Source organism: Microaerobacter geothermalis, from assembly GCF_021608135.1.
In the GTDB taxonomy this organism is placed as follows: domain Bacteria; phylum Bacillota; class Bacilli; order DSM-22679; family DSM-22679; genus Microaerobacter; species Microaerobacter geothermalis.
The window spans coordinates 1-44,633 of sequence record NZ_JAKIHL010000031.1 but is presented as its reverse complement, the minus strand read 5'-3'; the positions used below and the strand labels follow the sequence as shown (position 1 = coordinate 44,633).

The 44,633-nt window shown below is 42.8% G+C and carries 42 protein-coding genes and 1 tRNA gene; 11 read left to right on the top strand and 32 right to left on the bottom strand.

The window, feature by feature from the left end:
• The 7 genes from L1765_RS11530 to L1765_RS11500 form a co-directional block, all read left to right on the top strand.
• Positions 1-218, top strand: a 218-nt coding sequence (locus L1765_RS11530) for a hypothetical protein (RefSeq protein WP_236407570.1), incomplete at its 5' end; no start/stop codon positions are given.
• Positions 196-274: transfer RNA gene (locus tag L1765_RS11525), tRNA-Arg, on the top strand. The genes L1765_RS11530 and L1765_RS11525, both read left to right, overlap by 23 nt.
• A gap of 188 nt (positions 275-462) precedes the next feature.
• A complete protein-coding gene (locus L1765_RS11520; RefSeq protein WP_236407567.1) occupies positions 463-2,481 on the top strand; it encodes a transporter substrate-binding domain-containing protein in 2,019 nt (672 codons plus the stop codon).
• Positions 2,478-3,854 carry a sigma-54-dependent transcriptional regulator gene (locus L1765_RS11515; RefSeq protein ID WP_236407565.1) on the top strand — a complete coding sequence of 459 codons (1,377 nt, stop codon included), beginning with the start codon at positions 2,478-2,480 and terminating at the stop codon, positions 3,852-3,854. Before L1765_RS11520 ends, L1765_RS11515 begins: the two co-directional genes overlap by 4 nt.
• A 310-nt stretch (positions 3,855-4,164) precedes the next feature.
• Positions 4,165-5,232, top strand: coding sequence for a TAXI family TRAP transporter solute-binding subunit (locus tag L1765_RS11510; RefSeq protein WP_236407563.1), 1,068 nt, complete (start codon positions 4,165-4,167; stop codon positions 5,230-5,232).
• Positions 5,233-5,766, top strand: coding sequence for a DUF1850 domain-containing protein (locus tag L1765_RS11505; protein WP_236407555.1), 534 nt, complete (start codon positions 5,233-5,235; stop codon positions 5,764-5,766). It begins immediately after the preceding gene.
• Entirely contained in the window at positions 5,735-7,732 is a 1,998-nt protein-coding gene (locus L1765_RS11500; RefSeq protein WP_236407553.1) for a TRAP transporter permease, read from the top strand. The genes L1765_RS11505 and L1765_RS11500 overlap by 32 nt, the downstream gene beginning before the upstream one ends.
• A 47-nt stretch (positions 7,733-7,779) precedes the next feature.
• Here L1765_RS11500 and L1765_RS11495 read toward each other — a convergent pair whose 3' ends face one another.
• Positions 7,780-8,211, bottom strand: a complete 432-nt coding sequence (locus tag L1765_RS11495; RefSeq protein WP_236407539.1) for a guided entry of tail-anchored proteins factor 1 — start codon at positions 8,209-8,211, stop codon at positions 7,780-7,782.
• Positions 8,212-8,361: 150 nt separating this feature from the next.
• On the opposite strand from L1765_RS11495, the gene clpP reads away from it, so the two are divergent.
• Positions 8,362-8,976, top strand: a complete 615-nt coding sequence (gene clpP / locus L1765_RS11490) for an ATP-dependent Clp endopeptidase proteolytic subunit ClpP (protein ID WP_329610018.1) — start codon at positions 8,362-8,364, stop codon at positions 8,974-8,976.
• A 91-nt stretch (positions 8,977-9,067) separates the two neighbouring features.
• On the opposite strand, the gene L1765_RS11485 is transcribed toward clpP, so the two are convergent.
• The 20 genes from L1765_RS11485 to hprK form a co-directional block, all read right to left on the bottom strand.
• On the bottom strand, positions 9,068-9,820 hold the full coding sequence (locus L1765_RS11485; protein WP_236407535.1) for an SIMPL domain-containing protein: 753 nt from the start codon (positions 9,818-9,820) through the stop codon (positions 9,068-9,070).
• 181 nt (positions 9,821-10,001) lie between these two features.
• Positions 10,002-10,268 (bottom strand): HPr family phosphocarrier protein, encoded by a 267-nt coding sequence (locus tag L1765_RS11480; RefSeq protein WP_236407533.1) that lies wholly within the window; start codon positions 10,266-10,268, stop codon positions 10,002-10,004.
• Between the two features lie 46 nt (positions 10,269-10,314).
• Positions 10,315-11,262, bottom strand: a complete 948-nt coding sequence (gene whiA / locus L1765_RS11475; RefSeq protein WP_236407531.1) for a DNA-binding protein WhiA — start codon at positions 11,260-11,262, stop codon at positions 10,315-10,317.
• A gap of 10 nt (positions 11,263-11,272) precedes the next feature.
• Entirely contained in the window at positions 11,273-12,253 is a 981-nt protein-coding gene (locus L1765_RS11470) for a gluconeogenesis factor YvcK family protein (RefSeq protein ID WP_236407521.1), read from the bottom strand.
• 14 nt (positions 12,254-12,267) lie between these two features.
• A complete protein-coding gene (gene rapZ, locus L1765_RS11465; RefSeq protein ID WP_236407519.1) occupies positions 12,268-13,149 on the bottom strand; it encodes an RNase adapter RapZ in 882 nt (293 codons plus the stop codon).
• A 453-nt stretch (positions 13,150-13,602) separates the two neighbouring features.
• Complete coding sequence (gene trxB / locus L1765_RS11460) at positions 13,603-14,547, bottom strand: thioredoxin-disulfide reductase (RefSeq protein WP_236407517.1); 945 nt, start codon at positions 14,545-14,547, stop codon at positions 13,603-13,605.
• A gap of 13 nt (positions 14,548-14,560) precedes the next feature.
• Positions 14,561-16,258, bottom strand: a complete 1,698-nt coding sequence (locus tag L1765_RS11455; protein ID WP_236407515.1) for a tetratricopeptide repeat protein — start codon at positions 16,256-16,258, stop codon at positions 14,561-14,563.
• 69 nt (positions 16,259-16,327) lie between these two features.
• Positions 16,328-16,969 carry a bifunctional phosphoribosyl-AMP cyclohydrolase/phosphoribosyl-ATP diphosphatase HisIE gene (gene hisIE / locus L1765_RS11450; RefSeq protein ID WP_236407513.1) on the bottom strand — a complete coding sequence of 214 codons (642 nt, stop codon included), beginning with the start codon at positions 16,967-16,969 and terminating at the stop codon, positions 16,328-16,330.
• Complete coding sequence (hisF, locus tag L1765_RS11445) at positions 16,969-17,727, bottom strand: imidazole glycerol phosphate synthase subunit HisF (RefSeq protein WP_236407511.1); 759 nt, start codon at positions 17,725-17,727, stop codon at positions 16,969-16,971. The genes hisIE and hisF overlap by 1 nt, the downstream gene beginning before the upstream one ends.
• Positions 17,724-18,467 carry a 1-(5-phosphoribosyl)-5-[(5-phosphoribosylamino)methylideneamino]imidazole-4-carboxamide isomerase gene (hisA, locus tag L1765_RS11440; protein ID WP_236407502.1) on the bottom strand — a complete coding sequence of 248 codons (744 nt, stop codon included), beginning with the start codon at positions 18,465-18,467 and terminating at the stop codon, positions 17,724-17,726. Before hisA ends, hisF begins: the two co-directional genes overlap by 4 nt.
• A complete protein-coding gene (hisH, locus tag L1765_RS11435; protein WP_236407593.1) occupies positions 18,458-19,078 on the bottom strand; it encodes an imidazole glycerol phosphate synthase subunit HisH in 621 nt (206 codons plus the stop codon). Before hisH ends, hisA begins: the two co-directional genes overlap by 10 nt.
• A 5-nt stretch (positions 19,079-19,083) precedes the next feature.
• Entirely contained in the window at positions 19,084-19,674 is a 591-nt protein-coding gene (gene hisB / locus L1765_RS11430; protein WP_236407500.1) for an imidazoleglycerol-phosphate dehydratase HisB, read from the bottom strand.
• Positions 19,667-20,953, bottom strand: a complete 1,287-nt coding sequence (gene hisD / locus L1765_RS11425) for a histidinol dehydrogenase (protein ID WP_407942260.1) — start codon at positions 20,951-20,953, stop codon at positions 19,667-19,669. The genes hisB and hisD overlap by 8 nt, the downstream gene beginning before the upstream one ends.
• Positions 20,950-21,594, bottom strand: coding sequence for an ATP phosphoribosyltransferase (gene hisG, locus L1765_RS11420; protein ID WP_236407496.1), 645 nt, complete (start codon positions 21,592-21,594; stop codon positions 20,950-20,952). Before hisG ends, hisD begins: the two co-directional genes overlap by 4 nt.
• A complete protein-coding gene (locus L1765_RS11415; RefSeq protein WP_236407467.1) occupies positions 21,587-22,765 on the bottom strand; it encodes an ATP phosphoribosyltransferase regulatory subunit in 1,179 nt (392 codons plus the stop codon). The genes hisG and L1765_RS11415 overlap by 8 nt, the downstream gene beginning before the upstream one ends.
• A 219-nt stretch (positions 22,766-22,984) precedes the next feature.
• Complete coding sequence (locus L1765_RS11410) at positions 22,985-23,494, bottom strand: acyltransferase (protein WP_236407465.1); 510 nt, start codon at positions 23,492-23,494, stop codon at positions 22,985-22,987.
• Between the two features lie 9 nt (positions 23,495-23,503).
• Positions 23,504-24,163 carry a pyrophosphatase PpaX gene (gene ppaX, locus L1765_RS11405; protein ID WP_236407456.1) on the bottom strand — a complete coding sequence of 220 codons (660 nt, stop codon included), beginning with the start codon at positions 24,161-24,163 and terminating at the stop codon, positions 23,504-23,506.
• Entirely contained in the window at positions 24,160-25,110 is a 951-nt protein-coding gene (locus tag L1765_RS11400) for a nucleoside recognition domain-containing protein (RefSeq protein ID WP_236407591.1), read from the bottom strand. Before L1765_RS11400 ends, ppaX begins: the two co-directional genes overlap by 4 nt.
• Positions 25,111-25,555: 445 nt before the next feature.
• Complete coding sequence (gene lgt / locus L1765_RS11395) at positions 25,556-26,428, bottom strand: prolipoprotein diacylglyceryl transferase (RefSeq protein ID WP_236407449.1); 873 nt, start codon at positions 26,426-26,428, stop codon at positions 25,556-25,558.
• A 38-nt stretch (positions 26,429-26,466) separates the two neighbouring features.
• Positions 26,467-27,396 (bottom strand): HPr(Ser) kinase/phosphatase, encoded by a 930-nt coding sequence (gene hprK / locus L1765_RS11390; protein WP_236407431.1) that lies wholly within the window; start codon positions 27,394-27,396, stop codon positions 26,467-26,469.
• Positions 27,397-27,543: 147 nt separating this feature from the next.
• Between hprK and L1765_RS11385 the strand changes: the two genes are divergently transcribed.
• Complete coding sequence (locus tag L1765_RS11385; protein WP_236407429.1) at positions 27,544-27,705, top strand: hypothetical protein; 162 nt, start codon at positions 27,544-27,546, stop codon at positions 27,703-27,705.
• A gap of 323 nt (positions 27,706-28,028) precedes the next feature.
• Here L1765_RS11385 and L1765_RS11380 read toward each other — a convergent pair whose 3' ends face one another.
• From L1765_RS11380 to uvrB, 3 genes are all read right to left on the bottom strand, one after another.
• Positions 28,029-28,220 carry a PspC domain-containing protein gene (locus L1765_RS11380; RefSeq protein ID WP_236407427.1) on the bottom strand — a complete coding sequence of 64 codons (192 nt, stop codon included), beginning with the start codon at positions 28,218-28,220 and terminating at the stop codon, positions 28,029-28,031.
• A gap of 64 nt (positions 28,221-28,284) precedes the next feature.
• Positions 28,285-31,164: an excinuclease ABC subunit UvrA gene (uvrA, locus tag L1765_RS11375; protein ID WP_407942259.1), complete on the bottom strand. Its 2,880-nt coding sequence runs from the start codon at positions 31,162-31,164 to the stop codon at positions 28,285-28,287.
• A gap of 3 nt (positions 31,165-31,167) precedes the next feature.
• Entirely contained in the window at positions 31,168-33,156 is a 1,989-nt protein-coding gene (uvrB, locus tag L1765_RS11370) for an excinuclease ABC subunit UvrB (RefSeq protein ID WP_268928878.1), read from the bottom strand.
• 214 nt (positions 33,157-33,370) lie between these two features.
• On the opposite strand from uvrB, the gene L1765_RS11365 reads away from it, so the two are divergent.
• Complete coding sequence (locus tag L1765_RS11365; RefSeq protein ID WP_236407422.1) at positions 33,371-34,090, top strand: polysaccharide deacetylase family protein; 720 nt, start codon at positions 33,371-33,373, stop codon at positions 34,088-34,090.
• Here L1765_RS11365 and L1765_RS11360 read toward each other — a convergent pair.
• The 6 genes from L1765_RS11360 to ftsE form a co-directional block, all read right to left on the bottom strand.
• Positions 34,050-34,286, bottom strand: coding sequence for a DUF2198 family protein (locus L1765_RS11360; RefSeq protein WP_236407421.1), 237 nt, complete (start codon positions 34,284-34,286; stop codon positions 34,050-34,052). The two genes, L1765_RS11365 and L1765_RS11360, sit on opposite strands and share 41 nt — an antisense overlap.
• Positions 34,287-34,544: 258 nt before the next feature.
• Positions 34,545-35,774: a PDZ domain-containing protein gene (locus tag L1765_RS11355; protein ID WP_236407419.1), complete on the bottom strand. Its 1,230-nt coding sequence runs from the start codon at positions 35,772-35,774 to the stop codon at positions 34,545-34,547.
• 115 nt (positions 35,775-35,889) lie between these two features.
• On the bottom strand, positions 35,890-37,386 hold the full coding sequence (locus L1765_RS11350; RefSeq protein ID WP_236407417.1) for a S41 family peptidase: 1,497 nt from the start codon (positions 37,384-37,386) through the stop codon (positions 35,890-35,892).
• Positions 37,387-37,448: 62 nt separating this feature from the next.
• Complete coding sequence (locus L1765_RS16125; RefSeq protein WP_329610016.1) at positions 37,449-38,630, bottom strand: murein hydrolase activator EnvC family protein; 1,182 nt, start codon at positions 38,628-38,630, stop codon at positions 37,449-37,451.
• A 78-nt stretch (positions 38,631-38,708) separates the two neighbouring features.
• Entirely contained in the window at positions 38,709-39,602 is an 894-nt protein-coding gene (ftsX, locus tag L1765_RS11340; protein WP_236407415.1) for a permease-like cell division protein FtsX, read from the bottom strand.
• A complete protein-coding gene (gene ftsE, locus L1765_RS11335; protein WP_236407413.1) occupies positions 39,592-40,278 on the bottom strand; it encodes a cell division ATP-binding protein FtsE in 687 nt (228 codons plus the stop codon). The genes ftsX and ftsE overlap by 11 nt, the downstream gene beginning before the upstream one ends.
• A 604-nt stretch (positions 40,279-40,882) precedes the next feature.
• Between ftsE and L1765_RS11330 the strand changes: the two genes are divergently transcribed.
• Positions 40,883-42,643, top strand: a complete 1,761-nt coding sequence (locus L1765_RS11330; RefSeq protein WP_236407411.1) for a protoglobin domain-containing protein — start codon at positions 40,883-40,885, stop codon at positions 42,641-42,643.
• 29 nt (positions 42,644-42,672) lie between these two features.
• Here L1765_RS11330 and L1765_RS11325 read toward each other — a convergent pair whose 3' ends face one another.
• Entirely contained in the window at positions 42,673-44,109 is a 1,437-nt protein-coding gene (locus tag L1765_RS11325) for a nicotinate phosphoribosyltransferase (protein ID WP_236407409.1), read from the bottom strand.
• Between the two features lie 84 nt (positions 44,110-44,193).
• Positions 44,194-44,388: a DUF2573 family protein gene (locus L1765_RS11320; RefSeq protein WP_268928876.1), complete on the bottom strand. Its 195-nt coding sequence runs from the start codon at positions 44,386-44,388 to the stop codon at positions 44,194-44,196.
• Positions 44,389-44,633: the final 245 nt, after the last annotated feature.

Here is a 44,633-nt window from a genome sequence, read left to right as displayed (position 1 = left end):
CCTTGAATCAGTTGTTCAATGACTTTGTAACGCTTCAACTCTTTTTTGCTCAAAGTTATTCTCTCCTGTCCCATAGTGACATTTTCACTGATGCGTTACAATATGACAATATCACAGACGTTCAACATAATTTCTTCTATCCCTTGCTTTTTACATATGGATATTTTATAATATCATTTGTCGCTATTTATGTATGCGCTCGTAGCTCAGTTGGATAGAGCGGTGGCCTCCGGAGCCACGTCTTGCGGGGGTTCGAGTCCCTCCGAGCGCACCATACATATTCATCCATCATACAAGGGAATGCCTGTCAAGTTTATCAGGAAACTAAACGATTGTTTGGTTTCTTTTTTTATCTATTTTCCATAACCATAGACCGATACTTCTAAATATTACTAAGCGATTGAAAAAAAAGAAAATTAAAGATAACATAAAGGAAATTTACTTCAGATGGAGCGTGGTCTCATGACCCGAAATAGCTTTCCAATCATCTTCATCATAGTTCTGTTATTGCTTTTTTCTTTTCCGGCAATGGTCAATTCAGCCGGCCACATCAGTGAAAAAAAAGTGATTCGTGTCGCCATCGATCGGGATTTGCCACCCTTTTCATACATTAATGGGGGCGGTCAACTGGAAGGCTATCTGGTTGACCTGGCAAATGCCATTGAAAATGAAACTTCACTCAAAATCTATTTTATACCCTTGCCTTGGTATCAGGCTATTGATTCCCTGCGGTTTAACCAAGCAGATGCCGTCATGGGGATGAAATATACCGCAAAAAGAGATGAGGAATTTGATTTTTCAGAGCCTTTTTTTACCATGTCCGAAGTTTTAATTGTTCCAAAGAAAAATGAAAGCGTTCAAAATTTAGCTGATCTTAGATATAGGGTTGTAGCCGTTTCTGAAAATCAAGTGGCAAAAGATATTTTAAAAGATGTGCGAAGAGTGGAAATGAACATCGCGATGAACCACAGCAACGCCCTTCAACTCCTTGAGTTAAACAGAGCAGAAGCTTTTCTGGGAAACAAGTGGACCACCCAATTTCTTTTAAATCAGTCGGGTACATCCAATCGTTACCGAGTGGTGGATGATTTGATTCAGCCGGCAGACTATTCCCTTGCCGTTCAAAACGGAAATGAACAGTTGCTACAAGAATTTAACAGAGGGTTGACCAATCTAAAGGCCAAAGGGATATATGATGAGATTTATGGAAAGTGGTTTGGAAAAAATATGGCCGCAGTCATTTCCCGCTTAAAATTTGTCATTTATCTCCTAGCGGGAACAGTTTTCACTTCAGGATTGATTCTATTCATCGGAATTATGAAACATCTAAGACTGATTGCTAACAGCAATGCCTTTAAAGAACAAATACTGAACAGCGTCCATGGCGGAATTATGACCATTGATCGAAACGGGTGGATCACATCGATGAACCAACGAGCATTATCCATTTTAAACATTTCTGAGACTCCCCTTAATATCACTCAACTTCTCCATCGTTCCAACCCATTTCAAAAAATATGGGAGTCTATAAAGGAAAAATCTGAGGGTAAATGTACCCCTGAGACCTTATACGCTGATGTGATGAAAAATGGAGAGGTAGAAATTTCCCCGGATGATGAATCACGCATCATCTATTATGATGTAGGCCCCCTTTACAGCGCCAGCGGAGAACCAACTGGAACCCTTTTCACCTTCCTTGATCGGACAGAAGAAAAGCGAATGCAGCTTCAATTGGCCACCCAGGAAAAAATGCGGGCCCTTGGACAATTAGTAGCCGGAATTGCCCATGAACTTCGAAATCCGCTGACCGCCATCAAAACCTTTACCGAACTGCTTCCGGTAAAATATCATAACTCATCTTTTCAGGAGGCCTTTATCACCCACGTCCCAAAGGAAATTAACCGCTTAAATGAAATTGTGGAGAGTTTATTGGATTATTCACGTCCCAAATATCCTAAAAAGGAGATTTTCGATTTAAAGGAATTGATCCATTCGATTATCCCATTAATGGAAGCCACTTTTAAAAAGAAGGAAATTACATATACACAATGGATTCAACCGGATTGTTATTTATATGCAGATCCTCATCAATTAAAGCAGGTTTTCCTTAATCTTTTATTAAATGCAATTGATGCTATGGAAAGGTCCACAATCAAACATTTAACCATGGAAGCCTCCATAAAAAATGAAAGGATTGAAATTGTGATTACAGACAGTGGCTGCGGAATCTCCAAAGATATCGCCAAAAAAATCTTTGAACCTTTCTTTACACGAAAAAAACATGGGGTGGGGTTGGGACTTACCGTCAGCTATCAACTGGTTAAGGAAAATGAGGGCAGCGTGGAAGTGGTCAGCATCCCAAATAAAAAAACCAGTTTTATTCTCCGTTTTCCACTGGCCAAAAAACAGGATATCCATCCATCCATTGAAACGTATGGAGTTAAAAAACATGACAATGATCGAAGGGTGGTAACATCGTGAAGCATCACATTCTGATTATCGATGATGAGCAAGCCATTTGCAGTTCCTTACACTTTGCCCTGGAAGATGAATATGAAGTGATGACCACCACTTCTCCTTCCATCGGCCTTCAATATCTTTCAGAAAAATTGATAGATGTCGTTTTATTGGACTGGCGATTGGGAGAAATCGATGGACTAACCATTTTGGAAAAAATTAAAAGAATCTCTCCTCAGACGGCCGTCATTATGATGACAGCTTTTGGGACCATTGAATCCTCTGTTCAAGCCATAAAAATGGGAGCTTATTATTACATTACCAAGCCCTTGGATATGAAAGAACTGTCTCTTCTCATACAGAAGGGCATTGAATTTCAAAAATTAAACCGGCAAGTCCAGTGGTTTCAAGAAACCCTTGATAAAGTGACCGGCTATGCCGGAATCATCGGAAAAAGCAAAGCAATAAAACAGGTTTTTCATCTGATCGATAAGGTGAAAGATATTGATACGAATGTACTCATTACCGGCGAAAGTGGAACTGGAAAAGAATTGGTGGCCAGGGCTATCCACAGCCAAGGAAAAAGGGGAAACGAGCCGTTCGAAGTAGTCAATTGTGCAGCAATTCCGGAAACGTTATTGGAAAGCGAATTCTTTGGATATGAAAAAGGGGCATTTACCGGAGCAGTCCAATCCAAAAAAGGAAAGATTCTTGCGGCAAACAGAGGCACTTTGTTTTTAGATGAAGTGGGCGAAATGCCCCTCCACCTCCAAGCAAAACTTCTTCGGGTGATTCAAGAAAGGGAAGTAACTCCCCTGGGATCCAATGAAAAAAAGCAGGTTGACATTCGAATCATCGCTGCCACCAACCGTAACCTCATGGAAATGGTCAGCAATGGATTGTTCCGTGAAGATCTGTATTTTCGCTTAAATGTGATTCCCATTCCCCTGCCGCCCTTGCGTGACAGAAAAGAAGATATCCCCCTTCTCCTCGATCATTTCTTGCATCAATACTGCGAGGAAATCGGGACTGAAAAGAAACAGTTTTCCAGTGAAGCAAAGAAGGTACTTTTTCAATATCATTATCCGGGAAATATTCGGCAACTGTCCAATATGATTCAGTATGCAGTAGCTTTGTCACCAGAGCGGATGATTTCTATAGAAGACCTTCCCCCCTATTTAATGGATAACGAAAGAATAACTCAAGAAATCAAATCTGACCCGAAAAATGATCATAAATCAATTATCATCCCTATTGGAACGACAATTAAAGAGGCAGAGAAACAGATTATCCAGCGAACACTGTCCTGGTGCAATGGCCATCGACAAAAAACAGCCAAGATATTAGGGATAAGCGAAAGAAGTTTAAGGGATAAGTTAAAACATTACCGCACTTAGGGACATTAATCCCTACTTTGCCCTCTAGCTAACCGTCATTAATTTTTCCCCACTCCCAAAAAAAGTGCGAAGTGGCCAAAGAGTAAAACTTTCGTCCCATTACGGTTCGGCAAAAAATGCCGATGCGGCACATATTGCCGGTTATTCCCGGCGATTTTTGCCGCATCTTTTTGATATCCATGATAACGCTTTCACTATTTTCCTACGAATATCAGACTATTTTGCCCATTTTTCTCTTGGCATAATATTTGCAAAGTTTCTATTGATGTAATTTTCCAAAATATTAAACGAATCAAAAGGGGGCACTTACATGAAAAAATGGTTTGTACTTTTGGGAAGTCTCGTATTAATCCTGGGACTGCTGGCGGGATGTGGAGGAAAAACGGAGAGCACCAATTCATCATCTGGCTCAGGTGCACAAAGCAGTTCAAATACCGCCGCTCCAGAATCCACTTCATCTTCCAGCAGTTCCGCTGCCGATGAAAGCGTATGGAAAGGAAAAGTCCTTACCGTATTGACTGGCGGTACTTCCGGAGTTTATTTCCCACTTGGAACAACTTTGGCAAAAGTATATTCGGAACAGTTGGGAGCGAATGCAACGGCTCAAACGACCGGAGCCTCTGCAGAAAACGCTGCAAAAATTTCCCAGAAAAAAGCGGAAGTCGGCTTTGCTCTGGCCGATACCGTAGCTGATGCCTATCAAGGAATCGGTAAATTTGAAAAAAGTGGAGCTTTAAGCAATCTTCGCGGCATTACAGCCTTATATTCCAACTACATGCAGTTAGTCACAACAAAGGATAGTGGCATTACTAAACTGGAAGATTTGAAGGGCAAAAGGGTAGTTGTAGGAGCAGCAGGAAGCGGAACGGAAATTATGGCCAATCGCATCCTAAAAGCAGCAGGCATCTCCTATGATGATATTAATGAAGACTTTTTATCTTTCAGTGAAGGGATAGATGGAATTAAAAACGGAACAGTGGATGCAGCCTTTATCTCTTCTGGACTTCCCAATTCAGGAATTATGGAATTAGCAACGACAAAAGATGTGAATCTGGTTCCAATTCCCCAGGAAATTGTGGACATCTTAAAGAAAGACTACCCTGCATTTACTCTCGATGTGATTCCCGCAGGTACCTATAAGGGATTGGATCAAGATATTCCATCGGCTGTTATTAAGAATATCTTGATTACCTATGAAGAATTGGATGAACAGGCTGTCTATGAATTAACAAAAACCTTCTTTGAAAATTTGCAAGCCCTGATGGATACCCATAACGCCGCAAAAGCAATCAAGTTGGAAAAGGGTCCCGATGGACTGCCGCTTCCCCTTCATCCGGGAGCAGAGAAATATTTCAAAGAAAAAGGCGTGCTGAAATAATTGTTTAAGAGGATTCTCTTTCTCTTCTGTATCTTGATGATCATTCTCATATCTACTATGCCCGTTCTGTCCGCTCTCACCATTCGTGAGCAGCGGACAGGCCGGCTTATTGCAACAGAATTCCTAGAGGATGATACGTTTTCCTTACAGTGGATGCACTCTGTTGAACTTGAGCAGTGGAAGGAAACCTTTCGATTAACGACAAATGGAGAGATACAATTGATTGAATCACGTTTCAAAGCCTTCGGTGCTGGAACTCCGGATACAGGAGGCAGAGAATTTTTCTTGGATGGAGATTGGTTTGTAGCAAGAGGGTTTGATGTCGTTGTCCCTTCCCTGGACATCGGAGTGTCCAAGTACTCCAAGCATCGTTTAATCATCAACAACCATGTATATCCACTCTATCAATGGGTGGATGACGGTGAATATGTTTCCATACAAAAAGAATGGGTTTCTCCCCTTCAATATTGGAAATACCGCATACTGAGAAAGGAGGCATCCTATGTCCCTGAAACCCCACAAAAATCACCATAAAGCAACAGAGAACACTCAACAACCAGAACAAAAGGACCATTTGAAGCTCCTTGAAAAACTGGATAATGAATTTCGATATCGGCAATTTCATAGCGGACCCTGGAAATTTATCATTTCCTTACTTGCCATTTCCTTAGCTGCTTATCAGCTATATACGGCATACATGGGCCCATTAGACGCCTTGAAACATCGATCCCTTCATATCGGGGTCATTATGGCCCTTGTTTTTCTCCTGTATCCGGCTTATAAAAGGGCTTCCCGTACGAAAATGTCTGTCATTGACGTGATTTTTGCTCTGTTGTCCTTATCGATTACCGGTTATATATTTGTTGATTATCAAGGAATCATCGATCGAATGTTCATTTTTGCGCCAAATTTCTGGGATCTGTTCTTCGGAGGGTTACTGATACTTCTCGTGCTAGAAGGCAGCCGGAGAATTATAGGTTGGGCCTTGACCATTATATCCATTCTGTTCCTCTTATACGCCTATTTCGGTAATTACATGCCGGGCCTACTAAAACACAGCGGAAAGCCTCTGGAAGAGTTAATTGCATACATGTACCTGACAACAGAAGGAATATATGGTACTGCCTTGGCCGTTTCGGCGTCATATATTATCCTGTTTATTCTGTTTGGAGCTTTTCTCAACCGATCTGGTATGGGGCAGTTTTTTAATGATGTGGCTATGGGAATGGCCGGCGGATCAACCGGAGGCCCTGCTAAGGTTGCCGTGATTTCCAGCGGTTTTCTAGGATCCATAAACGGCAGTGCATTAGCAAATGTGGTGACTACCGGTGCATTTACAATCCCGATGATGAAACGGGTAGGTTACCGGCCGGAATTTGCCGGAGCAGTGGAAGCTGCTGCCTCGGTCGGAGGCCAAATCATCCCTCCTGTCATGGGTGCAGCAGCTTTTATCATGGCTGAAACCTTGGGCAAGCCCTATTCGGAAATAGCCATCGCTGCCATTCTTCCGGCCGTTCTCTATTACCTTGGAGTCATTATGATCGTTCACCTGCGGGCTAAACGGAGAGGATTGCTTGGACTTCCCAAGGAAGAACTGCCAAACCTGAAAAGGGTCATATTAACCAGCGGCCATCTGCTAATTCCCATTGTCGTCTTGATTTATCTCCTGTTTACCGGAAGAACACCGATCTTTGCCGCCTTTTTTGCCATCGTCTTATCTGTTGTTGTTGCTGCTTTTTCCAAAAAAACTCGGATGGGAATAAGGGATATTTTAAAGGCGATGGAGGACGGAGTCCGGGCTGCCCTCAGCGTAGCCATGTCCACAGCCATCGTCGGTATTATTGTGGGAGTCACAACCCTTACTGGTTTGGGGGCCAAATTAACCCAGTCCATTCTCGTTCTTGGTCAAGGAAGTTTATTTCTAACACTTATTTACACCATGATTGCTAGTATGATCATGGGTATGGGACTTCCTTCCATTCCCACTTATATTATTACATCAACGCTGGCGGCACCAGCCTTATTGCAGATGGGAGTTCCACCCTTTGTATCTCATATGTTTGTGTTTTACTTCGGGATCTTTGCCAATATTACACCTCCCGTTGCTTTGGCTGCCTTCGCTGGAGCGGGAATTTCCGGAGGGGATCCCAACAAAACAGGAATCCAGGCCCTGCGTCTAGCCCTGGCAGGGTTTATTGTTCCTTATGTCTTTGTCTATTCCAATGAACTACTCCTTCAGGATCTGTCCCACTGGACAGAAACCCTTTGGGTCATGGTGACTTCCATCATTGGGGTGATTGCGCTTAGTGCCGCTGTTGAAGGATATTATAAGAGCCAAATTCCTATTCTACTCAGGCTTATTGCTACAGCTGGAGCGTTAACCCTTATTGTCCCAGGAATGATTACGGATATAATTGGATTTGCTCTTCTAGGCATAGTAGCCATTCAACAATATTGGAAAAATCCAAAGCAAAATATACAAATTAAAGAAGGAATATAATGGATGAATAAACGACTCCCCATAGAATTAAAGGGAGTCGTTTATTCTTACTCACGATATAAATTAGCTTCCAACTGTTTCTTGACACGAGCAATTTCCCGTTCATTTCGGGCAGTTTTTTCCCAAGTATGTTCAACATCTCTTTCAATAAATGATAGGCGATTTAAGATTTCTTCATGCCTTTCAGCGGCTTCTTTTCTCATGGATTCTTGTTCTTGTTTCAGCCATAGAATACTTTCTTTCATCGACATCTGCTCTGTCTTCACATCCTGCAGTTCTGCTCTCATTTGCCTTTGTTCTGTCTTCACATCCTGCAATTCTGCTCTTATTTGCCTTTGTTCTGTCTTCACATCCTGCAGTTCTGCTCTCATTTGCCTCTGTTCTTCCCACATGGCTTCCTGATCGGAACGAATATTTCCTACAATATGAATGAGGTTTGCAAGCATTTCTTCCATTCTCTTCAGCCGATCATCAATCATTTGAAATCCTCCTAAACATTTGAATTCTCGCCGTACAAGTTCTATCATTTCAATTATATCCCACAAGGTAAACCTTGTGAATGAAAGAAATAAAAGTTAAGAGATTTTTTATTTGACCTTTTTTGACCTTTATTGTAAAATAAGATCGACATAGAAAAGGAGGGGAAAACCATGAATTTAGTACCTACAGTTATTGAACAAACCAATCGCGGCGAACGCGCTTATGATATTTACTCCCGTCTTTTAAAAGACCGAATTATTTTCCTTGGAACACCAATTGATGATTGGTTGGCAAACAGTGTTGTTGCCCAACTGTTGTTCCTCGCAGCGGAAGACTCTGAAAAAGATATTCATCTATATATCAATAGTCCTGGTGGTTCAATTACTGCCGGAATGGCTATTTATGACACCATGCAATTTATTAAACCTGATGTATCTACCATCTGTATTGGAATTGCCGCCTCTATGGGAGCATTTCTGTTAGCTGCAGGGGCCCGGGGTAAGAGGTTTGCCCTTCCCAATAGTGAAGTAATGATTCATCAACCTCTCGGAGGAGCTCAGGGTCAGGCTAGCGATATTGAGATTCAGGCCAAGCGTATCCTTAAAATGAGAGAAAGATTGAATCAAGTGTTGGCTGAACGTACAGGACAACCCTTGGAAAAAATTCAGAAAGACACGGAACGCGATTATTTTATGTCTGCAGAAGAAGCAAAAGCCTACGGTCTCGTTGATAGCATCATTACAAGTGCGCCAAAAGACAAATAAAATAAGTAAAAAACGAATAATATGAGTTCAAACCCTGCTGAATCCGACTTAGCAGGGTTTGGATTTGATCATTCGATTTAATTTGAATGGATCAATACCTAAACGTAACGTCAACGGTGGTTTCAATAGTAATTTCCCCGGGTGTAATTACTGTATCCGCAGCATAGCCTGCTTTTGCGGCTACTTCCATGGAATAGTTTGAATAGTAATCGGGATAATATGGGACTCCCAGTTGGGTGACCTTTGCTACATCAGTAATCTGCTTACCAATCGCAGCTGCAATCACGTCCGCCTTTTCCCTTGCATTCTTAAGGGCAAGTTTCAACACTTCTTTTTCATATTCATCGGTCTTATCTGTGGTATATCTGATATTTTCCACCCGGTTTGCTCCCGCTTTACTAGCGGCATCCAACACCTTTCCAATATCCTTTGTATTTCTTAAGGTTACTTGAATCATGTGATTCACTTGATAACCTCTTAATTCCTGTTGATTTTCCTTCCAATTATATTGGGGATAAGTCGTAAAAGAAACGGTTTTAATATCTTTATCCTTAATACCCAAAGAAAGAATTGCCCTTCTCACATCTTCAAATATCTTTGAATTTTGCTGGATTGCCACTGAAGCATCTCGATCCTCAGTCATTACTCCTAAATTAACCATGGCTATATCAGGAACAACGGTGAGTTTGCCCTTCCCTTGAACCTGGATCACATTGGTTTGTATTTCCTCTGCATAGGTAGGCTGGTCACTTCCCAACCCTCCCAATGGAGAGTAAATGGATAATCCTGCAACCAAACCTATTGCGACAACCACAAATCCCAACTTCTTAACAATACCTTTCATCATACCATCCTCCCAACATTTTTACGATTCTCGATTCAATCCATTAGACGATGGAAAGGAAAGAAAAGTTGCAGCTATATATTCTAACCGTGAAAAAAACCGCTGATCAGCGGTTTTTCATTTTCGACATATTTAAACAAAACATACCTATACCTGACCCATCGAGTTATAAATTGATATGTTAACCCACTTGCTCCTGGTTGACAAATTGAGACAAATGATTCACGGCCTGTTCCTCATCGTTTCCACTGGCATAAATGGTGATTTCCGTTCCCGTGCGAATGGCCAAACTCATGATTCCCATGATGCTTTTTGCATTTACTCTTTTATCTTCTTTTTCCACAAAAATTTCAGATCGATAGCGGTTTGCTTCTTGAACAAATAAAGCAGCCGGTCTTGCCTGTAATCCAGTTTTTAATCTAACCGTTACTTTTTGTTGATATGCCATTTAAAACCCCCCATGTCCGTCGTTTTTTTTATTATACCATGGAATATTATGGAGTGTATCCCTTTGCTTGTTTTATTTTTAAAGCGATTTCATTAATTTTTCTAAGCCGGTGATTAACCCCCGATTTGCTTACCTTTCCAGATGGGATTAATTCGCCTAATTCCGTTAGGCTCATATCGGGATGCTGAAGACGAAGGAGAGCAACCTCCCTTAACCGTTCCGGCAGTTGATCTAAACCAATTTCTTTTTCAATCAAATGGATATTTTCAATCTGCTTCATAGCAGCTCCAACGGTTTTATTTAAGTTGGCCGTATCACAATTCACCAATCGGTTGACGGAATTCCTCATATCTTTGACGATTCGGACATCTTCAAAATATAAAAGGGCCTGATGGGCGCCGATAATATTCAGGAATTCAGTAATCTTTTCCCCTTCTTTAATATACATGACATGTCCTTTTTTCCGTTCAATACATTTTGCATTTAAATGAAATTGATTGGAAAGATCAGTCAAATCCTGACAGTGCTTCTGATGGGTTGAAAAAATCTCCATATGATAGGAGGAACGCTCTGGATGGTTGACAGAACCTCCTGCCAAAAAAGCTCCCCTTAGATACGCCCGCTTGCAACAAGGAGATTTGATTAGTTCCTTTGGGATTCCGTTGTTTAAAGAGAGATCATTTCCCAATACCTCCATATCTTTTAGGATTTCGATCACTTGATTTGATATACGAACGAGATAGATATTGTTTTTCTTTAGTCTCATTTTTTTTCTGACCAAAAGCTCAGAATGTATCTGATATATCGACTTGAGTAAAGAATAAATTCTGCGGGCAATGGCTGCATTTTCGGTTGTAATCTCCAAAACGAAGGGCTTTCTGCCAAGTTGCAACACACCATTCATCCGGATAATTGCTGCCAGTTCAGCCCGTTGACAGCAAGGCTTTGTTTCTAAAGTGGTTAACTCTTTTTTAGTTTTTGCAGCAAATGACAAAAAAAACACCTCATTTCCGATGACGGAGGAGAATCTCCCAAATGGTTTTACTTAATTTTCCCGCATCGTGGCGTAAATGGGTATGATATTTTAAAAATTGATCTGCAATCACCCGATATCCAAAGTTCCATAATCTCTCTTCATCAAACGCTACTGGTTTTGCTCCTTCCAATACATACCTGGAAAGAACAGAGGAATCCACCTGCTGATTATTCACGATCACATATTGAAAAAGGGAAGATCCCACATGATCATGGATGGCCTGAATATGATCAGCGGCTGAATAATTTTCCGTTTCTCCCCGTTGGGTCATCACATTACATATAAAGATCTTCAAAGCCGAGGAAGATCGGATCATCTCAACAATTCCAGGAACAAGTAAATTAGGTAAAATACTGGTGTACAAGCTTCCCGGCCCAACGATGATGGCATCCGCTTGTTTAAGAGCCTCCAAAGCTTCCTGTAAAGGCTTTACATCCTTTGGATGCAAAAAAACACGAGTTATTTTTTTCCCTGATTTAGGGATAAGAGACTCCCCTGAAACAATGGTTCCATCTTCCAATTCCGCTTTTAAAACGATAGCTTGATTGGCTGCCGGAAGCACTTCTCCCCTAACGGCCAAGACTTTGCTTAATTCCTTTACCGCCAATACAAAATCTCCGGTAATCTCCTTCATGGCGGCGATGAGCAGATTACCCAAACTATGTCCTGCCAAACCTGAACCATTGACAAACCGGTGCTGAAGAACTTTTTCCAATAAAGGTTCCGTATCTGCAAGGGCCAGCAAAACATTTCGCACATCACCCGGCGGCGGCATTTTCATCTCTTCCCGAAGAACACCGGAACTTCCCCCATCATCGGCAACGGTGACAATAGCAGTCAAAAAAAAGGGTAGTTCTTTTAATCCCCTTAATAACACGGATAGTCCAGTTCCTCCACCGATGACGACCACCCGAAATGTTTGCCCCTCCCCTTCCCATTTCCGTTCCATAGGACACCTCTTTCTTATCGATCCCGCTCAATATCCCGATGACCAACCCAAGTGGCATATCTGGAAAGGAGGTCACGATGAATATATTCCGCTATGGCTACGGAGCGGTGCTTCCCTCCTGTACAGCCAATTCCAATAACCACCTGACTCTTCCCTTCCCTTTCATAGTAAGGAAGCAAAAAGTTAATAAGCCCCATCAATTTATCCAAAAACTCTTGTGTCTCCTGCCATTTCATCACATATTCGTAAACTTCCTGCTCTTTTCCTGTTTTTACTCTCAATCCATCAATATAGTGGGGGTTAGGCAAAAATCGAACATCAAACACCAAATCCACATCCAAGGGTATCCCATATTTAAATCCAAAGGACATCACATGAACAGAAAAATGCCGGGAAGCAAGAGTTGAAAAACGCTGAGCAATTTTTTCCTTTAATTTTGTTGGCTTCATATCACTGGTATCAATAATTTGGGTTGCTCTTCCCTTAATTTCCTCCAGCATTTTCCGCTCGGAAGTAATCCCTTCCAAAATTTGTCCTTCTGGAGATAAAGGATGCCGCCTTCTTGTTTCCTTATATCTTTGTACCAGAATTTGATCCGCTGCATCCAGGAAAAGAATTTGGTAATAAACCGTCTCCATCCTGTCCAATTGAACTAAGGCTTCTGACAGGGATTCAAAAAATTCCCTTCCCCTTAAATCAATGACCAAAGCCACTTTTTCTATTTTTCCGCCAGACTGCTCAATCAGTTCCGCAAATTTGGGTATCAAAACAGGAGGCAAATTATCTACACAAAAGAACCCTAAGTCTTCAAGGGCCTGGACAGCAACGGTTTTTCCAGCCCCCGACATTCCTGTGATAATAATGAGATTGATTTCCCTTTCTAACTTCTGGTTCATCCGATTCCCTCCCAGACCCATGTGAGATTACATATAGCATAACATCAATTAACGATAGCAACAAGAAACAAGCAACCATCTAAGACACTTTCCTAAGAGAACACGAATATAAAGGCACTTCAGTATTTACTAAGGACTCCTTTGAGTTCGGGCAAAGCTTCGGGCCTGATGAACGGCAATTAGCTCTCAAGCTGACCCCATCTTCGAAATTCCCATATGTTTTTGAGGACTCCCTTCTTTAGATTTGAAGCCTACTTTAATGACCTCTATGTCGAACTCAACATGCAGGCGTGTACATTCTTAAGTCCTATTCATAGATCTGTCCTTGCTCTCTGGTAAAAAGAAGGGGCGTGTGTTTCCACACGCCCAAATATCTAAAAAAGGGGGTCAATTTCTTATGACTAGTGTACCCCTTTTTTGTTTCATTTATATTACAAAACGGTTAAAACATTGTTACGATTTTACTTTTTCCTTCAAACTTTCTACATAATGTTGAGCCGACTGGGCAGCAATACTGCCATCTCCTGTAGCCGTTACAATTTGACGGAGAAGTTTCTCCCTGACATCTCCTGCGGCAAAAATACCTTCTACCTTTGTTTTCATTTGATCATCAGTCAAGATATAACCCGCTTCATTCGTGATCCCAAGATCTTTTACCGCCTCAGAAAGAGGATCCATCCCCACATAGATAAATACTCCATCACAGGAAAATTCCCTCTGTTCTCCTGTTTTTACATCTTCGATAACTACAGCTTCTACTTTATTCTCTCCTTTAATCTCTTTGACCACATGATTCCATATGAAATCGATTTTTTCATTTTCCATGGCCCGTTTTTGCAGTATTTTTTGGGCTCTTAATTCATCTCTCCGATGTATAATAGTTACCTTTGTGGCAAATCTGGTCAGATAAACGGCTTCTTCTACTGCCGAATCTCCCCCGCCTACAACTACCAATTCTTTTCCTTTAAAGAAAGCCCCGTCGCAAACAGCGCAATAGGAGACTCCCCTGCCTGATAATTCCTTCTCACCCGGGACCCCCAACTTTCGGTGTTCCGCCCCAGTGGCAACAATCACAGACTTCCCTTTATATTCCTTGTTGCTAGTAATGACCGTCTTATACTCCTCACCATCTACAACTTTTTTTATGTCTCCATAGGCATATTCCGCGCCAAATTTTTTGGCATGTTCAAACATCTTATTCGACAAATCCGGTCCAAGAATATGGTCAAACCCCGGATAGTTTTCTACCTCTTCGGTATTTGCCATTTGTCCTCCAGGAATGCCCCGTTCAATCATTAACGTGCTTAAATTGGCCCTTGACGTATAAACGGCAGCCGTCATCCCGGCAGGACCTGCCCCGGCAATGATTACATCATAAATTTTTCCAGCATCAGACATTCGATTTCCTCCTTCACTTCACATCCATCATCACTTGGCGAATCAAGGCCGCATTTTTTGAAATGGTAGTGGGATTTACATTATATTTTTTACCCACTTCCGTTTGAGTTATCAATTGGGATTCCCGATTGGCAACCAAATACTCAATAGCTGCAGCCCATCCTTCCACTTTTCTAATTTTTGGAACATCAGGATACAGGCGGCTGATAAATTGAATCCACAGATTTTTCGCCGTCTCCAGTGAGATTAAATCATACTTCTCACTCATATTAAGATGTAGGCAATCGATGACCGACTGCCACTTTTCCTGCCAAACAGGAAGATGCCTAGCCAAATCCTCATGATCCAGTGTCGTTACTTTTCCCTCAATATGAATCCGATATGGTGCTGGTGCTCCGATTTTCCGCAGGACAAACAAAGCCACCCTTTTTAAATATTCATCCTCTTTCGGTTCCAAGATAAACTGCCGAAGGGCTTGTTCCACTTCTTCATCGGCAATAAAACCCAAAACTTGAATCACCTGAAGTTTAGTATCTCTGTCCCCATGGCGCAAAGCCCAAAAAAAGGACGAACGGATTAAAGGGTCCCTCTTGATTTCCTGACTGATAAACTGCCCTTCACCCTTAAATTCTTGGTATTGCTGGTAAAGTGGAAGCTGATAATGATAGCTGATGGTTACTTTCTTTTCTTTACCCTCTTTTATCTCTTTTAAAAGCATTAAATAGTAATTTGCCACCTCTTTTTTGTCATCAAGGTGATAAACCTTATTCCACAGCCCTTCCGCCTCTTTCATTCTTCCAAGATGGTATGCGGCTACAGCAGCATAGTGGTATACCTGAGGTTGAGTATATCCAAAATATATCAGTTTCTTAAAGTAGGAAAAGGCCAGCTGATGCTCCCCTAATATACCCAAGGTGGTAGCCAATTTATATAATTGTTCCAGTGAAATTGGAATCACTTTTTTCAAAAGGTTGATGATCGATCGGAGTCCCTCACGATCCTGGTTATGGGCATAAAAAACCGCCAAATTACATAGGGCATGGATATTGGAGGGGTCTTTTTCCAACACCTGTTCCACCATTTCCATAGCCGATTCGAATTGACCTAAATAGTAATAAGCAAGGGATAAATTGTTGCGTGCCGCCAAAAAATCAGGATATTCTTCAATAGTTGAAGCTAACAACTTGCTAGCTTCCAAGAACTTCCCTTCTTCCAAATAGCGCCTGGCCTGCTCATGCTGAAAAATAAGCTTATTCTCCCCCTTTGGAATGACTTCCCTTGGGGGTCTGGCCAATTCCTGACTTAGGAAATCAAGAAGTTCCTCCGCTTCATCCACATATTCACCATGGGGATCGGATTCCAAATAAAGCAGAATGAATTCCTCTGACATTTCGAAATCTTCCATATTGGCACAATTGTTAGCCATATAAAAATAACATTCAAAGAACGTCGGGTCAATGGATTCCAATATATGCTGCAACACGAGATTAGACTCCTCATACTGCCCCATTTCCGACAAAATGCCAGCCAAATTACAATGATTTACAGGATTGTCCGGTTCAATTTCCACGGCACGGCGAAAATATTTTAAAGCCCTTTTATAGTTGTGCCGATTAAGAAAATGAACGGCCCGATCAAAGAAGAAGGCAGCATCCCATTTGATGGAAACCACTTTGCTTTTCTTTTTTGTCATCCGATTCTGTTTGCCCATAATACCCTCCATCACTTCCGGGATTTACGAAAAGTATAACATAAAATCAAAAATTAGAAAAACCATGTTCTATTTCTTGTGGCGCCGGGCTAATTCTGTAAGAACATCATCCAGCGGGAGCTTCTCTTCTCTCATCAGTACCATCATATGGTAAATCAGATCAGCAATTTCATACCGAAGCTCTTCATGGCTGTGATTTTTGGCTGCTATAATCACTTCACTGGTCTCTTCTCCTACTTTTTTCAGGATTTTATCTATCCCCTTTTCAAAGAGATAGGTCGTATATGCGCCTTCTGGTTTTTCTGCTTCTCTTTTGGCGATTAATGATTCCAATTCCTGAATGATCTCAAATCGCTGGGATTGAACACGGGTCTGGGATCCATCTTTCCCGAAATGAGTAAAGCAGGAATAGGTGCCCTCATGGCAGGCTGGTCCCTCCGGAATGACCTGAATCAGCAGGGTATCTCCATCACAATCATAGAAAATAGAAATCACCTTTTGAATGTTTCCTGATGTCCCGCCTTTATGCCAAAGTTCTTGACGGGAGCGACTCCAAAACCATGTTTCTCCTGTTTCCAAAGTCTTCTCCAGGGACTCCCGATTCATATAAGCCATCATCAGAACATCCTTGCTTTGGCCATCCTGAATAATGGCGGGTATCAATCCCCGTTCATCAAATGTTAATCGTTCCCATGGAATATGAATATTCATCACCTGATCTCCACTCCCCTTTCCCTTAAATATTCCTTTACTTCTTGAATGGAAATCTCCTTATAATGGAAGATGGAAGCAGCCAATCCGGCATCCGCCTTTCCCCGAGTAAACACCTCATAGAAATGCTCGACATTTCCCGCTCCCCCCGATGCGATGACAGGAATCCTTACCGCTTCTGAGATGGATTGGGTGAGCTCAATATCAAAACCAGCCTTTTGCCCGTCACAGTCCATGCTGGTCAATAGTATTTCTCCAGCACCCAATGATTCCACTTTCCTTGCCCATTCCACAGCATCTAATCCGGTTGGCCTGCGGCCTCCATGGGTGTACACTTCCCAGCTTCCAGTTTCCTTATTTCTCTTGGCATCTATGGCAACAACAATGCATTGGCTGCCAAAGATACGGGCTCCCTCGGAAACCAATTCAGGACGGATTACCGCTGCCGTGTTAAGGGACACCTTATCAGCTCCGGCCCGAAGTATATTTCTCATATCCCCTATGCTGTTAATTCCTCCTCCAACAGTAAAAGGGATGGTAATTTCTCCTGCCGTCCTTTCCACCACATCAATCATCGTTTTACGCCCTTCATGGGAGGCAGAAATATCAAGGAATACCAATTCGTCGGCACCTTCCTTGTCATAAAGGGCTGCCAGTTCAACGGGATCTCCGGCATCCCGCAGATTGACAAAACTAACCCCTTTTACAACCCTACCTTCTTTTACGTCCAAACAAGGGATAATCCTCTTCGTGATCATCTTGATGCCCCCAATTCCAATAAGGCATTTTTTAACGTAAATTGTCCCGTATATAATGCCTTCCCAACAATGGCTCCAGAAACTCCCTCATCTGAGAAGGAAGCCAACTGCTGAAGATCAGTGAGTTGGCTCACTCCCCCTGAAGCAATCACTTGTTTTTTTGTGGTTTTGGCCAATTGAACCATCGCCTCGATATTAGGACCCTGTAAGGTCCCGTCCCTAGAAATATCTGTATAAATAAATACTTCAGCCCCAACAGAAATTAAAGAAAGTGCCAGTTCCTCTGCCTTCATTTCAGAGGTCTCCAGCCACCCCCTCGTGGCTACCCATCCATTTCTGGCATCAATTCCAATGGCCACCTTTTCCCCGTATCTTTTTAACGCCTCTTCCACAAAGGGGCGATTTTCAATGGCTGAGGTACCAAGGATCACCCTTGAAACTCCTGACTCCAAATAATCCGTGATGGTCTCCATGGATCGGATACCTCCCCCCACCTGGACGGGAATAGAGAAACCGGAAGCAATCTTTTTGATCACCTCTCCATTTACTGGTTTCCCTTCCTTGGCCCCATCCAAGTCTACCAAATGAAGCCAATGGGCTCCTTCACTCACCCAGCGTTCCGCCATTTCAACCGGTGTGCCGTAAACCGTTTCCTGGTTGTAATCTCCCTGAAGTAATCTGACGCATTGTCCCCCCCGGATATCAATGGCCGGATAAATTGTAAAATTTGTCATGCCCATACCCCCACTTCACTCTCCTCCAAAAACCTCTTCAGAAGGGCCATGCCCATTGCTGAACTTTTCTCAGGATGAAACTGCATCCCAATGATGCGTCCCCGACCGACAACTGCAGGTACTTCCTGATGATATTGAGCAGCAGCCAGAAGGATCCCCCTGTTTTCTGTCTTTACGTAGTAGGAATGGACAAAATAGACATGCCCCTCTTCCAGGCCTGTTAACAGGGGATGTTCTCTTTGTAAAAAATGAAGCTGATTCCATCCCATGTGTGGTATTTTGTAATCCCCTTGAAACCTTACCACCTTCCCGGGAAGTAACCCAAGTCCCTGATGGATCCCATACTCTTCGCTCTGTTCAAATAAAAGCTGCATCCCCAAACAAATTCCCAAAATAGGAGTTCCCTTAACAGCCCTTTCAATAATCTCCTCTGTTAATTCCAACCGGTTCAAATTGTCCATGGCATCGCCAAAGGCACCAACGCCGGGCAAAAGGAGAGTGCTTGCGTTACCCAACTCCTCTTTATTGCCGGATATGATATATTGATATCCCAGCCTTTCGATGGCTTTACTTACGCTATGCAAATTTCCCATACCATAATCTATAATTCCTATCATAATCTTCACAGCATCCCCTTTGTCGATGGTATGCCCTTTACCCTTGGGTCAAAAGAAGTAGCCTCATCCAACGCCCTGCCCAAAGCCTTAAAGATAGATTCAATCATGTGATGGGTATTTGACCCGTAGTGCAAAATGACATGAAGATTCATCCTTGCCTCGAGAGCCAATTTCCATAGAAATTCATGAACCAATTCCGTCTGAAATTGGCCTACTTGTGATGAGGGATACTGAGCCCTGTATTCCAAATGGGGACGGTTGCTTAAATCGACCACCACTTGGGCCAGAGACTCATCCATGGGAACAAAGGCATTTCCATATCGTTTAATTCCCTTTTTATCTCCTAACGCTTTATATAACGCCTGTCCCAAACAGATGGAAATATCCTCAACGGTATGATGATCATCAATATGGGTATCTCCAACTGCTTCCACAAATAAATCAAAATGTCCATGTTTAGTAAATAAATCCAGCATATGGGTTAAAAATGGGACCCCGGTCTCCAATTTACCTTTTCCTTCCCCATCAATGCAAAAGGATAATTGAATATCCGTTTCATTGGTTTTCCGTTTGATCACCGCTTCTCTTCTATTCATCTTTTCCCGCCCCTTCTTCTTCCAGTCGAATTCGAATGGCATTGGCATGGGCCTCTAAACCTTCCACTTCAGCCATCGTGATAATTTTTTCTCCGTGTTCGAGCAGATCTTCCTTACTATAATATATGAGGCTTGATTTTTTCACAAAATCGTCCACGTTGAGGGGTGAGGAAAATCTCGCGGTTCCATTGGTCGGCAGGACATGGTTGGGTCCGGCAAAGTAGTCGCCCACAGGCTCGGAACTGTATGAACCTAAGAAAATGGCTCCGGCATTTTTCACTTTTCCCAATAGATTGAAGGGACTGGATACCATCAACTCCAAATGTTCCGGGGCCAGTTGGTTCACAACCTCCAATGCCTCTTCAATATCCTTCACCACACAAATTGCTCCGTAGTTTAAGAGGGATTGTAATGCAATCTCCTTCCTAGGCAGGTTGGACAGTTGTTCTTCTATGGCCTGTTTAACTGCCTCTGCCAAAGAAGGGGATGTCGTAATGCAAACGGCTGAGGCCATGACATCATGTTCTGCCTGGGATAAGAGGTCGGCAGCCACATAGCGGGGATTTGCCCCTTCATCGGCTACCACCACAATTTCACTGGGCCCAGCCACCATATCGATATCTACCACTCCAAAAACTTCCCTTTTGGCTAAAGCCACATAGATATTTCCTGGTCCTACAATTTTATCCACAGGCTGAATCGTCTCCGTACCATAAGCAAGAGCCGCAATCGCTTGGGCACCGCCAATCGAATACACTTCTTTGATTCCCAAGAGATGACAAGCTGCCAAAACCCCTGCTGAAACGGCCCCTTCCTTCGATGGTGGGGTAACCATCACAATCTCCTTCACCCCTGCTACTTGTGCTGGAATGGCGTTCATCAACACGGATGAGGGATAAGCGGCTGTTCCGCCGGGAACATACAACCCTACCCGATTCAGGGGCTGGATCAGCTGACCTAAGATGGTTCCCGTCGGTCTTGAATCCATCCAGGAGAGTCGTTTTTGCTGCTCATGAAATTGGCGAATGTTGTTTGCCGCCTCTTTTAGCCCTTCATAAAAAGAAGGAGAAACAGATTCCGCTGCCCGCTCCATCAGATCTGATGGAATTTTGAGCGAGGATAAAGAAACCCCGTCAAATTGCCGGGTATACTCGAAAAGTGCCTGATCCCCCTCTTTTTTCACCTGATTTAAGATGGTTAAGACAGCCGCCCTTTGCTCTTCTGTCCCAGTCTCTACATCCCTTTTGGTTTGAAGCTGTTCCTTGGTCACGATTTTTATTGACATTCTTGATTCACCCCAATCACTTTAGAAAAACGCTGATAAATCTCTTCGATTTCTTTATTTTTCATCCGGTAGCTTACCCGGTTTGCAATCAGGCGGGTGGTAATATCGGTAATATGCTCCAGCTCGATCAGACCATTTTCCTGAAGGGTCCGCCCCGTAGAAACAATATCCACAATCCGGTCAGCCAAACCGATTAATGGAGCCAGCTCTACTGACCCATTTAGCTTAATTACTTCTACCTGCTGCCCCTGCTCCCGAAAATATCTGGAGGCGATCCGAGGATATTTTGTCGCCACCCTGGGAGAAAAGGTGGGAGTCCAGTCAGCTAGGCCAGCCACTGACATTCTGCACCGGCTGATTCCCAAATCCAGCAACTCATAGACATCCCGATCCTCTTCAAGGAGAACATCTTTCCCCACAACCCCAACATCCGCCACGCCATATTCCACATAGGTGGGAACATCTGCCGGCTTTGCTAGGAAGAAATCGATATCTAATTCGTCAAAGGAGATAATCAGTTTCCTTGTGTCTTCATGAAAATCCTCGGGAATAGATAACCCTGATTTCCGAAGGAGATCAACCGCTTCAGAAAAAATTCTACCCTTAGGCATCGCAATGGTTAATCGGCTATTCATCCCCCATCTCCCCCTGTTCCATATGAATATAACGGTCCACTCCCTCTCTTTTCAGCGATGGTTGAGTTGAATGAACAAGCTGAAGAGTCACTTTATTCCCTTTCCTTCTTAGTTGGCTGGCTGTTTGAATAGCCGTTTTTCTTTGCCCAGGAAGAAAAGTAATCCATATATTTTCCCCTCTTTCTTCCGGTTTCAGTTGGGCCACTTCCAGCAGCCGATCCACCTTTAAGGCAAATCCGGTAGCCGGAGCAGGGCGGTTAAACTGGGACAATAGTCCGTCATAGCGTCCTCCGCTGCAGATGGGAAACCCCAGATGGTCAGCATATCCTTCAAATAATATCCCCGTATAATAATCCAAGTGACTGAGCATCGTTAAGTCAAACATGAGGTGATCAATAACCTCATAGGATTGAAGAACTTCCCAAAGCTGTACGAGGTTAGTCAACGCTGCTTCCACTTTTCCATTTTTCACAACTGTTCTCGCCCTTCCAAGCACCTCTGCTCCGCCCTTTAAATGCAGAAGTTGATGCAGCCGTTCCTTATCCTGGGCAGAAATCGGCAATTGGGAGATTTGTTTCCGGTAGCCCACGTAATCCCTTTTTACCAATTGTTCCTTTAATTCTGAACGGATATCTTCATGTTTAACCGTTTCTTCCAATAACCCGTCTATAAAGCCAACATGTCCCACGGCAATTTGAAAATACGGAACCTGCACTTCTTTTAGGGCAGTAACACAAAGGGCAATCACTTCCCCATCTGCTTCAGCAGTTCCGTCCCCAATCAATTCCACCCCAGTCTGAGGAAATTCGGCATTTCTCCCTGCCTCCTTCTCCTGTCTGCGAAATACATTTCCCTGATACATCAAGCGAATGGGAAAAGGCTCTTCCTTTAGTAAAGAAGCCACCACCCTGGCAATGGGGGCCGTCATATCCGGACGAAGGACCAATGTATTACCCTTTCGATCCATTAATTTAAACATTTTATCTTCCATCGTAGCGCTCGCCACGCCAACAGTGTCAAAGTACTCCAAGGTAGGCGTCATAATCTCCCGATAGCCCCATCCCTGACAGCATTCTTTTAACCTTTGTTCTATAGTTCTTTTTTCCTCTAATATATTAGGAAGAATATCTCTCATTCCCATTGGTTTCTCAAACACTCTAGGTTTACTCATTTCTCCACACTCCACATCTAATTCCATCTTTATCAAATAGAACTAAAGAATTTACTTTTGTTCCATTCTTAGTTTCGTTAATGATTAGGATACAACGCTTTAGTTTGCTACCAAACTAAAGCGACATTTAATGTAGTCTACCACGTGATGATTGGAGCGTCAACTGGTGGGCAAAATGTTCATGAATTCAGACTGAAACAAAGAAACCACAGGATAAAATCACTCTGTGGCTTCCATTTCTTTCTCTTGGTTTTTCCCAATGACTTGAATCGGATTTCCTCCAACAAAGGTACCGGGGGCGACATCCTTATGTACCACTGAACCCGCTGCCACGATGGCACGGTCTCCAATGGTCACACCCGGCAGGATAATGGTATTGGCTCCCACCATCACCTCTGAGCCAATATACACATCTCCAAACCGATATTCATCTATTAAATATTCATGGGCGAGAATGGTGGTGTTATAACCGATGATGCTGTTTCTCCCAATATGAATTCTCTCCGGAACCAAAATGTCCATCATCACCATCAAAGCAACAGCTGTTTTTTCCCCTACTTCCATACCCAAAAAAGTGCGATACATCCAATTTTTCATTGGGATAAAGGGAGTATACCGGGCCAATTGAATCACCACAAAATTTCGCATCACTTTCCAAAAGGGTACCGTTTTGTATAACTGCCAAAGGGAATTGGCCCCTTTTACCGGGAAACGGTCTGTGTTTCTCATATTCTCACCTCATTTCCCACTGACAATTAAAATGAGATCATCGATACTTTCCAGCATATAGTCGGGATGAAATTGATGGAGAAAATCGGCCCCCTTCATCGACCATGCCACCCCTGCGGCAGATACCCCCGCCGCTTTAGCAGCCATCATATCATATTGGCTGTCCCCTACCATCAAGGTCTCCTCCGGTATGGCTTTCATCTGAGAGATGGCCTTTAAGATAGGTTCGGGATGAGGCTTATGATGTTCTACATCTTGATAAGTAATAATCGCTTCCATATAAGGAGTTAACCCAAACAAGTTTAATCCCATCATGGTTGTTTTCCTTTGCTTTGTTGTAACAATTCCCATCCTTACGCCCATTTGATGCAAGGTTTTTATGGTTTCTGCCACCTGAGGGAACTCCTTTACCAATTGATCATGCACCTTCTCGTTATGTTCCCTGTAAGTCTCCACTAAGGCTTCCACATCATCGGGAGCGCCAAATCTCTCCATCTGCTTATACAAGGTATCACCCATATAAGGAATAATATCGGCCCTTGTGTATTTCCCCGGGTAAAACTGATCCAAAGTAAATTGGAATGACGTAAGAATCAATTCATTGGTATCAATAATCGTTCCATCTAGATCAAATAAAACCGTTGAATATTTTAATTTTGTTGATTTCATGTGACATGCCCTCCCTTATTCAACTGCCGAACAAGAGTTAATCGCGTCCATACCTTGGCTGTAATCAGAGTAATGATCAGGGCAACTCCCAATCGCAAAAGGAGCAACGGTAGAACGTTTATGCCCAAGGGTACAAAGAGAAGGGTATCTTCTATAACCGCATGACAAGCCACCAAAAAAATAGATAAGAGATAAAGATCCTTCTTTGTAAAATTGGACTCCTTGGCACTCTGGATAATGACTCCGGCGCCATAGGCAAGCCCAAACAGCAGACCCGCCAGCAAGGTAATGGATCCAGTTTGATGGACACCCAACATTTTCGTGAGGGGCTGAAGCTTTGTTGCCATTATATCAATAAACTGAATATCCTTTAATACTTGAATTCCCAACATGAGAGGAATGACAATGGCCGCTAATTGGATAATTCCAAAAACGGAGGTTTCAAGCCCCTTTATCAATATTTCACCCCAACCGGAAGGAGCAATATCCTGACTGGGTACCAGTCCATATTTGGCAATTTCCTGTCCTCCCGGCCAAAACCATTGAATCAGGATTGCCGATAAAAAGGCAAGACCAAGGCGTATGCCAATCATCGCCCATGCACTCACCCCAATTCTTTTAGCTACGGCAGTTTCAACCAATAAATTGTGGGAAAAGCTTAGCATCACAGACAGGATAAAAACCTGTTTCACCGTAAGGGACATCGTTAAAATAGCGGCAATGGCGGCATATAGATTTAAAATATTTCCCAACGCCAACACAATGGCCGCTTCACCGGGCAACCCGATAAACCTCATCAGCGGTGAAAATAACCAACTAATCCAACTGATTACAGGAGTATATTTGAGGATCGTCACAATTAACGTAATGGGAAAAATCACTTTTCCCAATATCCAAGTGGTGTGAAAACCGGAATAAAGACCCTTTTTCCATGTTTCTGTCGTGATCACTAGTGTTCCCCCTCTCCATCTCAACGTTACAATAGAACAAAGATTTACACGTTCCATTTATTCGATAGAACCGTCACTAAGACTTCCGCTTTTAATTGAAGTGGAACTAAAGATTTACACGTCCGCAAGTCGAGTTCGGTAAAGGAAACTACTTCAGTAGGAGTTTATACTCCAACTGAAGTTTAGTTGAACTTATCCAGGGGCTTACCGCCACTTATCTCCTACCTAATACTGAAATCGATGATTTCGTTGATTTTTTAAAGCCTCACTTCTCACATCTAATTTCTAGACTATAGAAGTGGGAAGTCTTAGTGGCGGTTAGTCATCGGGCAAAGAAGTCATTAAAATCTGCTTCGAGGCTAAAGAACGGAGCCCTCAAAAACATCTGGGCATTTCGATGATAGAGTCAGTTCCCTTCATATAAATATACTTTAAATATACTTTATTTTCTTTTCTTCTGGTTGCTTCTTTTCCTTTTGGCCGATAATTTGCCTCCCCTTGAAATGACAAGTTCTGGGTCAAGGTATCTGATGTTAGAGTTTCCTTTTTTTCTCCTATACCAAATGAATCCTATTCCAAGGAGAATCGAGAGAATACTGACCAATTGGGCCACACGAATAGTATCCATTAGCATCAAGCTGTCAGTTCTCATCCCTTCAATGAAGAATCGGCCGATGGAATACCAGATAAAATAAGTGAGAAACAGTTCCCCTCTTCTCAGATTAACCCGCCTCAACAAGATCAGAAGAATAAAACCTAACAGATTCCATAGAGATTCATATAAAAAAGTAGGATGATAATACACGCCATTCATATTCATTTGTTCAATAATAAAATTAGGCAGGCCAAGTCCTTCCAGGAACTCCCTTGATACCTCCCTTCCATGGGCTTCCTGGTTGATAAAATTCCCCCATCGTCCAATGGCTTGCCCCAAGATCAAACTGGGAGCCGCGATATCCGCCAATTTCCAGAAGGAGACCCCTCTCTTTTTGGAAAAGATAACCGCAGTAAGAATCGCCCCAATCAAAGCGCCATGGATGGCGATGCCACCCTCCCATATTTTAATGATATCTCCGGGATTGACGGAATAATAATCCCAACTAAAAATCACGTAATAGGCCCGAGCAAAGATGATGGAGATCGGAACTGCCCATAGCACCAAGTCCAAAAATACATCCGGGTGAACTCCTCTTTTTTTTCCTTCAGTCACCGCCAAAATTAGTCCAACTAATGCAGCGGTTCCAAGGATAATACCATACCAATATACATCAAGGGGGCCTATGGAAAAGGCTATCCTTTCTATAAGTAAAAACATTTTTAACCTCCATCTGATTCCATAATTTTTCTCTATTTTCAAATATCGTCTACTTCTTCAATGGTATCCGTCAGCTTCTTAGAGAAATGGACAGCGGCATTGTATCCCATCCGCTTTAAGCGAAAATTCATGGAGGCCACTTCCACAATCACAGCTAAATTTCGTCCAGGTTTCACAGGGATAGTCATTACGGGAAGTTCTGTATCAATGATTTTCATTTTTTGCTCATCCAGTCCCAATCTTTCATACTGTTTCTGGGGATCCCAGGCTTCCAGCTTCATGACAAGGGCAATCTTCTTAAAATTTCTGATGGCGCCCGCGCCAAAGAGGGTCATGATGTTTATTATTCCCACTCCACGGATTTCCAATAAATGTTGAATGAGTTCAGGAGCACTTCCGATAAGCTGATTTTCTGTGGTTTGTCTGATTTCTACAGCATCATCGGCAACCAAGCGATGGCCCCGTTTCACCAATTCCAGTGCCGTTTCACTTTTTCCAATACCACTGGAACCTATGAGAAGAACACCTACCCCATACACATCCACCAAAACTCCATGGAGGGTTGTGACCGGTGCTAAACGGTTTTCCAAAAAACTGGTCATTTTGCTGATTAATTTGGTGGTTGATAAAGAGGATTGTAAAACAGGTATTCCGGATTCTTCAGATGCTTCCAATAATTCATCAGGAACATCCAAGCTCCTGGTCACACAAATGCACGGTGTATCGGGATGACATAAGCGCTTCATTCGATCCTTCTTTTCTTCCGAAGAAAGATGTTCAAAAAAAGTCATCTCTGTCAGACCCAACAGTTGAATTCTTTTTGCTGGATAAAAATGAAAATAGCCAGCCAGCTCCAATCCAGGCCTGCTGATATCCGGAACTTTAATCGCCCTTTTTAATTCATCCTTGCCGCTAATAACCTTCAATTGAAAATGATTGACCAGCTCCCTTACATAAACGCCGCCCATTGGAAGGCCCTCCTTTTTCACGGGATTGTAACAAAATTCACAACTTAGTCACAAACTCTTAATCAATCCTCAACATTTTCATTGTATAATGAAAATAAACAAAGACAGAATATTCGAATACGTTAATCTCATAAGGAGTGAATAAAAATGTTAGTAAATCACATTATCGAAGAATTAGAAAAAGTGTATAACGCTGAGTATGTAAAGTATCAAAACGGTGATTTCCATATCTGGCTTGTTGATAATAAGGGACAAAGCCAATGGAAAATCGTCAACTACCATTCAGCCATTAAGCAGCTGGGAATGTAAGAATGTAAAGCAAGGGACGACTAAAAAGGTCGTCCCCTTTTTTCTTCAAAGAGTTTCTCTTCGATGTACTTTAGGATACTTCTTTTAGGATACTTCTTATTGAGGTGGAACTAAAAAATTTACACGTCCGCTAGTCGAGTTCCAGTAAAGAAGTCATTAAAGTCCGCTTCGGGGCTAAAGAACGGACCCCTCAAAAACATCTGGTCATTTCGTTGATGGAGACAATATGAGGGGTAATTCCCGTTCTTGAGCCTCAACGCTTAAGCTCGAACTCGAAGGCAGTCCTTAGTAAATTTTTTAGTTACATCTTATTGAAGTAGAGCCTAATGTTCCCGCGGCATGATAAACATCGCAATAATATAGATTAAAAGACCAGGAAAGACGGCGGAAAAAATAGAGATCAACACATATAAAAGTCGGATAATAGTTGGGTCTATATCAAAGTATTCGCCAATTCCTCCGCAAACTCCTGCAATCATCCGGTTGGTAGAAGACCTCCTCAGCTTTTTTCCCATGGGCACTTCCTCCTTTACCGCTTTGGTTGGTTAACTCATCATACGAAAACCATATCCAAAGGATTCATCTCACACCTATCTTCTCCAAATTTTTAATTTTCTCACGGGTTCTTCGTGTATCCCGTTCAAGAATTGGGGATAGAAACTGACCAGTGTAGGAACCCTTTACCTTTGCCACTTCTTCCGGAGTACCGGTGGCTATGATCTTCCCCCCCCGGTCCCCTCCTTCAGGACCTAAGTCTATAATATAATCTGCCGTCTTGATCACATCCAGATTATGCTCAATCACCAGGACCGAATCTCCACTTTCTACCAATCGCTGTAAAACAATCAACAGCCGGTGAATATCATCTATATGAAGCCCCGTTGTCGGTTCATCCAATATATACAAGGTTTTGCCATTGCTCCGCCGGTACAATTCAGAGGCCAGCTTTACCCGTTGGGCTTCTCCTCCCGACAACGTGGTAGCTGGTTGTCCCAATTTCATATATCCCAGCCCTACGTCAAATAAGGTTTGAATTTTTCGCTGAATGCGAGGAATATTTTTGAAAAATTCAAGGGCATCCTCAATGGTCATATCCAGTACATCAGCAATGGTTTTCCCTTTATATTTAACTTCCAACGTTTCCCGATTATATCTTTTTCCTTTGCACACCTCACAGGGAACGTATACATCCGGAAGAAAATGCATTTCTATTTTAATAATTCCGTCCCCACGGCAGGCTTCACATCGTCCCCCTTTGACATTAAAGCTAAATCTCCCTTTCTTGTACCCTCTTATTTTAGCTTCATTGGTTTGGGCAAAAACATCCCGAATATCATCAAAAACCCCCGTATAGGTGGCCGGATTGGAACGGGGCGTCCGTCCAATGGGAGATTGATCAATATCGATCACCTTATCCAAATGCTCCATTCCCTTGATCCGCTCATGGAGTCCCGGTTTAACCTTAGCCCTGCCCAGTTCCCTTGCCAAGGTTTTATATAAAATCTCATTGACTAAACTGCTCTTTCCGGAACCGGATACCCCGGTAACACAAGTGAAAACGCCAAGGGGAATTTTGGCATCGATTTTCTTTAAATTATTCTCCTTTGCCCCAATAATTTCAATCCATTTCCCATTTGGCCGTCTTCTCTCGACAGGGATAGGAATAAATTTTTGGCCGCTTAGGTATTGACCGGTAAGGGACTGCGAATGGTTCATCACCTCTTGGGGCGTACCCTGGGCAACCACTTCTCCTCCATGAATACCTGCACCAGGACCTATATCAATGATATAATCGGCTGCCAGCATCGTATCTTCATCATGCTCCACCACGATCAGGGTATTCCCCAAGTCCCTCATTTTTTCAAGGGTCTGAATTAATCGGGCATTATCACGCTGATGAAGTCCAATACTGGGCTCATCCAAGATATACAAAACACCCGTGAGACTGGAGCCGATTTGGGTGGCCAATCGAATCCGCTGGGCTTCTCCCCCGGATAAGGTCCCAGCATTTCGGCTTAAAGTAAGATAATCCAACCCTACATTAACTAGAAATCCTAATCTGGATCTAATTTCTTTTAGGATCAGTCTGGCAATGGTCATCTCTTTATCCGTTAACTGAAGGGATTCAAAATAATCCAAAGCGGCTCCAACGGAAAGACGGGTAACATAGGCAATATTTTTTCCATGAATTCGGACCGCCAACGATTCAGGACGAAGCCTATCCCCATGACAGGCAGGACAGGGTTTTTGGGTCATAAACCCTTCCACCATTTCACGGATATAATCAGAACTGGTTTCCAAATATCTTCTAGATAAATTAGGGATGACTCCTTCAAAAGAAACAAGGGCTTCCTTTACCTGTCCGAAATCATTTTCATAGCGGAACTTTATTTTCTCGCCATTGCTTCCATAAAGAATCACTTTCTTATGTTCTTTGCTCAACTCTTTTACTGGAACATCGACAGGAATTCCAAAATGTTCACAAACCGACTTTAACAACTGCGGATAATAGGTAGATGAAATCCCAGCCCAAGAGATGATGGCTCCCTCTTCTATGGTCTTTTCATCATCAGGGATCACAAGATCGGGGTCCACCTCCATCTTGCTCCCTAACCCGTCGCAGGCAGGACAAGCTCCATAGGGACTATTAAAGGAAAACATTCTGGGGGACAGTTCCTCGATGCTAAATCCGCATTCCGGACAAGCGAGATTTTGGCTGAATAAAAGTTCCTCCTTGTCCATAATATCCACAACCACAGTTCCCTCACCCAGTTTTAATGCCGTTTCAAGGGAGTCAGCCAACCTGGAATGAATTCCCTCTTTGACCACAATCCGATCAACTACCACTTCAATCGTATGCTTTTTGTTTTTTTCAAGGATAATCTCCTCATTGACGTCTTTAATCTCCCCATCTACCCGCACCCTAACATATCCCTGCTTGCGAATCTCTTCAAACAGCTTGACGTGCTCCCCCTTTCTCCCCCGAACCATTGGAGCAAGAATCTGAATTCTAGTACGCTCAGGATATTCCATGATGCGGTCTACCATCTGTTCAATGGTCTGAGAGCTGATTTCTGTCCCATGGGTAGGACAATGGGGCCGCCCAATTCTTGCAAACAACAGGCGAAGATAATCATAGATCTCCGTTACGGTTCCAACGGTAGACCGGGGGTTTCGACTCGTCGTTTTTTGATCAATGGAGATGGCTGGGGACAAGCCCTCAATGGAATCTACATCGGGCTTTTCCATCTGGCCCAAAAACTGTCTGGCATAGGCAGAGAGGGATTCCACATATCTTCGCTGCCCTTCTGCATAGATGGTATCAAAGGCCAGAGAGGATTTGCCCGATCCGGATAAGCCGGTAAGAACCACAAACTTATCCCTTGGAATGGTGACATCAATATTTTTTAAATTGTGGGCTCTTGCCCCTTTGATCACAATATGATGCTGAGACAACATAACTCATCCTTCCGCTTTTAGTTCCAAAATCATATCACGCAATTGAGCTGCTCGTTCAAACTGTAGCTGTCTGGCTGCTTCTTTCATTTCTTTTTCCAAGCGGTCAATGAAAGCTTGCTTGTCCTTCTTGGACATTTTTTGCTCAGGAAGATCAATGAAATAATCCCCCTTCTCCTCCGCCGCCCTTGTCGCTTCTATGACATCTCGAATGGCCTTCTTTATCGTCTGCGGGGTAATTCCATGCCTTTTATTGTACTCCATCTGGATCGCCCGGCGGCGGTTGGTTTCATCAATGGCTACCCTCATGGAATGGGTAATCTGGTCTGCATACATAATGACCTGACCATTGGCATTGCGGGCAGCCCTTCCAATGGTCTGAATCAGAGAGCGCTCCGCCCGCAAAAAGCCCTCCTTATCCGCATCAAGAATGGCTACCAGGGAAACTTCAGGCAAGTCCAGACCTTCCCTCAGAAGGTTAATTCCCACCAACACATCAAATTCTCCCAATCGAAGACCTCGGATGATTTGCATTCGCTCAATGGTCTTAATATCCGAATGAAGGTACTTCACTTTGATGCCAACTTCCTTTAAATAATCGGTCAAATCCTCAGCCATTTTTTTGGTCAGGGTAGTGACTAAAACCCTTTCATTACGCTTTACCCGCTCATGGATTTCCCCAATTAAATCATCGATTTGTCCCTTAATCGGACGAACCGAGATGCTGGGATCTACCAGTCCTGTAGGACGAATTATTTGCTCCACCATATCGGGGGTATGTTCCAATTCATAGGGTCCCGGTGTGGCAGAAACATATATAATCTGGCGGATATGCTTTTCAAATTCCTCAAATTTCAAGGGTCGGTTATCGGCGGCTGAGGGCAGGCGAAATCCATGGTCAATGAGGGTCAGCTTTCTCGCCCGGTCCCCGTTATACATTCCTCTGATTTGGGGAAGGGTCACATGGGACTCATCGATCACGATCAAAAAATCATCAGGAAAATAATCTAACAAGGTATAGGGAGTAGAGCCAGGGGGTCTTCCCGTTAAGTGAAGGGAGTAGTTTTCAATCCCGGAACAATACCCCATCTCCTGCATCATTTCAATATCATATCTGGTTCTCTGCTCCAGCCTTTGTGCCTCCAGCAGCTTCCCGTTCTCCCGAAGGACCTTTAAACGGTCCTCTAGTTCTGCTTCAATTCTCTGGATGGCTTCCCTCATGACCTCTTCCCTGGTTACGAAGTGAGAAGCAGGAAAAATGGCAATATGATCCCTCTCCGCAATGATTTCCCCTGTCAACACATCAATCTCTGAAATCCGTTCTATTTCATCTCCAAAAAACTCAACCCGAACCGCCTGCTCACCGCGGGAAGCCGGAAATATCTCCAGCACATCTCCCCTTACCCTAAATGTTCCTCGGACGAAGTTGATGTCATTTCTCTCATATTGGATAGATACCAGTTTTCGCAGGACATCATCCCGGTTCCTTTCCATTCCCACCCGCAGGGACAAAACCAAATCCCGGTACTCCCGCGGATCTCCCAAACCATAGATACAGGATACACTGGCCACAATAATGACATCCCTTCTTTCAAAAAGGGCACTGGTAGCCGAGTGGCGAAGCTTATCGATTTCATCATTGATACTGGCATCCTTCTCAATGTAGGTATCCGTTTGTGGAATATAGGCTTCAGGCTGGTAATAATCATAGTAACTGACAAAGTATTCAACGGCATTATTGGGAAAAAACTCTTTAAATTCACTGCATAATTGGGCAGCCAACGTCTTGTTATGGGCAATCACCAGTGTAGGCTTCTGTACCTGCTGAATCACCTGAGCAATGGTAAATGTTTTTCCCGTACCGGTTGCCCCTAATAAGGTTTGGTGCTTTTTCCCATTTTTTACCCCTGAAACCAACTGCTGAATGGCCTTCGGTTGATCCCCCCGGGGTTCATATTCTGAAACGAGCTGAAACGTTTGGTTCACAGCTCTCATCCTTTCTTTATTTTGAAATGATATGGTGGAACAAAGAATTTATTAAGAGCTATTATATCATAAGATTGGCTCCATCCATAACATTTTTGGAACGTTTGTTCTGAAAATTTCAGATTGGTGGTAGAGTGATCTGTTGCATGCATTTTGTGGATGATTATTGTATGATAAATAGGAAGGGAGGAGAAGGATGATGACCATTTATCAAAGTCCATGAGTGGTTTGCCATGATGAGGTGATATACCCCCATGAGGATAACCGGGTTGTTATCCGTTTACAGGACATATTTAAAAAATTTTCGATTGGTTTAGATGCGCAGGAAAATAAAAGCGATGCTTATGGATCGAATAAACCTCGAAAGAAGTATGTGGTTCTTACTTTTGATGACGGGCCCAGCCGTTGTTTGTATCAAATTTTAGATATTTTGGCCCATTATAATGTTCCCGCCCTTTTTTTCTGGCTTGGCAAATATATTCATCCCCAAAGGCCATGGAAAAGAGTATTGGATGAAGGTCATCTCATCGGGTCCCACTCATGGAAGCATCGGGATCTGACCAAATTGTCCTATCAAGAACAATTGGCTGACCTTCAGTTATCCAAAGATAAAGTCGAAGAAATTACGGGCGTACCTATTACCTATTTTCGCCCTCCCTTTGGCCGTTATAACACCGATACATTATTGGCAGTTGAAACATTAAATATGATCCCCATGTTATGGCACGTTTCCACCCATGATTGGCTGAATCGACATCATCCAAAAAAAATTTCTGAAAATGGAATCCGTTATAGTGAAGACGGAAGCATCCTGTTATGTCATGAGCTTCAGCAAACAACAAAAGCCCTTCCAGAATTAATCGAAGGACTTTTGGATAAGGATGTTCAGTTTGTGCTGCCGCCTATTTATCCCAGGTCTTCCCGCCAAGGAGCTTCTTTGTGATAAAAAATGCAATAATCATCGAGATCAGTCCTAGTGTCATCAAAACAGGTCCCTGCTTATATCCTTCAAAAACCGCCATCATTACGCCAACGGCAACGATGATCCCAAGCCAAACATTCATAACCACCCGGCCCACAGCAACGGTTATCGCCCCTGGTACAATCAATGCAATCAACAGTTTAAATAAAAAAGACATACATTCTCTCCCCTATCTATTGATGTGGAACTAAAGATTCACACGTCCGCTAGTCGAGTTCGGCCCAGATGTGATTAATGTCCGCATCGAGGCTAAAGAACGGAGCCCTCAAAAAATCTGGGTATTTCAAGGGTGGAGTCAGTTTGATCGCTAATTCCCATTCTTTAGCCTCAACGCTTAAGTACGAACTCGAAGGCTGTCCTTAGTGAATTCTTTCGTTCCGTCTGTATAAAGAAAGTCTACCCGCTTATCTATTCCTTAAGGAGCGGGAGTATGAGAGGCGGTCAGCTCAATCCCTGGATGATCAGAGCTGACCTTTGGATTTAAAGAATGAATAATCCCCTTCGGATAACCCCCCAATATAGACGGTTCATTCTTTTCAGGAGAAGTGACCATTCCCAGTTCATGGTGTTCCCCATGGTATAACGACCTCTGAACAAACCGAACTTCTCCGTCATGGTCTAAAATTTCCATTTTACTGTATGCAGGCTTTTTCTGAAGCGAATAATAGATATCTTTTTTCGTTCTTATGGGCACCCCGTTGATTTTTTGTATGATTTCCCCCGGTCTTATTCCCGTTTTCATTGCCGGTGAAGGATCAATGAGGGCTAATATCCTACAGCCTCTTTCATCATTTACAAACACCGGCTGCCCGTTTTTTTCTTTCCGTTTGTTCAACTGATGAAGTACCTCCGGGGCAAACAGGAGAAGGAATGAACCCCATATAGCAGGAGGCCAGTAATAACTTATCCCTATTATTACAGCCAAAAGGAATAAAATTAGCAGGGAGCCCCTTGCAATCATATTTTTCCCTATCCACGGGTAGGTCCGGGTCATCTGGTATTGATACCCTGAAAGAACCGGAAAGGGAATCAGCGATACATCTGCAGTAATGGGAATCCCAATGGAGCCTGGCACAACTAACACGATCGGATAAAGAAAAAGGCTTTGAAACAGATAACCTCCAAATAGTCTTCCCCTCTTACTTCTCTCTATATAAGGCGTGGCCGCCTTTTCTCCAAAAAAATAAAGAAAAAGGAAATCGGCTAAAAAGAGCATAGTCGTAAGTATCAACAGGGATACCACATCAATCGTTCCTAAAAACGCCCAAAATTCGTCTAGTAAAGAACCAATCACACTTCCGGGCGGAAAGTATTCCATCAGGATCCTGACGGCCACAATCAGGCCTCCAATGACTGCCGAGGCCATAAAACGAAATCGAAAGAATGAAAGGATCAGGGCTAATCCCCACCATAGAAATAGAAGGATAGGAGGAATCATGCTTCCCAGACCATATAAAACGCCAGAAATGGTCAAACCAGAAACGATGCTAAAGGCTAAGGATAATCCGATCTTTTTCCAATGGGAACGAATACGGTGGCCAAACAGTTGCCTTTCTAAATGCATCAATTTTACATAATTCCAATATACGGAAATTAATCCGATAAGAACGATCAGGAACACCAGAACATAATAGCTGATACTCATATACGAGACCCTCCATGATCAGAAGCCAAAAGCTAGCAACCTGTATACATCTTCAGATAAAAATGAAGACCACAGATCCTGTGGTCTTGTATTCGACACTTTCTGATGAAATCCTCTATTTCTTTTCCGTCAGATTCACAAGAACCTCGATAGCTTTTTGAAGCTGATTATCGTTCTTGGGATCACTTAATTTTATCCTCAATTTCTCTTCCAAAAGATCAGCGGTATCCTTATCCAGCAATCCTGTTGGAGGAAGATTGTTATTAAGTTGAAAATCTCTCATGGCTTTTTCCGTATTTTCATCAAAATATCCATCACTTCTATTGACGTTAAATCCAAGGCCCTGGAGGATGATTTGGAGATTGGAAATTTCCGGTCCATTCATATCCCTTTTCAGCACCTTGTCTTTTGGTAGTTGCAGCGCGCTAAAATAGGGAGGCTGAGAAACTTCATAGGTGGGTTCCACCCCTTTTTCATGGATCCAATTCCCCTTTGGGGTTAACCATTTGGCAATGGTTAGCTTAAGGCTACTTTTGTCACTCATTTCCACAGTGCTTTGAACGGTCCCCTTCCCAAAGGTCTTTTGTCCAATAATTGGGTAATCACCGCTCTCCTTCAATGCGCTCGCCAGGATTTCTGATGCACTTGCGCTTTCTTCATTAACCAACACAACAATAGGATATGGTTTTTTCCCATCCAACTTTGAATTAAATGTCTTCTTCTCCCCGTTTCGATCTGTCACATGGAGAATCACACCTTTATTGGGTACCAACTCTTCAGAAATGGTAAGAACCGTATTTAGAAGCCCCCCAGGATTTCCTCTCACATCAATAATCAGACCATCAATTCCCTTCTCCTCTAAGGATTTTAATTTTTCAATAAAGTGTTGATCCGTTTCAAAGGCAAACTGGGAAATCTCAATTTTCCCAAAAATTTTTCCATTTCTCTCAACAGTTGAAGAGAATACCGTTTCTATGGGAATCTCGTCTCGCACCACCTTCACTTCAATCGGTTCGGCACTTCCTGATCTCTTAATGAGAAGATTGGCGACGGAGCCCTTTGGTCCTCTAATTTTTAACACCGCTTCATACAAGCTTAAGCCCTCGATACTTTCCCCGTTAACGGAAAGAATTTGATCATTTGCCTTCAGTCCAGCTTTATCAGCAGGGGAATCCTTAAATGGTGCAACTATCGTCACTTTCCCATCCTTTATCGTAACCTCGGCACCAATTCCCTGAAACGTGGATTCCAACGATTCGCTAAAATGCTTGGATGCCTTTTGATCCATATATGTGGAATAGGGATCTTTCAGGGAATTAACCATCCCTTCGATGGCCCCGTTGATCAGTTCTTCATCCTCCACTTTTGTAAAATAATTTTCTTTAATGGCTCTGTATGTTTCAAAAACTTTTTTTAAATCTTCAGGAATATCCTCCTTGGACTTGTCACCTTTCGAGCCCCCCTGGCCTTCCTTTGCCAATGGCTCACTGTCAACCCATTTTTGCATGGTATAGTCAGAACCGCTGATATTAAGCCATGCAAGGGTTAGCAAGCTGCTCGCAATGATGGCTATTCCAATCAATAATGCAACTGTTCTTCCTCTAAATGTCATGCGCTGTTTACCACCTTTGCGTACAATTTTTATGTTCATTTTAAATAGTATATTCAAACGGGCTACTTAAGATACGGCATGGGATCAACAGGAACTTGATTTTTGTAGACCGTAAAGTGAACATGGGGTCCGGTTGACCGACCGGTAGATCCCATCAATGCAATGGTGTCCCCCCGTTTTACTTCCTGTCCTTCCTTGACAAGAAGCTTTTGGTTGTGACCGTACAGGGTCCATATTCCGCCGCCGTGGTTAATAATAACCGTATTTCCATACCCTCGGAGATAAGCGGCAGTAATCACCACACCAGACTCCGCTGCCACAATGGGTGAACCATATGTACCAGGAGGATTGGCTCCGATATCCAATCCGTTATGACCAGCCGGCTTTCCAGTGAAGGGATCAACCCGATAGCCAAATCCGGAAGTAATTCTTGTTGTTCCCGGTGCTGGCCAAAGAAGTTTTCCCCCCTTATAATAAAGCTTTTCCAACTCCTTCATTTTCTCGGCAATTTCTCTGGCGATCGCCATGACCCGTTCCTCTTCTTCCCGGTCCACTTCACCCAATTCCCTTTCTTTCTGCTCCAATTGGGCGGCAACCACCGTCTTTGTTTTCAACTGCTGCCTATAGCTTTCCTTTAAGGATTGTGCCTCTGCCAGCATTCCCTCCAACTCATTCAGTTTGACTTCAATCTCTGCCTTCTTCTCGGCAATGGTGTCTCTGTCCCTCTTATTGGCTGCCAAAATATTAACATCCTGATCCACAATTAATTTCAACGAATCCAGACGATCCAAAAAGTCGCTAAAGCTCTTGGAACCCAACAAAACTTCCAAGTAAGAAATTTTGCCGGTTTCATACATCATCTTCACCCTTGTTTTAAGCAGGCTGTCCCTTTCGGCCACCCGGGTTTCAGCCGCCTGCAGCTCAGCGGCCGCCTGATTTAATTCCTCTTCTTTATTATTGATATCTTTATCCAACTGGTCAATTCTGGCCTGGGTTTCATTCATTTTCAGATCCAACTGCATGATATCATATTGAACCGCTTTCTTCTGTTGGCTCACCTGATTCAGTTCCATTTGTGCCTCGGCGGCCCTTTTTTCCGCTTCCTTCTGCTTTTTTTTCAATTCTTTGATCTGCCGCTGAATCTTTTCGATCTGGCTTTCTGCCTGTCCAACCGAAGGAGTTGTATTGATTACCAACGTGAACACCAGAATCAGAAGAAACGGGAATAAGACATATTTCTTCATGATTTTCCCCCTCGCCCAAACGTTATCCTTACTGAACATTCTCTTAAAGAGTCCGTTTTATATGGACGGAACTAAACATTAAACCCGTAAAAATCGATGAACCGACACCAAACTTCCCCAAATTCCGATAAAAGCTCCGATGCCGATCAACAATTCGGCAATCTGATACCCCAACGGAAACAGTGGCAACAGGTCGAGAAAATAAAAGGATAGGTCAACCATCACCTGGTCGTACAAAAACTTGTAGCCAGCCAATAAAAGAATAATAGGCAAGATGGAGCCAATCACTCCCAATAGCAGTCCTTCGATGAAAAAGGGCCAGCGAATAAACCAATTGGTAGCTCCCACCAGCTTCATAATCTCAATTTCCTTGCGCCTTGCAAAAATGGTTAAACGAATGGTATTGGCGATCAGAAACATCGCCGTGAAGGCCAGGCCAATGATAAAAATAAGCCCGATATTTCTAATGGTGCTGGTTACCGTAAAGAGCTTGTCCACGAAACCTTGTCCATAATTCACTTTATCTACCAAGGGGATTCTTTGAATCTCTCCGGCCACTTGCTCCACTTCCTGTGGAGTTTCAATCCGAACAACAAAAGCGTCGGGAAGGGGATTCTCCTGCTCCAATCCATCAAATAGATAGGCCTGTTCCCCAAAACTATCCTTTAGCTGCTGCAATCCCTCTTCCTTTGGAACAAACTGCACTTCCTTTACACCCGAAATATCCTTTAATTGACCCTTGATGCTTTTTATATTCTCCTCATCTGTCATCACATCGAGAAAAACCTTTATTTCAACCCGGTTTTCCACCACATCGACGATGTGATTGACATTAAGAGCCAACATCAGGAAAACGCCGAGGATAAATAGAGTAATCGAAACGGCACTTACCGAAGCAAAGGTCATCCAGCCGTTTCTGCCAATATTTTTAACCCCCTCCCTCAAATGACGACCAAAGGATCTAAGCTTCATAGCCATATTCACCCCTTTGCTCGTCCCTGACAATCCGGCCGTTTTCGATGGCGATCACCCTCTTTTTCATTGTGTTGACAATCTCTTTATTATGGGTAGCCATCACAACAGTTGTTCCGCGGAAATTAATCTCATTAAACAGATTCATAATTTCCCATGAGGTTTCCGGATCAAGATTTCCCGTAGGCTCATCGGCAATGATGACAGAAGGATTGTTCACCAAAGCCCTCGCTAAGGCCACCCTCTGCTGCTCACCACCGGAAAGTTCAGACGGAAGGGACTTTACCTTGTGTTTTAATCGTACCAACTGAAGAACTTCAAGGACTCTTTTTCGAATGGCCCGTTTGGGAGCCTCTATCACTTCCATGGCAAACGCGACATTTTCATAGACTGTTAATCTCGGCAATAGTTTAAAGTCCTGAAATACCACCCCAATGGTTCTTCTGATCTGGGGAATTTGCCGTTCCTTGATCTTTTCCAAATTGAAATTATTGATAAAAATCCGGCCCTTTGTCGGCCGCTCTTCCCGATACATCAATTTAATAAAAGTAGATTTCCCCGCACCGCTAGGGCCTACCACATATACAAATTCCCCTTGATCGATCTTTGCAGAAATTCCCTGAAGGGCATTGGTTCCATTGGGATATGTCTTCCAAACATCATACATTTCTATCATAACCGGATTTCCTCTCCTCACCGATGCATCTTTTCATTATGTCTTGAGGCTAAAATAAAACATTCGACACTTTTCATTAATATTCCTTTTTTTCTTTGCGCTTTTTTTACATGTTTTTACTTTCTTTGATATCTCTTTCCAACCTCTTAAAGCTCCCAATCTATTATATCATTTCTGGTATTTTCCCTCCGGGTGAAATTTTTAGGAAATTTTGTATAAAATTTAAACAAATTGTAAAGAAAATGTAAGGAAATTGTCAAAAAAAATACATAAATTCACTAGTTAATCCGTTGTGATTAATAATAAATCTAATATAATAAGATTCATAATCTATATAAATGTGGAATTAAAGATTCACACTTTCGCTAGTCGGGTTCGTCAGGACGTGATTCAGATCCGCTTCAAGTCTAAAGAACGGAGTCCTCAAAAACATCTGGGTTCTTCAAAGGTGGAGTCAGTTTAAGGGCTAATTCACGTTCTTTAGCCTCTTCGCTTCGTACGAACCCGAAGGCTCACCTTAGTGAATTCTTTAATTCCATCTATATAGCTCCGTTCATATACCCAATTGAATAGAAAATCTATGAAAAAAGGGAGTGATTGATTTATGTTGGTTGGAAATATAAGAAATCTTCACCAGACGACCATTCATAAAGAATTTAAAGGAACGGATATACAATCTACCAATGAAATAAATAATAAGCTTAAATTTCTGGAATTAAACCAAGAGGATTTACAACGCTTGCGACACATTAAACCTGAAATTGACGCCTTGGCAGATGAAATTACTCACAAACATTACCATGTCCTTCAACAATTTGATGAATTGAACGCAATTATCAGACGCCACAGCTCTGTTGAAAAATTATCCAAAACCTTTTCTCAATATCTTAGAACCCTAGGTAGTATTACAGAAATTGATAAGCGTTACATTAACAACCGTGTACGTATAGGAGAAATGCATGCGCGAATCAAGTTAACTCCCGAATGGTATACCGGTGCATATATTCGTGTATATGAATTTCTTATCCCGATAATTATCAAAAAATATTACAGAGACCCTGAGAAAATGACCAAAACTATCATGTCTCTACTTAAAGTGATCACTTTGGATTCACAAATTGTTCTTCAATCTTATCAAGAGGCCATGGACTATAAAAATATTGATGGGGTAAGCACCGTGCTGGAATTAATTACACGAATGACCCAAGCCGTTGATCTGATTGAAGCAGCCAAATCAACCCAGGAAGAAGCAATTAGTGTGAGTTCTTCTACAGAACAATTAAGCGCATCTGTCCATGAGGTAGCCAAAAATGCGACGAATGTGGCGGAAAGTTCCGAAGCAGCCGTTTCTCAAGCGGAAAAAGGGCAGGAGATTATCGAAAATTCATTGGATAAATTTATTTTGATCGGGGAGCAGTTCAAGGAAGCAAAGGCCAGTTTTGATAAGCTTTTTAAGGAGATTAACAGTATTAATGAAATCATTCGTTTTATCAGCAATGTAGCTGAGCAAACCAATCTACTCGCCTTAAACGCCTCCATCGAAGCGGCACGAGCAGGTGAACATGGACGAGGATTTGCAGTGGTGGCGTCAGAAGTTCGTAAACTTGCTGAACAGACAAAGCAATCCGTTGTAAAAATCTCCAATACGATTTCCACTCTGCAGCATGAGGCAATTGATGTATCCAAGTCCAGCAACGCCATATCCGAAGCAATTGATGAAGGAGTTGGAGATGCCAAAATTTCCATAAACTATCTAAAATCTATTATTTCAGATATCCGTGAAATTGGCGGCGCTACCGGAAATATTGCAGCCATTGCCGAGCAACAATCTGCAGCCACCTCTGAGATTGCAAATCGAGTGGCCCATGTCAGTGATTTATCTGACGAGACTCAACAGGGCATCGTTGACTTTGGCAGTAATTTGCACAAACTAAGCAGACAGGTAAATGAGCTTCGCCTATACCTCCTATCTTCCATAGGCACCCTACAGGACAGACAATTGATTCGTGTGGCCAAAACGGACCATCTCCTTTGGAAGTGGTGGATTTATAACTCATTTATGGGATACGAAAGCCTGAATCCTGAAGATGTGGCCAACCATCTTGTCTGTCGTCTGGGTAACTGGTATTACAATGAAGCTGGCGAAAATGTAAAAAAGACTTATTCTTACCAATCAATGGAGGGAGTGCACATAAAAGTCCATGAACTGGCTAAGGAAGCGTTGGCTGCTCATATCAAAGGGGACAACCGAAAAGCTAATGAGAGGTTGGAGCAGCTAGAGCAGGTATCCTTTCAGCTCATTCATCTTCTAGATGAATTGGAAAATGAAATCAGCCAGCAGGTGGTGCAAAATACAAATGCATAGAAATGCGTAGAATAAACCCGGTAGTGACTCTACCGGGTTTCAATTTCTTCCTTCATTTTTTTCAATAAGTTATGCTTTAATGTCCATAAGGTTTCAGACAGGTCCACATGATAACGATGGGGGTTTTTCAACCGTTTCTGCTCAGCAGAAAAATGGGAAAGTTGCTCCTTAGCATATTGGCGAATGGTTGAAATATCCGGTGATGAATACACCCGTTTTCCCTTTCGGAATAAGGGAACGAGCAGTTCCTTGATTTCAAAATTCTTCACCGTCTTTCTTTTCCACGTATTTACCGGATCAAATACCTCCAATGGCTGGTCAGGATCTACCGTTTCTTCATCTAGCATAATTAAATCAACCAGAGCCATTTTTGTATTCTTATCCAATAGGCGAAGTACTTTCTTAAATCCCGGATTGGTAAGCTTCCTTGGATTTTCTGATACCTTGATTTTGGGTACTAACTTTCCCTTATCTTCAGCAGCCACCAACTTATATACACAACCCAAGGATGGGTGATCCCGGGAAGTAATCAGATTGGTCCCTACACCCCACATATCAATTTTTGCCCCCTGGGCCTTCAGATCCTGAATGATAAATTCATCTAAATCGCTGGATGCCACAATGACGGCATCATGAAACCCGGCCTCATCCAACATTTTTCTCGCTTTCTTGGATAGGTAAGCCAAGTCCCCGGAATCCAGACGGATTCCCTTCAGGCGGTATCCTCTTTCCACCAGTTCTTTCCCCACCTGAATGGCATTGGGGATCCCACTTCTTAATGTATCGTATGTATCCACCAGCAAAATGCTGTTTTCCGGATGTTTTTCTGCATAATGGCGAAAAGCCTGAAGTTCCGACTCATGGCGCTGAATCCACGAATGGGCATGGGTCCCCCGGATGGGAATTCCAAATTTAGCACCTGCCATTACATTAGAGGTACCATGGCATCCGCCGATATAGGCTGCCCTGGCACCGTAAAGGGCCGCATCTACTCCCTGAGCCCTTCTTGCCCCAAATTCCAGCACCACATCATCTCCAGCTGCCTGGGTAATGCGCTGTGCCTTTGTCGCAATTAACGTTTGGTGATTTAAAAGCAATGTAAGGGTGGTCTCCACAAATTGCGCTTCAAACCAAGGTCCCCGTATCCGAAGGAGCGGTTCATTCGGAAAAACAACAGACCCCTCCGGCACCCCATCCACATCACAGCTAAAAGTAAAATTTCTTAACCTTTCCAAAAATTCTTCTCCAAATTCTCCTGTTGACCTCAGATAATCGATATCTTCACCAGTAAAAGAAATGGAATCCAAGTATTCAAGAGCCTGTTCCAACCCGGCAGCAATCACAAATTGATTTCCCGAAGGCGCTGACCTGTAATATAAATCAAAAACCACTTCCTGATTGTCATTTCCTTCATCGGAAGATATCATTGTCAGTTCATAAAAATCCGTCAACATGGTCAGATTCATGATTTATCCCCACTTCCCCCCCAGACGATGAATTAATTGTACCACTTTTTTCTCATGATGAACATAACTGTATATCAGGGAAGGTTACTTCTTTTGCCTCAGCTCCATGTTCATCTGCTTTACTTTTTCTGTAATCCCTTTTATCTTCTCCCTGGCCTCTTGATGCTCCTCAAGGGAGTTCCAGTGCTGAACAAGGGGAGGCATCGCTTTGGACATATGGGTGTACAAGGCCCAGACCTTAACCATTTCCACATTTTCCTCAGTCGCTTCTCCAACCAATAATTCCGTGAACTACTCACCACTTAACGTGTCCACGTTTGAAGTGGGAGCTTCCTAATCAAAGATTAGAGATTTGTTTCAAGCGAAGTTTGGTATTTAAGTTTCCACCTAATGGTTTAGGCAACCCTTATTCGCTTTGGATGGTTCACGCATCCATTATCCCTCACTGCTTGTATCAGATAGGGAATACCTGTATAGGCTTGTCTTAGAATATTAAGACTACCGTTAATATCTGCATTTATCAG

Bases quoted from the DNA above. Each gene is read 5' to 3' on its own strand.
- rapZ (WP_236407519.1), bottom strand. From the start codon at position 13,149: ATGAACCAGAAGTTAGAAAGGGAAATCAATCTCATTATTATCACAGGA.
- L1765_RS11520 (WP_236407567.1), top strand. From the start codon at position 463: ATGACCCGAAATAGCTTTCCAATCATCTTCATCATAGTTCTGTTATTG.
- L1765_RS11410 (WP_236407465.1), bottom strand. From the start codon at position 23,494: ATGAGAAACACAGACCGTTTCCCGGTAAAAGGGGCCAATTCCCTTTGG.
- L1765_RS11480 (WP_236407533.1), bottom strand. From the start codon at position 10,268: ATGGCATATCAACAAAAAGTAACGGTTAGATTAAAAACTGGATTACAG.
- L1765_RS11485 (WP_236407535.1), bottom strand. From the start codon at position 9,820: ATGAAAGGTATTGTTAAGAAGTTGGGATTTGTGGTTGTCGCAATAGGT.
- uvrA (WP_407942259.1), bottom strand. From the start codon at position 31,164: ATGTTGTCTCAGCATCATATTGTGATCAAAGGGGCAAGAGCCCACAAT.
- lgt (WP_236407449.1), bottom strand. From the start codon at position 26,428: ATGTTTTTACTTATAGAAAGGATAGCCTTTTCCATAGGCCCCCTTGAT.
- L1765_RS11350 (WP_236407417.1), bottom strand. From the start codon at position 37,386: ATGACATTTAGAGGAAGAACAGTTGCATTATTGATTGGAATAGCCATC.
- hisG (WP_236407496.1), bottom strand. From the start codon at position 21,594: ATGAATAGCCGATTAACCATTGCGATGCCTAAGGGTAGAATTTTTTCT.
- hisH (WP_236407593.1), bottom strand. From the start codon at position 19,078: ATGATAGGAATTATAGATTATGGTATGGGAAATTTGCATAGCGTAAGT.
- L1765_RS11325 (WP_236407409.1), bottom strand. From the start codon at position 44,109: ATGAATCTGACCATGTTGACGGATTTTTATGAACTGACAATGATATCT.
- L1765_RS11455 (WP_236407515.1), bottom strand. From the start codon at position 16,258: ATGGGCAAACAGAATCGGATGACAAAAAAGAAAAGCAAAGTGGTTTCC.
- L1765_RS11495 (WP_236407539.1), bottom strand. From the start codon at position 8,211: ATGATTGATGATCGGCTGAAGAGAATGGAAGAAATGCTTGCAAACCTC.
- hisF (WP_236407511.1), bottom strand. From the start codon at position 17,727: ATGATCACGAAGAGGATTATCCCTTGTTTGGACGTAAAAGAAGGTAGG.
- ppaX (WP_236407456.1), bottom strand. From the start codon at position 24,163: ATGAAATCAACAAAATTAAAATATTCAACGGTTTTATTTGATCTAGAT.
- L1765_RS11380 (WP_236407427.1), bottom strand. From the start codon at position 28,220: ATGGGAAAAAAGCTGAGGAGGTCTTCTACCAACCGGATGATTGCAGGA.
- uvrB (WP_268928878.1), bottom strand. From the start codon at position 33,156: ATGAGAGCTGTGAACCAAACGTTTCAGCTCGTTTCAGAATATGAACCC.
- L1765_RS11470 (WP_236407521.1), bottom strand. From the start codon at position 12,253: ATGGAACGGAAATGGGAAGGGGAGGGGCAAACATTTCGGGTGGTCGTC.
- L1765_RS11330 (WP_236407411.1), top strand. From the start codon at position 40,883: ATGTTGGTTGGAAATATAAGAAATCTTCACCAGACGACCATTCATAAA.
- L1765_RS11360 (WP_236407421.1), bottom strand. From the start codon at position 34,286: ATGTCTTTTTTATTTAAACTGTTGATTGCATTGATTGTACCAGGGGCG.
- hprK (WP_236407431.1), bottom strand. From the start codon at position 27,396: ATGGGCGGCGTTTATGTAAGGGAGCTGGTCAATCATTTTCAATTGAAG.
- ftsE (WP_236407413.1), bottom strand. From the start codon at position 40,278: ATGATAGAAATGTATGATGTTTGGAAGACATATCCCAATGGAACCAAT.
- hisIE (WP_236407513.1), bottom strand. From the start codon at position 16,969: ATGAATATTCATATTCCATGGGAACGATTAACATTTGATGAACGGGGA.
- L1765_RS11385 (WP_236407429.1), top strand. From the start codon at position 27,544: ATGTTAGTAAATCACATTATCGAAGAATTAGAAAAAGTGTATAACGCT.
- L1765_RS11415 (WP_236407467.1), bottom strand. From the start codon at position 22,765: ATGAGTAAACCTAGAGTGTTTGAGAAACCAATGGGAATGAGAGATATT.
- hisB (WP_236407500.1), bottom strand. From the start codon at position 19,674: ATGAATAGAAGAGAAGCGGTGATCAAACGGAAAACCAATGAAACGGAT.
- L1765_RS11500 (WP_236407553.1), top strand. From the start codon at position 5,735: ATGTCCCTGAAACCCCACAAAAATCACCATAAAGCAACAGAGAACACT.
- L1765_RS11510 (WP_236407563.1), top strand. From the start codon at position 4,165: ATGAAAAAATGGTTTGTACTTTTGGGAAGTCTCGTATTAATCCTGGGA.
- trxB (WP_236407517.1), bottom strand. From the start codon at position 14,547: ATGTCTGATGCTGGAAAAATTTATGATGTAATCATTGCCGGGGCAGGT.
- L1765_RS11355 (WP_236407419.1), bottom strand. From the start codon at position 35,774: ATGAGTATCAGCTATTATGTTCTGGTGTTCCTGATCGTTCTTATCGGA.
- ftsX (WP_236407415.1), bottom strand. From the start codon at position 39,602: ATGAAGCTTAGATCCTTTGGTCGTCATTTGAGGGAGGGGGTTAAAAAT.
- L1765_RS16125 (WP_329610016.1), bottom strand. From the start codon at position 38,630: ATGAAGAAATATGTCTTATTCCCGTTTCTTCTGATTCTGGTGTTCACG.
- hisA (WP_236407502.1), bottom strand. From the start codon at position 18,467: ATGGGCATGACAAATTTTACAATTTATCCGGCCATTGATATCCGGGGG.